General features: G+C 74.1%; 43 protein-coding genes (1 of these 43 running past the window's edge). 23 read left to right on the top strand and 20 right to left on the bottom strand.

What is annotated here, in order from left to right; all coding sequences use genetic code 11:
* From E1289_RS07070 to E1289_RS07080, 3 genes are all read left to right on the top strand, one after another.
* The coding region (locus tag E1289_RS07070) for an alpha-glucosidase C-terminal domain-containing protein (protein WP_207928837.1) at window positions 1-466 on the top strand (466 nt) is incomplete at its 5' end.
* 2 nt (window positions 467-468) lie between these two features.
* A complete protein-coding gene (locus E1289_RS07075; RefSeq protein WP_131976544.1) occupies window positions 469-1,953 on the top strand; it encodes a phosphotransferase in 1,485 nt (494 codons plus the stop codon).
* Between the two features lie 169 nt (window positions 1,954-2,122).
* Window positions 2,123-3,118 carry a C40 family peptidase gene (locus E1289_RS07080; protein ID WP_131976546.1) on the top strand — a complete coding sequence of 332 codons (996 nt, stop codon included), beginning with the start codon at window positions 2,123-2,125 and terminating at the stop codon, window positions 3,116-3,118.
* Between the two features lie 120 nt (window positions 3,119-3,238).
* Here the strand turns inward: E1289_RS07080 and E1289_RS07085 are convergent, their stop codons facing one another.
* Complete coding sequence (locus tag E1289_RS07085; protein WP_131976548.1) at window positions 3,239-5,053, bottom strand: N-6 DNA methylase; 1,815 nt, start codon at window positions 5,051-5,053, stop codon at window positions 3,239-3,241.
* A gap of 66 nt (window positions 5,054-5,119) precedes the next feature.
* Entirely contained in the window at window positions 5,120-5,917 is a 798-nt protein-coding gene (locus E1289_RS07090) for a protein phosphatase 2C domain-containing protein (RefSeq protein WP_243712668.1), read from the bottom strand.
* Window positions 5,918-6,118: 201 nt separating this feature from the next.
* On the opposite strand from E1289_RS07090, the gene E1289_RS07095 reads away from it, so the two are divergent.
* From E1289_RS07095 to E1289_RS07120, 6 genes are all read left to right on the top strand, one after another.
* Window positions 6,119-7,039, top strand: a complete 921-nt coding sequence (locus E1289_RS07095) for a zinc ABC transporter substrate-binding protein (RefSeq protein WP_131976552.1) — start codon at window positions 6,119-6,121, stop codon at window positions 7,037-7,039.
* Window positions 7,036-7,755: an ATP-binding cassette domain-containing protein gene (locus E1289_RS07100; protein WP_131976554.1), complete on the top strand. Its 720-nt coding sequence runs from the start codon at window positions 7,036-7,038 to the stop codon at window positions 7,753-7,755. Before E1289_RS07095 ends, E1289_RS07100 begins: the two co-directional genes overlap by 4 nt.
* A complete protein-coding gene (locus E1289_RS07105) occupies window positions 7,752-8,645 on the top strand; it encodes a metal ABC transporter permease (RefSeq protein WP_131976556.1) in 894 nt (297 codons plus the stop codon). The genes E1289_RS07100 and E1289_RS07105 overlap by 4 nt, the downstream gene beginning before the upstream one ends.
* A 181-nt stretch (window positions 8,646-8,826) precedes the next feature.
* Entirely contained in the window at window positions 8,827-9,891 is a 1,065-nt protein-coding gene (locus E1289_RS07110) for a rod shape-determining protein (RefSeq protein WP_131976558.1), read from the top strand.
* Between the two features lie 52 nt (window positions 9,892-9,943).
* Window positions 9,944-10,867, top strand: a complete 924-nt coding sequence (locus E1289_RS07115) for a DUF5954 family protein (RefSeq protein WP_131976560.1) — start codon at window positions 9,944-9,946, stop codon at window positions 10,865-10,867.
* Between the two features lie 37 nt (window positions 10,868-10,904).
* The gene (locus E1289_RS07120; protein ID WP_131976562.1) at window positions 10,905-11,843 is read left to right on the top strand and encodes an MBL fold metallo-hydrolase; all 939 of its coding nucleotides are present in this window, start codon (window positions 10,905-10,907) and stop codon (window positions 11,841-11,843) included.
* Window positions 11,844-11,865: 22 nt separating this feature from the next.
* On the opposite strand, the gene E1289_RS07125 is transcribed toward E1289_RS07120, so the two are convergent.
* Together E1289_RS07125 and E1289_RS07130 are read right to left on the bottom strand one after the other, a co-directional pair.
* Window positions 11,866-13,302 carry an FAD-dependent oxidoreductase gene (locus tag E1289_RS07125; RefSeq protein ID WP_279486966.1) on the bottom strand — a complete coding sequence of 479 codons (1,437 nt, stop codon included), beginning with the start codon at window positions 13,300-13,302 and terminating at the stop codon, window positions 11,866-11,868.
* Between the two features lie 64 nt (window positions 13,303-13,366).
* Window positions 13,367-14,464, bottom strand: a complete 1,098-nt coding sequence (locus E1289_RS07130; protein WP_243712669.1) for an amidohydrolase family protein — start codon at window positions 14,462-14,464, stop codon at window positions 13,367-13,369.
* Between the two features lie 97 nt (window positions 14,465-14,561).
* Between E1289_RS07130 and E1289_RS07135 the strand changes: the two genes are divergently transcribed.
* Window positions 14,562-15,989, top strand: a complete 1,428-nt coding sequence (locus E1289_RS07135; RefSeq protein ID WP_165970377.1) for a glutamine synthetase family protein — start codon at window positions 14,562-14,564, stop codon at window positions 15,987-15,989.
* Between the two features lie 87 nt (window positions 15,990-16,076).
* Entirely contained in the window at window positions 16,077-17,090 is a 1,014-nt protein-coding gene (locus E1289_RS07140) for a LacI family DNA-binding transcriptional regulator (RefSeq protein WP_131976568.1), read from the top strand.
* Between the two features lie 227 nt (window positions 17,091-17,317).
* On the opposite strand, the gene E1289_RS07145 is transcribed toward E1289_RS07140, so the two are convergent.
* Both E1289_RS07145 and mtnA read right to left on the bottom strand, forming a co-directional pair.
* Window positions 17,318-19,543 (bottom strand): ATP-dependent RecD-like DNA helicase, encoded by a 2,226-nt coding sequence (locus E1289_RS07145; protein WP_243712670.1) that lies wholly within the window; start codon window positions 19,541-19,543, stop codon window positions 17,318-17,320.
* 5 nt (window positions 19,544-19,548) lie between these two features.
* Entirely contained in the window at window positions 19,549-20,583 is a 1,035-nt protein-coding gene (gene mtnA, locus E1289_RS07150) for an S-methyl-5-thioribose-1-phosphate isomerase (protein ID WP_131976571.1), read from the bottom strand.
* Window positions 20,584-20,726: 143 nt separating this feature from the next.
* On the opposite strand from mtnA, the gene E1289_RS38040 reads away from it, so the two are divergent.
* The 4 genes from E1289_RS38040 to E1289_RS07165 all read left to right on the top strand — a co-directional run bounded on the left by E1289_RS38040 (window position 20,727) and on the right by E1289_RS07165 (window position 28,584).
* Complete coding sequence (locus E1289_RS38040; protein ID WP_165970378.1) at window positions 20,727-21,497, top strand: hypothetical protein; 771 nt, start codon at window positions 20,727-20,729, stop codon at window positions 21,495-21,497.
* Window positions 21,494-23,011: a DNA polymerase Y family protein gene (locus tag E1289_RS07155; protein WP_131976573.1), complete on the top strand. Its 1,518-nt coding sequence runs from the start codon at window positions 21,494-21,496 to the stop codon at window positions 23,009-23,011. Before E1289_RS38040 ends, E1289_RS07155 begins: the two co-directional genes overlap by 4 nt.
* Before the next feature lie 24 nt (window positions 23,012-23,035).
* Window positions 23,036-26,305: an error-prone DNA polymerase gene (locus tag E1289_RS07160; RefSeq protein ID WP_131976575.1), complete on the top strand. Its 3,270-nt coding sequence runs from the start codon at window positions 23,036-23,038 to the stop codon at window positions 26,303-26,305.
* A gap of 125 nt (window positions 26,306-26,430) precedes the next feature.
* On the top strand, window positions 26,431-28,584 hold the full coding sequence (locus E1289_RS07165) for a protein kinase (protein WP_131976577.1): 2,154 nt from the start codon (window positions 26,431-26,433) through the stop codon (window positions 28,582-28,584).
* Window positions 28,585-28,612: 28 nt separating this feature from the next.
* On the opposite strand, the gene E1289_RS07170 is transcribed toward E1289_RS07165, so the two are convergent.
* The 12 genes from E1289_RS07170 to E1289_RS07225 all read right to left on the bottom strand — a co-directional run bounded on the left by E1289_RS07170 (window position 28,613) and on the right by E1289_RS07225 (window position 44,148).
* Window positions 28,613-29,542: a Ppx/GppA phosphatase family protein gene (locus E1289_RS07170; protein ID WP_131976579.1), complete on the bottom strand. Its 930-nt coding sequence runs from the start codon at window positions 29,540-29,542 to the stop codon at window positions 28,613-28,615.
* 131 nt (window positions 29,543-29,673) lie between these two features.
* On the bottom strand, window positions 29,674-30,600 hold the full coding sequence (locus E1289_RS07175; RefSeq protein WP_131976581.1) for a ribokinase: 927 nt from the start codon (window positions 30,598-30,600) through the stop codon (window positions 29,674-29,676).
* A gap of 49 nt (window positions 30,601-30,649) precedes the next feature.
* Window positions 30,650-30,868 carry a hypothetical protein gene (locus tag E1289_RS07180; RefSeq protein WP_131976582.1) on the bottom strand — a complete coding sequence of 73 codons (219 nt, stop codon included), beginning with the start codon at window positions 30,866-30,868 and terminating at the stop codon, window positions 30,650-30,652.
* An 83-nt stretch (window positions 30,869-30,951) separates the two neighbouring features.
* The gene (locus tag E1289_RS07185) at window positions 30,952-32,382 is read right to left on the bottom strand and encodes an L-fucose/L-arabinose isomerase family protein (protein WP_131976584.1); all 1,431 of its coding nucleotides are present in this window, start codon (window positions 32,380-32,382) and stop codon (window positions 30,952-30,954) included.
* A 19-nt stretch (window positions 32,383-32,401) separates the two neighbouring features.
* The gene (locus E1289_RS07190; RefSeq protein WP_131976586.1) at window positions 32,402-34,453 is read right to left on the bottom strand and encodes a bifunctional aldolase/short-chain dehydrogenase; all 2,052 of its coding nucleotides are present in this window, start codon (window positions 34,451-34,453) and stop codon (window positions 32,402-32,404) included.
* An 11-nt stretch (window positions 34,454-34,464) separates the two neighbouring features.
* On the bottom strand, window positions 34,465-37,707 hold the full coding sequence (locus E1289_RS07195) for a family 78 glycoside hydrolase catalytic domain (RefSeq protein WP_131976588.1): 3,243 nt from the start codon (window positions 37,705-37,707) through the stop codon (window positions 34,465-34,467).
* 43 nt (window positions 37,708-37,750) lie between these two features.
* A complete protein-coding gene (rhaI, locus tag E1289_RS07200) occupies window positions 37,751-38,965 on the bottom strand; it encodes an L-rhamnose isomerase (protein WP_131976590.1) in 1,215 nt (404 codons plus the stop codon).
* Window positions 38,966-39,018: 53 nt separating this feature from the next.
* Window positions 39,019-39,354, bottom strand: coding sequence for an L-rhamnose mutarotase (locus E1289_RS07205; RefSeq protein WP_131976592.1), 336 nt, complete (start codon window positions 39,352-39,354; stop codon window positions 39,019-39,021).
* Between the two features lie 22 nt (window positions 39,355-39,376).
* Window positions 39,377-40,474: a rhamnose ABC transporter substrate-binding protein gene (gene rhaS, locus E1289_RS07210; RefSeq protein ID WP_131976594.1), complete on the bottom strand. Its 1,098-nt coding sequence runs from the start codon at window positions 40,472-40,474 to the stop codon at window positions 39,377-39,379.
* Between the two features lie 47 nt (window positions 40,475-40,521).
* Window positions 40,522-41,520 (bottom strand): ABC transporter permease, encoded by a 999-nt coding sequence (locus E1289_RS07215; RefSeq protein ID WP_131976596.1) that lies wholly within the window; start codon window positions 41,518-41,520, stop codon window positions 40,522-40,524.
* Window positions 41,517-42,605, bottom strand: a complete 1,089-nt coding sequence (locus tag E1289_RS07220) for an ABC transporter permease (protein WP_131976598.1) — start codon at window positions 42,603-42,605, stop codon at window positions 41,517-41,519. Before E1289_RS07220 ends, E1289_RS07215 begins: the two co-directional genes overlap by 4 nt.
* Before the next feature lie 4 nt (window positions 42,606-42,609).
* Window positions 42,610-44,148 carry a sugar ABC transporter ATP-binding protein gene (locus E1289_RS07225; RefSeq protein ID WP_131976600.1) on the bottom strand — a complete coding sequence of 513 codons (1,539 nt, stop codon included), beginning with the start codon at window positions 44,146-44,148 and terminating at the stop codon, window positions 42,610-42,612.
* A gap of 296 nt (window positions 44,149-44,444) precedes the next feature.
* On the opposite strand from E1289_RS07225, the gene E1289_RS07230 reads away from it, so the two are divergent.
* The 8 genes from E1289_RS07230 (at window position 44,445) to E1289_RS07265 (ending at window position 56,706) form a co-directional block, all read left to right on the top strand.
* A complete protein-coding gene (locus tag E1289_RS07230; RefSeq protein WP_243712671.1) occupies window positions 44,445-45,509 on the top strand; it encodes a substrate-binding domain-containing protein in 1,065 nt (354 codons plus the stop codon).
* Window positions 45,506-46,219, top strand: a complete 714-nt coding sequence (locus E1289_RS07235; RefSeq protein ID WP_131976602.1) for a (Fe-S)-binding protein — start codon at window positions 45,506-45,508, stop codon at window positions 46,217-46,219. The genes E1289_RS07230 and E1289_RS07235 overlap by 4 nt, the downstream gene beginning before the upstream one ends.
* Complete coding sequence (locus tag E1289_RS07240) at window positions 46,216-47,667, top strand: LutB/LldF family L-lactate oxidation iron-sulfur protein (protein ID WP_243712672.1); 1,452 nt, start codon at window positions 46,216-46,218, stop codon at window positions 47,665-47,667. The genes E1289_RS07235 and E1289_RS07240 overlap by 4 nt, the downstream gene beginning before the upstream one ends.
* A complete protein-coding gene (locus E1289_RS07245; protein WP_131976604.1) occupies window positions 47,664-48,296 on the top strand; it encodes an LUD domain-containing protein in 633 nt (210 codons plus the stop codon). The genes E1289_RS07240 and E1289_RS07245 overlap by 4 nt, the downstream gene beginning before the upstream one ends.
* On the top strand, window positions 48,293-49,726 hold the full coding sequence (locus E1289_RS07250) for a rhamnulokinase family protein (protein ID WP_131976606.1): 1,434 nt from the start codon (window positions 48,293-48,295) through the stop codon (window positions 49,724-49,726). Before E1289_RS07245 ends, E1289_RS07250 begins: the two co-directional genes overlap by 4 nt.
* Before the next feature lie 268 nt (window positions 49,727-49,994).
* Complete coding sequence (locus E1289_RS07255; protein ID WP_131976608.1) at window positions 49,995-52,961, top strand: LuxR family transcriptional regulator; 2,967 nt, start codon at window positions 49,995-49,997, stop codon at window positions 52,959-52,961.
* Window positions 52,962-53,107: 146 nt separating this feature from the next.
* On the top strand, window positions 53,108-54,202 hold the full coding sequence (locus tag E1289_RS07260; RefSeq protein ID WP_131976610.1) for an alpha/beta hydrolase: 1,095 nt from the start codon (window positions 53,108-53,110) through the stop codon (window positions 54,200-54,202).
* A gap of 2 nt (window positions 54,203-54,204) precedes the next feature.
* Entirely contained in the window at window positions 54,205-56,706 is a 2,502-nt protein-coding gene (locus E1289_RS07265) for a GMC family oxidoreductase (RefSeq protein WP_131976612.1), read from the top strand.
* A gap of 244 nt (window positions 56,707-56,950) precedes the next feature.
* On the opposite strand, the gene E1289_RS07270 is transcribed toward E1289_RS07265, so the two are convergent.
* Window positions 56,951-57,409, bottom strand: coding sequence for an SRPBCC family protein (locus E1289_RS07270; RefSeq protein WP_131976614.1), 459 nt, complete (start codon window positions 57,407-57,409; stop codon window positions 56,951-56,953).
* Between the two features lie 74 nt (window positions 57,410-57,483).
* Window positions 57,484-57,671, bottom strand: the 3' portion of a protein-coding gene (locus tag E1289_RS07275; RefSeq protein WP_131976616.1) for a PPOX class F420-dependent oxidoreductase. It continues 238 nt past the right edge of the window; 188 of the gene's 426 nt are visible here — the last part of the coding sequence; its start codon lies beyond the right edge, outside the window — the gene reads right to left on this strand; its stop codon occupies window positions 57,484-57,486.

Here is a 57,671-nt window from a genome sequence, read left to right on the forward strand (position 1 = left end):
CGGATCACTCCTGCACTGGACCCGCAAAATGATCGAGATCCGGCAACGCCACCCCGTCTTCGGCGTCGGCTCCTACGTCGAACTGTCCGCCTCCAACCCCTCCGTCCTCGCCTTCACCCGCGAGATCACCGAGGAGGAGAGCCCGTGGGACGAGATGGACACGATCCTCTGCGTCAGCAACCTGTCCCGGTTCCCCCAGCCGGTCGAACTGGACCTGCGGCGCTTCGAGGGGTACTCCCCCGTCGAGTGCATGGGCGGCGTCCAGTTCCCCGCCATCGGCGAACTGCCCTACCTGATGACGCTTCCCGCGCACGGATTCTTCTGGTTCCAGCTGATCCCGCCGGACGAGGGCGACGGCGTCCCGGAGACCATCCCGGGCGGGGCCGCCGGCACCCTCCCCGGTACGGACGGTACGGACGCCGCCCCGGGCGCGGGTGGCGGCACGGGCGCCGGAAAGGCCGGCTGAGCGTGCTGCCGACCGAGACGGCCCTCGTGCGCGACCTCGCGGAGTGGCTGCCCCGGCAGCGGTGGTTCGGCGGCAAGGACGGTCCCATCGACGAACTGACCATCGGCACCGCCACCGAACTGCGCTCCGGCGACCCGGCCCTGCACCACCTCGTCCTGGACGTCCGGCAGCACGGCGCCACCGACCACTACCAGCTGCTCCTCGGCGTCCGCCGGTATCTGCCGGACCGGCTCCGGCACGTCGAGATCGGCGGAGCGTCCGGCCACCCCGACCCGCCGGGCGGGCGCCCGTACGACGCCTACCTCTACGACGCCGCCCACGACCCGGAGCTGACCCGGATCCTGCTCGACGACCTCGCCGCGGAGGCGTCCATCGGCCCGCTGCGCTTCCGCCACGTCGACGGCACCCGCATCCGGACGGACCTGACGAGCCTGCCCATCACCGCCGAGCAGAGCAACACCTCGCTGCTGTTCGGGGACACCTACATCTGCAAGCTGTTCCGGCGGCTCAGCCACGGCGTCAACCTCGACCTGGAGGTCAACCTCGCGCTGACCCAGGGCGGGTGCACGCACGTGCCCGCCGTCCACGGGTGGATCGAACTGGAGCCGGCGGGAGGCCCGGAGGAGAGCACGGCCGGGAACGGCGAGCCGGTCACGCTCGGGCTGCTGTCGGACTACCTGTACACCGGCGCGGACGGGTGGAGCCTGGCGATCGCCAGCGTCCGGGACTGGTTCGCGCACACGCCGCCGGCGGGCGGCTCGCACACCCCGCCCGCCGGCGGCGACGAGTGGGCGGAGCTGGACGCGAGCGCGGCGGGCGGCGACTTCGCCGCCGAGGCCGAACGCCTGGGGGCCGCGACCGCGGCGGTGCACCGGGCGCTCGCCGCCGCGTTCGGGGTGCGGACGCTCCCCCCGGCGGAGGTGCGGGCGATGGCGGCGCGGATGAACGCCGAGCTGACCGCCACCTGCCGCGCCGTGCCCCGGCTGGCGCCGCACGCGAAGGCGCTCACGGCCGCCTACCTCGATCTGGCCGCGCGGCCGGGGCCGCTGCCCGTCCAGCGCGTCCACGGCGACTACCACCTCGGCCAGGTCCTGCGCACCGAGAGCGGCTGGACGCTGCTGGACTTCGAGGGCGAGCCCGCGCGGACGCAGCACGAGCGCCGGGCCCTCGCGCACCCGCTGCGGGACGTCGCCGGGATGCTGCGCTCGTTCGAGTACGCGGCCCGGTTCCTCATCGACAAGTCCGGGACGGTCCCGCCGGAGCCGGGCGGCCGGCTGGAGACGCGGGCGCACGCGTGGGCGGCGCGCAACCGGGCCGCGTTCTGCCGCGGCTACGCCGCCGCGGGCGGCGCGGACCCCGCGGCGCATTCGGTGCTCATCCGGGCCTTCGAATTCGAGAAGGCGGTCTACGAGGTGCGGTACGAGGCGCAGAACCGGCCGGCCTGGCTGCCCGTTCCGCTCACCTCGCTCGCCCATCTGGCCACTTGATCAAAGACACTGAACGGCGCCATTAATTCCGCGCCATGATCATGCAAAATCGAGGCGTTCCGCCAATTCCGCAGCGATCTGCCGGGTACCCGGACTCTCGGCGAGGTGATGATCACTCGCCCCGCGGAAATTCGCGGCACTTCCGACATCGCGGAACGGAGAACACAGAATGGCCACCGAACGCCACTCGCTCGGGGACACCACCGGGAGCGGCACATCTGCCCACCATACCCACCGAAATCGGACGGGTGCCCGAAAACAGGGACTGCTCCGTACCGCCGTCACCCTGACGGCGACCGGGCTCGCCCTGGCGGTCCCGCTGAGTTCCCAGGCCTGGGCCGACCTCAATACCACCGTGCTGCAGAGCCTGCACCTCGACAGGGCCACGCTGAAGCAGGTCAAGGCGTACGACAGGTACCGGACCCGCGTGGCCGAGCAGCGCAGGAGCGCCAAGAAGGCGCTCAGGTTCGCCCGCAAGCAGATCGGCAAGCCGTACCGGTGGGGCGCCGAGGGACCGGGCGGCTACGACTGCTCCGGGCTCGCGATGGCCGCGTGGCGCAAGGCGGGCGTCGAGATTCCCCGCGTCACCCACGCCCAGTACCGCCAGGTGAAGCGCAAGGTCAAGCTGAAGGAACTGAAGCCCGGGGACCTCGTCTTCTTCCGGAACCGCAACCATGTGGGGCTCTATGTGGAAGGCGGAAGGTACCTCCACGCGCCGCGCACCGGGGAGACGGTGCGGATCGACAAGCTCGGCAAAAGGCGCAAGAGGCAGTTCGCCGGCGCCGTCCGGCCCGGCGCGCCCGAGCACAGGACGTGGTCGCCGTCGGTGATGGAGCTCGTCGAGAAGATCGACCGGATGAGCGCGGAGAAGCGCGCCGATAAGAAGCCGCCAGATAAGGAGCGGACCCCCCAGACTCCGCCATCCACCGACACAATGCCCAGAAACGACGACTCCCCCAAGAAATCCCCCCGGCACACCCCGGCGAAGAAGGCCGCGCCGCCAGGCGGCCCCGCCTCATCGAAGCCGGCCCGTCCCCCGGCGAAGACGCGGCCGGAGCCGCGGCCGCGGTCCGCGACGCCCGACAGCCCGGACTTCCGTCCCTGGGCCATGTACACGGGCTCCACCTTCGAGTTCCTCTCGGCACCGGGCCACCAAGCGATCTGACGGAGCGACCGGCCGACGACCCGCCGCGGCGCGACCGGGCGGCGGGGCACCGGGCCGGCGCGGGACCGCGGCGAGCCGGGGACACTCCGGGAACGAGCACGGCCGTTCCCGGAGACCTCGTCAGGGGGACGGACGCAGATGGCCGTCCAGGAGCCCGTCGAAGCTCAGCCGGACCAGGGCCTCTCCCAGGGACGACATCTCCCGCAACGTCTCCGTCATGCGGGCCAGTTCCTGGAAGGCGCGGCCGTAGGCGCGCTGGCTTTCGAGGGACAGCCGCGGGACCCGGGTACGGCGCGGATCCATGCGGCCCGATCCGCCGCCGTTGCCGTCACGGCCGCCGGCGAAGCCTAGGAACCCGGCGAGGAACCGCGGGTCGAGCCGCCCCGCGTCCGGGCGGTAGAGGGTGAGGCCGGGGCCGAGTGCCGCACCGGGCTCGGTGACCACCCGCGCCGGGCCCGCGGCGGTCGCGACGACGTCGCCCGCTTCGAGCATGACCAGGCCGGGCCCGGCGGCGGACGTCCCCGATGGGCCCGTCCCGGCGCCCACGTCGTCCGCGGTGAGGACCGGGACGTCGCCGCCGGACGGGAGCCGGGCGGGCGCGTGGCTGATCGTGACGACGCCGGCCTTGGCCAGTTCGGACAGGGTGGTGAACGACAGGGGCCGCCGGTCCGGCAGCAGTTCCAGGCGGGGCGGGGCGGGCGCCGCGGCGCGCAGCCGCTCCAGCGTCTCGGTGAAGCGGCGGTCGAACGCGTCGCCGCTCTGCCGGGGCCGGTGGCGCGACGGGCCGAGGTCGACCTCGTCGTCGAGCAGGTCGATGACCGGCACGCAGAACTCGCCGTCCGGGTACGCCGCCCATTCCCGCTCGGCCCGCACGAGGTCGCCCTCGGTGTCGAGCAGCAGGACGGCGGGCGGCGGCCGCTCGCCGGGCCTCGGGCGCCGCAGGAGCCACAGGTCGGGGCCTCCGGGCGCCAGCGTCACCACGGCCCGCAGCGCGCCCGCCCGCAGGAGGTTGCCGCGGACGCGGCGGCCGGGGCGGCGGCTCGCCACCGCCGACGGCATCAGCACGGCGGCGCGTCCCCCGGGCCGGAGGTGCGCGAGGCAGTGCTGCACCCAGGCCAGTTCCGGTTCGCCGCGCGGCGGCAGCCCGTACTCCCAGCGCGGATCGCCGGCCAGGTCGTCGTGCCCCCACGAGCGGTCACCGAACGGCGGGTTGCACACGATCGAGTCGGCGACCTCGCCGGGGAAGGCGTCGCGGCGCAGGGAGTCGCCGGAGACGACCTCGGCGGGCGTCCCGGCCAGCAGCAGCCGGACCGCGGTGATCCGGGCCGCCGCGTCGTTGCCGTCCTGGCCGAGCGCGAGCCGCGCGCCGGGCGCCGCCAGCAGCAGGGTGCCGAGGCCGCACGCCGGGTCGAGGACGACGTCGCCCTCCCGGCAGGCGAGCCGTGTCATGAGCCGGGCCACGTCCGCGCGCGTGACGACGAGCCGCCGCGAGTGCGCCCGGACGTAGCGCTGGAAGAGCATGTCGAACGCCGCGGCGTGGCCGTGCTCGGCGGCGAGTTCGGCGAGCAGGCCGGGCAGGCCCGGGTCGTCGGGCTCGACGGCGGGTACCGGCGTCCGCACAGGCACCTTGACGGTGTCGCCGCGGAGTTCGAGCAGGCGCAGCCCGGCCCAGCCGACGAGGTCGGCGAGCCGGAAGTCGTCGCCGGAGGCGCGCAGCCGCTGCCAGAGCCGGTCGGCGGGCGACACCTCGAACGGCTTGCCGTTGCGGTGCAGCCAGTCCTCGATGTCGGCGAGTGAGAACAGCGGGCTCGTCGCGGTGCCGCCGACGGGGCGCGGGAAGTCGCCGTGGCGGCGACGCCAGTTGCTGACCGTGGCCCGCCCCACGCCCGCCAACCGGGCGATGTCGCCGGCGGTCACCCCAGGGTCACCGCTCATGCGGTCACCATACTTGATCTTCGCAACATCGATCGGCTCGGAGAATGACTGTGAACAGTGTCAACTCTACCGGGCGACGGCGTCGGCCGGGCGTGCCGGGCGGCGGGCGCGGCGGCCGCGACCGGTGAGGCGGGCGAGCAGTCCCGGCTCCCGGGCGGCGCCGATCATCAGCGGCTCCCGCGGCACTTCTCTGGAGGGGGCGACGACGTCCGCGACGACGCAGGTGGCGTTGTCGTGCCCGCCGGCGAGGGCCGCGAGGTCGACGAGGCGCTTCACGGCCTCCGCCGGACGCGCCGCGCGGACCAGCGTCTCGCGGATCTCCTCCGGCCCGACGAAGCCGGAGACGCCGTCGGAGCACAGCAGGTAGCGGTCGCCGGGCTGCGCGTCGTGCCGGAACAGGTCGGCCTCGGCGGCGGCGCCGCTCTGCAACGCCTTGACCAGCTTCGAGCGCTGGGGGTGGCCGGCGGCGTCGCCCTCGGCGAGGCGCCCGCCCTCCACGAGCGACTGGACCATCGTGTGGTCGCGGGTGAGCCGGTGCAGTTCTCCCGCACGCAGGAGGTAGGCGCGGGAGTCCCCGATGTGGGCGACCGTGAAGCCGTGGCCGTCCCAGGCCATCGCGGTCAGCGTCGTCCCCATCCGGGCCATCGCGGGGTCGTCGCGGCCCAGGTCGTCGAGGCGGGCGGAGATCGCGGCCACGCCGGAGGTGAGGTCGGCGGCCGGATCCGCGGTGAACGGGATGCCGGCCAGGGTCGTGATCGCGGTCCTGCTGGCGATGTCGCCGTGCGGGTACCCGCCCATGCCGTCGGCGACGGCGAGCAGCCGCGGGCCCGCGAACGCGGCGTCCTCGTTCACCTTCCTCCGCATGCCGACATCCGTTCCGGCGGCGTAACGAAGTACATGGTGAGTCATGCAACCATTGAAACATACTAAAACACTATTCACAAGCACTTACCCGGCCAGCCGGTTTTTCTGGAGGTCGCACGGGCCGTCCACGCCCGACTCGTGCCACGCCTGACTCGTGCTAGCTTGTTTTGAAAACCGTTATCATTTTCAAGGAGTCCCCCGATGACCTCTGTTCAGCGCGCCCGGCTGCTCGGGACGAGCGCCGTGCTCGCCGTCTCGGTACTGGCGGCCGGTGCCTGCGGCTCATCCGGCGACGGGGCGGTCACCCCGGGCGGCGACGCGGTCTCCGTCGTGGCCTCGACCAACGTCTACGGCGACATCGCGCAGCGGGTCGGCGGCGACAAGGTGGCGGTGACCTCGCTCATCAGCGACCCGACACAGGACCCGCACTCCTTCGAGCCCGGGACACGTGCCCGTCTCGCCGTGTCCAGGGCCGCGGTCGTGATCGAGAACGGCGGCGGCTACGACCCGTTCATGGGCACGCTGCTGCAGGGCTCCGGGTCCGGGGCCGAGGTGCTCAACGCCGTCGAGATCTCCGGGAAGACCGCGCCGGAAGGCGAGGAACTGAACGAGCACGTCTGGTACGACCTGCCGTCCGCCGCGCGGCTGGCCGACCGCGTGGCCGCCGCGCTCGCCAAGGCCGACCCCGAGGGCGCGGGCACGTACTCGGCCAACGCCGCCGCCTTCAAGGCCGGCGTCCAGACCCTCGAAGGCAAGGTCGCGGCCATCAGGACCGCGCACGAGGGCGACGCCGTCGCGATCACCGAACCCGTGCCCGTCCACCTGCTGGAGGCCGCCGGTCTGCGCGACGAGACCCCCGGCGAGTTCAGCGAGGCGATCGAGGAAGGCGACGACGTGCCGCCACGCGCGATGCAGGAGACGCTGGCGCTGCTCACGGGCGGGAAGGTCGAGGCGCTCGTCTACAACGAGCAGACCAGCGGCCCGCTGACCGAGCGGCTCAGGAAGGCGGCCGAGGACAACGGCGTGCCCGTCGTGCCGGTCACCGAGACCCTGCCGGAGGGCCGGGACTACATCGCGTGGATGGACGCCAACATCGCCGCCCTGCAGAAGGCCCTGTCGTGATCCGGTTGCGCGACGCCACCCTGGCCCTCGGTGACCGGACCCTGTGGCGGGGGCTCGACCTCGACGTCGCGGCGGGCGAGTTCGTGGTCGTGCTCGGGCCGAACGGATCGGGGAAGACCAGCCTGATGAAGGTGCTGCTCGGGCTCCTGCGCCTCACCGCCGGAAAAGTCACGGTGGACGGCCGCCCGCCGCGCCGCGGCAGCGACCTGATCGGCTACGTCCCCCAGCACCGGGCCGTCCTGCCGCACACCCCGCTGCGGGCCCGTGACCTGGTGCGGCTCGGAATCGACGGGCACCGCTGGGGGCCGCGGCGGCCCCGGCCGGAGGCCCGCCGCCGTGTCGCGGCCGTCCTGCGCGACGTCGGCGCCGCCGAGTTCGCGGACGTGCCACTGGAGCTGCTGTCGGGCGGCGAGCTGCAGCGCGTGCGGGTCGCGCAGGCGCTCGCGACCGACCCGCGCATCCTGCTGTGCGACGAGCCGCTGCTGTCGCTGGACACCGAGCACCAGCGGATCGTCGCCCAGCTGGCCGACCGGCGCCGCCGCGAGCACGGCACCGCCGTCGTGTTCGTCACGCACGTGACCGGCGCCCGCGACGCCGATCCCGTGCTGCCGCTGGCGGACCGCGTCCTGGACCTCGGCCGGGCCGGTGACCTCCAGGCCGGTGACGTCCGGGTCTGCGATGTACGGGCCGGTGATGTACAGGTCGGCGCCGCATGAGCTGGGCCGAGGTCTGGGGCGAGATCTTCAACTTCGCGGACTACGGGGCGCTGCTCGGGCTCGTCCGCAACTCGCTCGTCGCCGGGGCGGTGCTCGGGCTGGTCGGCGGGCTCGCCGGGACGTTCGTCGTCATGCGCGACCTCGCGTTCGCCGTGCACGGGATCGCGGAGCTGTCGTTCGCGGGCGCCGCCGCGGCGCTGCTGCTCGGCACGGGCGTGGCGGGCGGGTCGATCGCGGGCGCGCTGCTGGCCGCCGCGCTGATCGGCGTACTGGGCGCCCGGGCCCGCGACCGCGGGTCGGTCATCGGCGTGCTCATGCCGTTCGGGCTCGGGCTCGGCGTGCTGTTCCTGTCGCTCTACAAGGGGCGGTCGGCCAACAAGTTCGGCCTCCTCACCGGGCAGATCGTCGCGATCGACACTCCCGCGCTGTCCTGGCTGCTGGTGACGTCGGCGATCGTGCTGGCCTGCCTCGCGGTCATGTGGCGCCCGCTGGCGTTTGCGAGCCTCGACCCGGAGGTGGCGGCGGCGCGGGGCGTGCCGGTGCGGGCGCTGTCGCCGGTCTTCATGCTCCTGCTCGGCCTCGCGGTGGCCGTGTCGGTGCAGATCGTGGGGGCGCTGCTGGTGCTCGCGCTGCTGTGCACGCCGGCCGCGGCGGCGGTGCGGGTCACCGCATCGCCGGTGCTCGTCCCGGTGCTGAGCACCGTCTTCGCGACCGTGTCGGTGCTGGGCGGGATCCTGCTGTCGCTCGGGTCGAGCATCCCGATCAGCCCGTACGTCACGACGATCTCGTTCGTCCTCTACGGGGTGTGCCGCGCGGCCGGGGCGATCCGGGCGCGGCGCGGCTGGACGGCCCGGCCGGGCGCGGCCGGGCCGCAGACCGTCCCCACATGAACCCTTGGTGCCCGCTCGGCGTTCCCGGCCGGGCGGGCACCGCGCGCCGCTCGGCGTTCCCGACATGCCGGACCCGTGTGCGCCATGACCTTGCCATTCGCTTACCCGCGCGTGGGCATCGCCCCGGGGCGCGAGGGCATCAACCGGGTCCTTGCGACTTTCGGGGCGATTGGGGGACGCGATGTGGGACTTCGCCGGCCGGGACACCGCCATCGACATGGGCAGCGCCACGGTCCGGATGCATCTCAAGGACCGCGGAGTCGTCTGCCGGGAGCCGTCGCTCCTCGCGCGGTGCCGGCGGACCGGGCGGATCCTCGCGCTGGGCGTCCCGGCGCAGAAGATGGCCGGGCGCAATCCCGACGTGACCCTCGTGCGGCCCGTCCGCGAGGGCGCGCCGACCGAGACCGACGCGGCCGAGTACATGATGCGGGCGCTCGTCCGCCGCCACCACAAGCGCCACTACACGGCCCGCCCGCGGCTGGTCGTGACGGTCCCGAGCGGGCTGACCCCCGTCCACTACCGGGCGCTGCGGTTCTCCGCCTACCAGGCCGGCGCGCGCCGGCTCACGCTGCTGCCGACGCCGATCGCCGCCGCGATCGGGATGGGCATGACCTCGGCCCTGCGGTCGGATGTCACGGTCATCGCCAACATCGGCGCCGAGGTCACCGACGTCGGCGTGATCGCGTTCGGCGGCCTCGTCACCTCGCACACCGCGCTCATCGGCGGCTCGGCGCTGGACCGCGCGATCGTCGATCTCGTCCGCCGCGAGTACCACGTGTCGCTGTCGCGGTCCGCCGCCGAGGAGGCGAAACTGGAGGTCGGAGCGGTGCCGCCGCTCGGGCGGCGGCCGGTGCGGCAGACCGAGGTGAACGGGCGGGACATCGCGACGGGCATGCCGCGGTCGCTGGTGCTCACCACCGTCGACGTCGGCCGCGCGATCGCCGGGCCCGTCGCCGAGATCGTGGACGCGATCGGCGCCGGCGTCACCGGCTGCTCCCCCGAGATCTCCGGGGACCTGCTCAACGTCGGCGTCACCCTCACCGGCGGGTGCGCCCGGCTGCCCGGCCTGGAGCGGCTCATCCACGACCGGACGGGCCTGCCCGCGCGGCTCGGGGACGACACCGGCGACGCGGCCGTCCTCGGCGCGGCCGAGGTGCTGCGCTCGGCCCGCTCGCAGGAGCCGCCCACCCGCGACACGTCCCCGCACCCGCAGCTGATGACGACGCTGCCCGACCTCGAATACTGAGGCGTGCTCCGTTTCCGCCGCGCGGGACGCGGCGGCGCGTCACGATGGACGCATGTCCTTCGAAGGGATGCCGGGACACGACCTGATCAACGTCGTCAGGGACCTGGAGCCCGTGGCCGCCGTCCGCGACCAGGAGGCCGCCGAGCGAGCCCGGGCCTACCCCGGGCTCGTGCCCGTGGGCCCGCCGGAGTTCGGCTGCGCCGAGCAGGCGGGCGGCGCCTGGCGGACCCTGTCGCTCGGCGCGGCGGCGCCCTCCGGTGCCCGCGCCGGCCTGGCGGCGCACCTGCGCGGCGCCGCCGCCGGCCACGACCCGGCCGTGGGCAAGGAGATGCTGCTCCTCGCGGACGCGCTCGAGACCGCCCGGGACACGGGCGGGCCGGAACGCAACGAGTGCGCGGCCGGGCCGCTGCGGTTCCGGGTGGTCCGCGTGCCGGGCTTCGCCCGGTTCGGGGCGGACGGGCCCGAACCCGCCCGCGTCACCGACGCCGAGGACGGGCGGCCGGACCGGCGCATCGACCCCGCGGCCCCGGTCGGCCCGGCCGACGCGGCGCTGCGGCTGGAACTGCTCGGCCTGCCGCCGGCCGCCGGGCCCGTCCCGGAGCCGCTGCGCCGCGAGGCCGCCTCGGCGGTCAGGGCCTATCCCGGCGTCGTGCTGCTGCCCCCGTACTTCACCGTCATGGAGGACCGCGACGGCCAGTGGCGGCCGGTCGTCGGCGGGACCGGCCCGCAGGGCGCCCGGGACGCGCTGGCGCACCACTTCCGCGTGCTCATGCCGCGGGAGGCGCCGGAGGGCGGCGCGCCGCCGAGCCCGGGCGAGCTGGCCGAGTACGCGCGGGCCGCCGACCGCATCGACGCGGACGGCGGCGTCGAGTTCGCGGCGTGCGGGCGGCTGTTCCGGATCGTGCGGGTCATCCGGACGCTCCGCGTCGGCCCGGACGGCCCCGAACCGGCCCGCCCCTCCGACGAGGGCGCGTGACCCGGCCCCGCGGCGGGGCCCGCAATAGGATTCCGTCATGAGCGACGCGCCCGATCGCGAAGGTCCCGGCACACCGCGCCTGCGGGAGGTCTCGGACGGGGTGTTCGCCTACGTCCAGCCCGACGGCACCTGGTGGATCAACAACACCGGCTTCCTCGTCGGGGAGCGCGGCGTGACCAGCGTCGACTCCTGCTCCACCGAGCGCAGGACCCGCGCCTACCTGGACGCGATCCGGTCGGTCACGGACCGTCCCGTCCGGACGCTGGTCAACACGCACCACCACGGCGACCACACGTTCGGCAACTACCTGTTCCCCGGCGCGACCGTCGTCGGCCACGAGCAGACCCGCGCGAACGCGCTCGCCTGGGGCAGGCCGTTCGACGAGCCGTTCTGGACGAAGGTCGACTGGGGCGACGTCGAGATCGAGCCGCCGTTCCTCACCTACACCGACGGCGTGACCCTGTGGGTGGACGGGCTGCGCTGCGAGATCCGCCACGTCGGGACGCCCGCGCACACCACCAACGACTCGATCGTGTGGATCCCGGAGCGGCGGGTGCTGTTCTGCGGCGACCTGCTGTTCAACGGCGGCACCCCGTTCCTGCTCCAGGGCTCGGTCTCCGGCCTGATCAAGGTCCTGGAGGAGGTCATCGCGCCGCTGGACGCGGAGGTGATCGTCCCGGGCCACGGCCCCGTCGGGGGCCCGGAGCTGATCGACCGCGTGGTCGGCTACGCCCGGTTCGTGCAGACGACGGCCGCCGCCGGGAAGGACGCGGGCCTGACGCCGCTGGAGGCGGCGCGCGAGGCCGACCTCGGGCCGTTCGCCGAGCTGACCGACGCCGAGCGGCTGGTCGGCAACCTGCACCGCGGCTACGCCGAGCTGGACGGGCTCGAACCGGGCGGGCGGATCGACATCGTCTCCGCCATCGGCGACATGGTCACCTTCAACGGCGGCCGTCCGCTGACCTGCCGCGCCTGAGCGCCCGCCGGTCGCGCACGGGTCATTCCCCGGCCCGCCCCATCATGTCCCGCTCGACCGCCTCGGCGGCCTTGCGCGCCGCGATCAGGACCGGGTCCCAGGTGGGCGCGAACGGCGGCGCGTAGCCGAGGTCCAGGCCCGTCATCTCCTCGGCCGTCATCCCGTTCCACAGCGCGATGGCGAGGCCGTCGACGCGCTTGGCGGCGTTCTCCGCACCGACGATCTGGGCACCGAGCAGCCGGCCCGAGCGGCGCTCCACGATCAGCTTGGTCCACATCTCCGTGGCGCCCGGGTGGTAGCCGGCGCGGGTGGTGGACTTCACCACCGCGCTCAGCGTCTCGAACCCGGCGGCGGCCGCCTCCCGCTCGGACAGCCCGGTGCGGGCCACCTCCGCCCGGCAGATCTTGGAGACGGCGGTGCCGACGACGCCGGGGAACGTGGCGTATCCGCCGCCGAGGTTGATGCCCGCGACGCGCCCCTGCTTGTTGGCGTGCGTGCCGAGCGGGATCGCGACGGGCCCGCCGGAGACGAGGTGGCGGGACTCGACGCAGTCCCCGGCGGCCCACACCCGCTCGGTGCGGGTGCGCATCCGGCGGTCGGTGACGATGCCGCCGGTCGGGCCGACCTCGATCCCGGCGTCGCGGGCGAGGCCGGAGGCCGGTTTCACGCCCAGGCCGAGGACGACGATGTCGGCGGGCAGGGTGCGGCTCCCGGTCCGGACGGCGGTGACGTGCCCGTCCGGGGAGGTGTCGAAGCCCTCGACCGGCTCGCCGAGATGCAGCCGCACGCCGACCCCGCGCATCGCGTCCGCGACGAGCTCGCCCATGTCCGGGTCGAGGGTCTGCATCGGCTGGTCCGCGAGGTCCACGAGGGACACCTCCAGGCCCCGCATCACCATCGCCTCGGCCATCTCCAGGCCGATGTAGCCGCCGCCCACGACGACGGCCCGGCGCGCCCCGTCCTCGACGACGGCCCGGCGGATGGCGACCCCGTCGCCGAGGATCTGGACGCCGTGCACGCCCTTCGCGTCCGCGCCGGGCAGCCGCGGCCGCGTCGGGACGGCACCGGTCGCGATCATGAGGTGGTCGTAGGGCTCCCAGCGCTCGCCGCCGCCCGCCAGGTCGCGGACGCGGACGCGCGCCCGGTCCGGGTCGATCTCGACGGCCTCGGTGCGCATCCGCACATCGATGCCGCGCTCCCGGAACTCGGCGGGCGTGCGGGCGATCAGCCTGTCGAGATCGTCGACCACGCCGCCGACGTAGTACGGGATGCCGCACGCCGAGTACGACACGTGGTGCCCGCGCTCGACCACGACGATCTCCAGGTCGTCCGCCCCGCGCCGCCTGCGGGCCTGCGACGCGGCGCTCATCCCGGCGGCGTCCCCGCCGATCACGAGCAGCCGTTCGCGCGCGGGCCCGCCCGTCCGCTGAGCCGTGTCCCGGTCCGTGGTCCTACGCAAGGCGATCGCCTCCCATGTCGTGATGCTCAAATTCCGTCGTGATGCCCGGATTCCGGCGCGATGCTCAGATTCCGTAGACGCGGCGGGCGTTGCCGGACGCGATCAGCCCGGCCACGCGTTCGGCGTCCCCGGCCGTCCAAGCGCCGTCGTCCACCCCCCGGGCGAGGAAGCCCGCGAGGCCGTGCCGGAACAGCAGCGCGCCCAGGTGGTACAGCTCGGCGAGCGCGAACGCGTCCGACGAGTACAGCACCTTCCCGAACGGCGCGAGCTCCAGCAGCTCGGCGATCAGCGCCGGCGCGCGGTGCCCGAGGTTGTGCGTGGCGAGACCGGCGTCGACGTACACGTTGGGAAGCACCTGGGCAAGGTAGCCCGCGTGGCGGTGGAACGGGTAGTTGTGCAGCAGCATCGCGGGCACCGGGTCCATGGCCCGCAGCAGCTCGATGAGGAGCAGCGGGTCGCCGCGGCGCAGGTCGGCGTCCACGTCCCCGTACCCGACGTGGAACTGCACCGGGAGCCCAGCGTCGACCGCGCAGAACACGAGGAACCGGTGCAGGACCTCGTCGCGGACGCGCGGTGCCTCCTGCCGCATGAGCCGCCCCGCCGCCGCGGCGACCTCCGCGGCGGCCGGGCGCTCCCCCGACAGCTCCAGCCCGGCGCGGTACGCGGCGATGGACTTGGCGCCCACGGCGTCCCGGGCGTCCAGCCGGGACCGGACCTCGTCGGCGAACCGCGCCGCGTCCACCCCCTGGGCCGCGACCTGCTCGGCGACCGTCTCCAGCCGGACGATCTCGTGCGCGTGCGCCCCGGCGAGCCGTCCCAGCTCCGGCGGGCCGAGCAGCGCCCGCGGGCGGTACCCGGTGTCCACGCACAGCGCCGCCAGGCCCGCCGCGCCGAGGAACCGCCGGTTCACCTCGGCCGCGCCCAGCTCGGCGCGGCGCGCGAGGTAGGCGTCCGGCTCCGCGTGGGCGTCCAGGTCCAGGACGGGCGGGCACCAGCGGCGCAGCGCGAACCCGACCTGGGTGTCGAACATGCTCACACCCGGCGGTCCCGTGGTCTCCGCCTCGGTGAGCGACTCCTCGAACGCCTCCCGCCCGAGACCGCGGTCCAGGACGCCGTGGCAGTGGTGGTCCACCAGCGGCGACGCCTCCAAGAACTCCAGCACCTCGCCCGCCTCCTCCCCGCAACCGCCGCCCGGTCTTCCTACGATGCCCCTACGGGCCGTACCCGCGGTCCGCCCACTCCGACCGGGAGCCAGCAACGTGGAACAGATCCCCGAACCCCTCGTCCCAGGACAGGCGCTCGACGCCCGCGCACGCGCGCGGTTCGGCGCCCGCGGCTCCTCGGAGGCGCGCCGCCTGGCCGGTCTGGACATCGTGGCCGTCGCCCTGACGTGGGTGGACATCAGCGGGATCACGCGGACCAAGACCGTCCCGGTGGAGCGGCTGGAGCACGCCTCGGCGTGGGGCGTCGGGATGTCGCCGGTGTTCGACGCGTACCTGCTCGACGACTCGATCGTGCCCGGGCGCCACGTCGGCGGGCCGGTCGGCGACCTGCGCCTCCACCCGGACCTGGACCGCCTCGTCCCGCTGGCCGCGCTGCCGGGCTGGGCGCACGCGCCGGCGTTCCGGTACGACCAGGACGGCGCCGTCCACCCGCTGGACACGCGGGCCCTGCTGCGCCGCCTGACGAACCGGCTCGCCGACGACGGCTGGACGGTGAAGGCGGCGTTCGAGATCGAGTGGGCCGTGTCGCGGGGCGCCGGGGAGGAGTTCTCCCCCGCCGTCCGCGGCCCCGCGTACGGGATGACGCGGATCACCGAGCTGGCCGGGTACCTGCGGGACGTCCTCACGGCGCTGAAGGAGACCGGCGTCACGGTCATGCAGCTGCACCCGGAGTACGCGGCCGGGCAGTACGAGGTGTCGGTGGCCGCCGAGGACCCGCTCGGCGCGGCAGACACCGCCGTCGTGGTCAGGGAGACGATCCGGGCGGTGTCGATGGAGCACGGCCTGGCCGCCACGTTCTCCCCGAAGGTCGAGCCGGACTCGGTCGGCAACGGCGCGCACGTCCACCTCAGCCTGTGGCGGTCGGGCGGCGAGGGCCCGGTGAACGCGATGGCGGGCGGCGAGGGGCCGTGCGAGATGTCGGCCCCCGGAGAGGCGTTCGCCGCCGGGATCCTGCGCCGGCTCCCGGCGCTGCTCGCGATCGGCGCGCCGTCGGTGGCCAGCTACCTGCGGCTGATCCCGTCCCACTGGGCGGGCGCGTTCACCTGCTGGGGACCGGAGAACCGGGAGGCGGCGCTGCGCGTGGTGACCGGCGCGGAGGGGGAGCGGCCGGCGGCGGCGAACCTGGAGGTCAAGTGCCTGGACGCCGCCGCCAACCCCTACCTGGTCCTCGCGGCGCTGCTCGCGGCGGGCCACGAGGGGCTCGGCGGCCGCCGCGAGCTCCCGGCCCCCGTGGACGTGGACCCGGCCACCCTGCCGGAGGAGGAGCGCGTCGCCCGCGGGATCGTCCGGCTGCCGGCGTCGCTGGACGAGGCGGTCGCCGCGTTCGAGGCCGACGACGTCCTGCGGGACGCGCTCGGCGACGCCGTCGCCGACACGGTGGCGACCGTGCGGCGGGGCGAGATCGAACTGCTGGCCGGCGCCACCCCCGAGCAGATCACGGCGGCCACCCGCTGGCGCCACTAACGGACGGGACCGCACCGGCGCCCGCGCCGCCCGTGCGGAAGGTAGGTCAACTTTCGAAGTCACCTTCGAGATCCATATGCTTCGGGAATGCAACAGGACGAGGAAACAGGCCGGGTCACCCTGGCCACGGTGGCCGATCAGGCCGGTGTCTCCGTTTCGACCGTTTCGAAAGTCCTGAACGGGCGCGAGGACGTGGCGCGCAAGACCCGCCTCCGGGTGGAGCGCCTGCTGGAGCACCACGGCTACCAGCGCGGCGTGCGATCGGCGCCCGACGCCGCGCTCATCGAGATCGTCCTGCACGAGATCGAGAGCCTGTGGACCATGGAGCTGATCCGCGGGGTGGAGAGCGTCGCCAAGGCCAACGACGCGAGCGTGGTGCTGACCGAGAGCGGCACCCGGCACTCCCCCGGCCCGGAGTGGATCGGCGGGGTGCTGCGCCGCCGCCCCCTCGGCGTGGTGCTGCTGTTCTCCAGCCTCGCGCCGGAGTACAAGAAGCGGCTGCGGGCCCGCTCGATCCCGTTCGTCATCATCGACCCCGCCGGGGACCCCGAGCCCGACGTCCCGTCGGTCGGCTCGGCCAACTGGTCGGGCGGGCTGGCCGCGACCCGGCACCTCATCGACCTCGGCCACCGGCGCATCGCCATCATCACCGGACCCGCGGACATGCTGTGCTCCGTCGCGCGCCTGGACGGGTTCCGCTCGGCGATGGGCATGGCCGGACTCGACGTCGACCCGTCCCTCGTCGCCTACGGCGACTTCCACGTCCAGGGCGGCTTCGAGCGGGCGATGGAACTGCTCGGCAGGCCCGACCGCCCCACCGCGATCTTCGCCGGGAGCGACCTGCAGGCGCTCGGCGCCCTGGAGGCCGCCCGCGTCCACGGCCTCCGCGTCCCGGAGGACCTGTCGGTGGTGGGCTACGACGACGTCGCGGTCGCGCCGTGGGCCAGCCCCGCCCTGACGACCGTCCACCAGCCGCTCCGCCAGATGGCGGAGTCGGCCACCCAGATCCTCCTCGGCATCCGCGCCGGCGAGGCCGTCGCGACGCGCATGGAGCTGTCCACCAGCCTCGTCATCCGCAAGAGCACCGCCCCGCCCTGCTAGCCCAGGGGGGCGACCCCCTGGAACCCCCGTCACGCACTGTGCCAGCCCAGGGGGGCGACCCCCTGGAACCCCCGTAACGCACGGCGCACCGTTTCCCGATCCGCTCCGCGTCTCGTGAAACGGCCCGCCGTGCGGCGGGTCCTGCGGCCTGCGCTCGCTGCGCTCGCTCCGGCCGCACGACCCGTGGGTGATCATGCGGGTGGTCGGTTCTCGAAAGTTTCGGGCCGTCAGTGTCGGGTGAGGCGGTGGGAGAGGGCGGTGTGGCGGCGGCCGGCGCCGGCGGTGCGGACGGCGGCGGCCAGGGCGCGGCGGGAGCCGACCAGGACCACCAGCTTCTTCGCGCGGGTGATGCCCGTGTAGAGGAGGTTGCGGCGCAGCATCATCCACGCGCCGGTCGTCAGGGGGATGACGACGGCGGGATACTCGCTGCCCTGCGAGCGGTGGATCGTGATCGAGTAGGCGTGGGCGAGTTCGTCCAGCTCGTCGAAGGCGTAGTCGATGCTCTCGTCCTCGTCGGTCAGGACGGTGAGGGACTGGTCTTCGAGCGAGACCGTCGTGACGACGCCGACGGTGCCGTTGAAGACGCCCGCCTCGCCCTTGTCGTAGTTGTTGCGCAGCTGGGTGACCTTGTCGCCGACGCGGAAGACGCGTCCGCCGTAACGGCGCTCCGGACGCGCGTCGCCGTGGGGGGTCAGGGCCTCCTGCAGCAGCGTGTTCAGCGTCCCGGACCCGGCGGCGCCCCGGTGCATGGGCGTGAGCACCTGGACGTCGCGGCGCGGGTCGAGGCCGAACCTGCGGGGGATGCGGTTGGCGACGACGTCCACGGTGAGCTCGGCGGCCTCGTCCTGCTCCTCGCAGGGGAACAGGAAGAAGTCGGGGTAGCCGCGGGTGTGGGGGTGGTCGCCGGAGTTGACTCGGTGCGCGTTGACCACGATGCCCGACTGCTGCGCCTGCCGGAAGATCTTCGTGAGCCGGACGCGGGGGATCACCTCGGCGCCCAGGAGGTCGGCGAGCACCTCCCCGGCGCCGACGGACGGGAGCTGGTCGACGTCCCCGACGAGTAGCAGGTGCGCGCCGCGCGGGATCGCCCTCACCAGCTTGTTCGCGAGGATGAGGTCGACCATCGAGCTCTCGTCCACGACGACCAGGTCGGCGTCGAGGGGGTTGTCCTGGTCGTACTTGGGGTCGCCGCCGGGCTGGAGCTGGAGGAGGCGGTGGACGGTCGCGGCCTCGTGCCCGGTCAGCTCGGCGAGCCGCTTGGCGGCCCGCCCGGTCGGCGCGACCAGGACGATCTTCGCCTTCTTCGCGGCCGCCAGCTCCACGACCGAGCGGACGGTGAAGCTCTTGCCGCAGCCGGGTCCGCCGGTCAGCACCGACACCTTCGAGGTGAGGGCGAGCTTGACGGCGTCCTCCTGCTCCGGGGCGAGCGCCTGGCCGGTGCACCGCCGCAGCCACGGGAGGGCCCTGTCCCAGTCGACGTCGGCGAACGCCTTGAGCCGGTCGGTCGGGGCGTCGAGCAGTTCCAGCAGGCCGCGGGCGAGGGACCGCTCGGCGCGGTGGAACGGGACCAGGTAGACCGCCGGGATCGTCGCCGCGTCCTCCCCCGCCCCCGGTATCGGCTCGCGGACGACGCCCTCGTCGCGGACCAGCTCGTCCAGCGCCGGGACGATCAGCTCCCGCGGCACCCCGAGGATCTTCTCCGCCGCCGTGACGAGGTTGGGCTCGGGCAGGAAGCAGTGCCCGTCGTCGGCGCCCTCCGACAGCGTGTACTGCAGGCCGGCCTTGATCCGCTCCGGGCTGTCGTGCGGGATGCCGACGGCCTGCGCGATCGTGTCGGCGGTCTTGAACCCGATGCCCCACACGTCCGACGCGAGCCGGTAAGGCTCCTTGCGCACCGTGTCGACGGACTTGTCGCCGTACTGCTTGTAGATGCGCACCGCCAGGGACGTGGAGACCCCGACGCCCTGCAGGAAGACCATCACCTCCTTGATGGCCTTCTGCTCCTCCCACGCCTCACCGATGCGCTTGGTGCGCTTGGGGCCGAGGCCCTGCACCTCGACGAGGCGCTCCGGCTCCTCCTCGATGATCCGGAGGATGTCGGTCCCGAAGTGCTCCACCATCCGGTCGGCCATCACCGGCCCGATCCCCTTGATCATGCCGGAGCCGAGGTAGCGGCGGATGCCCTGCACGGTCGCCGGCAGGACGGTCGTGTACGACTCGGCCTCGAACTGCTTGCCGTACTTCGGGTGGGACCGCCACCGCCCCACCAGCCGCAGGCTCTCCCCGACCTGCGCGCCGAGCAGCGCGCCCACGACGGTGAGCAGATCGCTCCCGCTCTTGGCCGTCGCCACCCGCGCGACGGTGTAGCCGGTGTCCTCGTTGGCGTAGGTGATCCGCTCCAGGACGCATTCGAGTTCCGCGGGCTGGGGCGGTGTGGTGTGGGGGGTCGGCACGACCCTCATGATGGCCGATGGGGGTGACGCGGCGTCACTCCCGCGGAGACCTCCAGCACGCCCGTCTCGGTGACCAGCGCGGTCACGAGATGAGCGGGCGTGACGTCGAAGGCCGGATTGAACGCGCCCACGCCGTCCGGGGCGGTCTTCACCCCGCCCCAGGTCAGGATCTCCTCTTCGGCGCGTTCCTCGATGGGGATGCCGCCGCCGTCCGGGACGGCCAGGTCGACGGTGCTCCACGGCGCCGCGACGACGAAGGGGACGCCGGCCGCCGCGCAGGCCAGCGCCACGCCGACCGAGCCGATCTTGTTGGCGGTGTCGCCGTTGGCGGCGACGCGGTCGGCGCCGATGACGGCCACGTCCGCCAGGCCGCGCAGGATCGTGCTCGGCGCCGCGCCGTCCGCCTGCACGACGCACGGGACACCCGCCTGTTCGAGTTCCCACGCGGTGAGGCGGGCGCCCTGGAGGAGCGGGCGCGTCTCGTCGGCGTAGACGAGCGCCACGCGTCCCCGCTGGTGCAGTTCGCGGACGACGCCGAGGGCCGTCCCCCAGCCGGCCGTGGCGAGGGCGCCGGCGTTGCAGTGGGTGAGGACGCGCAGGGGCCGGTCCCCGGTGCGGCCGAGAATCCAGTCGGCGCCGAACGCTCCGATGGCGCGGTTGCCGCGGACGTCCTCGTCCAGCAGCGCCTGCGCCTCTGCCGCCACCGCGCCCGCCCCCGCGGCGACGAACGGCAGCACGCGGTCGACGCCCGCGGACAGGTTGACCGCGGTCGGGCGCGCCTCCCGGATGCGGGCGATCGCGGTGTCGCGTGCGGCGTCGTCCCAGCCCTCCCGCGCGGCCTGGCGGACGGCGATGGCGACGCCGAACGCGCCCGCCACGCCCAGCGCGGGGGCGCCGCGCACGACCAGCCGGCGGATCGCGTCGACCAGCGTGCCGACATCGCGGGCCACGAGGTACTCGACCCTTCCGGGCAGGACGGTCTGGTCCAGCAGCCGCAGCCCGTCGCCGGTCCATTCGATGGTCCGCACATCGCTCGTCATACCGCCATGATGCCCGCGAAAAGCCGCCATCCCCTACGCCACCGGGGATCACGGGCCCATCGTCGCGCTCTGTGACCTGCGAGAACTTGACACAGGTCGAACTCGTGTTCGAAATTGTGCGGAGGGATGAAGGGAGGGCGACCGTGCCGGAGGCGGTGCTGCGGGAGCTGGTGCGGGACACGGTGCCGCCCGGTGCGGGGGACACGCTGCCCGTGCTGCCCGCGCTCAGGCCCGCCGTCCCCGGCGGGCTGCGCCCGGGGTCGGTCGTGGGGCTGCGGGGGCCCGGCGCAGCGTCCCTCGGTCTCGCCCTCGTCGCGGGCGTGTCCCGGCACGGCGGCGAGGACGGCACCGGCGGCTGGTGCGGTGTCGTCGGCGTCCCGGAGTTCGGCGTGGCCGCCGCGGCCGGCATGGGGGCCGCACCGGAGCGGCTCCTCCTCGTCGACGAGCCGGGCGAGCGCTGGCCGGACGTGGTCGCCGCGCTCTGCGAGGCCGTGGACCTGATCCTGCTGTGCCCTCCGGAGCGTCCCGGCGCCGCGGCGGTCCGCCGCCTGTCGGCGCTGGCCCGCAAGCACGGGTGCGTCCTCACGCTGACCGGCGCGTTCGCCGGCGACTGGGCGGGCACGCGCCTCCGGCTGCGCCTGGAGGGCGGGGTCTGGGACGGTCTCGCCGACGGCCACGGCCGACTCACCGGCCGCCGCGCCGAGGTCGTCGCCGAGGGCCGCGACGCCCCCGGCCCGGGCCGCCGGGCCCGTGTCTGGCTCCCCGCCCCGGACGGCACCGTCACACCGGACGAGACGGTCCGGCCACCGCTGGAGCTCGTCCCCGAGCCCGTCGCGAACGGCGGACCCGTCCACCGGGCGCCGTCCGGTGTCCCGCCGCGAGTGCGCGTGCCGGTCGAGGAGGGAATCGCGTGACGCGGGTCCTGGTCGTGTGGTGCCCGGACTGGCCGGCCACGGCGGTGGGGGTGGACGCGTCCGCCGCCGGGGCGGTGGTGGAGAAGGGCCAGGTGGCGGCCTGCACGGCGGCGGCACGGGCCGAGGGGGTGCGGCGGGGCCAGCGGCTGCGGGACGCGCAGCGGCGGTGCCCGGAGCTGGTGGTGCGGGAACGCGACCGCGACGCGGAGGGGCGGCTGTTCGAGACGGTCGCCGGGGCTGTCGCGGAGCTCACACCGCGCGTCGAGGTGGTGCGGCCGGGGCTGTGCGCGCTGCCCGCGCGGGGCCCGGCGCGGTTCTACGGGGGCGAGGAGGCGCTGCGCGTCCTCGTCCAGGACACGGTCGTGGAGGCCGGGTACGACTGCGGGGCCGGCGTCTCGGACGGGCTGTTCGCCGCGGAGCTGGCCGCGCGGGCCGGGCAGGGCGGCGTCGTGGTGCCGGAGGGCGGCGCGGCGGCGTTCCTCGCGCCGTACCCGCTGTCGGTGCTGGACCGGCCGGAGCTCGCCGATCTGCTGCGGCGCCTCGGCGTCAAGACCCTGGGGGACTTCGCGGCGCTGCCGTCCGGGGACGTCGCCGGGCGGTTCGGAGCGGACGGGACGCTCGCGCACCGGCTGGCCAGGGGCGAGGAGCCGCGCCCGCTCGCGCCCGTCCGCGCCGCCGCCGACCTGTCGGTGCGCGCCGCGTTCGAGCCGCCCGCCGAGCAGGCCGAGCGGGTCGTGTTCGGGGCGAAGCGGCTCGCCACCGAGCTGCACGAGGGGCTCGCGGCGGGCGGGCTGGCCTGCGTCCGGCTGGAGGTCGCGGCCGGGTTCGCGGACGGCCACGTGCTGCGACGGCTGTGGCGCCATGACGGCCTGTCTGCGCTGGCGGTGGCCGAGCGGGTCAGGTGGCAGCTGTCGGCGTGGCAGCCGCGGGGCGCCCAGGCCGAGCACGTGTGGGGCGGGGTGACGTGGCTGGAGCTGGTTCCCGACCAGCTCGTCCCGGACGAGGGGCGGCAGGAGGCGCTCTGGGGCCGCACCACCGTCACCGACCGGATCGCGCGGGCCGCCGACCGCGTCCAGGCGCTGCTGGGCCACCGGGGGATCACCCGCCCGATGCTGGTCGGCGGGCGCGGGCCGGGCGAGCAGGTCGTCCGGGTGCCGGTGGGCGATCTGGCCCCGGCCGACCTGCCGGAGGGGCCGTGGCCGGGCCGGGTCGGGGCGCCGGCCCCGGCGGTCGTGCCGGTGGCGCCGCCGGGCGCCGAGCTGCTCGACGCGTCGGGCGGCGCCGTGGTGGTGTCGGCGCGGTGCGAGGTGTCCGCGCCGCCCGCCACGCTCACCGTCGGGGGCCGTCCCGCCGCGGTCACCGGGTGGACGGGCCCGTGGCCCGCCGACGAGCGCTGGTGGGACCCCGGCCGGGCGCGGCGCCGCGCGAGGTTCCAGGTCACCACGGACGACGGCGCCGCCTACCTGCTCGCCGTCGAGGGCGGCCGGTGGCACGTGGAGGCCGTCTATGACTAGGTCTCACCGGAGCGGTGGCGGCTGATGGGGTGGCACAACCCGCCGATCCCGTGGCGGGAGTTCGAGGAACGGCTGTCGTGGCGGCCCTCCAGGCAGCGGGCGGCGGAGCCGCCGGAGGCGCCCCCGCCGCCCCGCCGCGAGACCGGGGACGTGCCGTGGGCGGAGCTGCACTGCCATTCGTCGTTCAGCTTCCTCGACGGCGCCAGCGACCCCGGCTCGCTGGTCGCGGAGGCGGCGCGGCTCGGCGTGGAGACGATGGCGATCACCGACCACGACGGCATGTACGGGGCGGTGCAGTTCGCGCAGGCCGCGGCCGAGGCCGGCATCGGGACGGTGTTCGGCGCCGAGCTGGGCCTCGGCCTGCCCGGGCCGCGAACCGGTGCGCCCGACCCGGGCGGACGGCATCTGCTGGTGCTCGCGCGGGGCGCCCCCGGGTACGCGCGGCTCTGCTCGGCGATCACGTCCGCGCAGCTCGCGGGCGGGCGGAAGGGCCGTCCCGTGTACGACCCGGCCGCGCTCGCCGGCGCCCACGACGGGCACTGGGCCGTGCTGACCGGCTGCCGGAAGGGCCCGGTGCCGGCGGCGCTGGCGGCGGGCGGGCCGGACGCGGCGGAGCGGGAGCTGCGGAACCTGACCGGCATGTTCGGGCGGGAGAACGTGTTCGTCGAGCTGATCGACCACGACCAGCCGGACGACGACCACCGCAACGACGCCCTGTTCGAGCTGGCCGCGCGGGTCGGGTGCGGCGCGGTGGCGTCGAACAACGTGCACTTCGCGGCGCCGGGCGCCGACGCGCGGCTGGCGCAGGCGATGGCGGCCGTCCGCGCCCGCCGCGGCCTCGACGACATGGCGGGCTGGCTCCCGGCGGGCGGCACGGCGCATATCCGGAGCGGCGCCGAGATGGCGCGGAGGCTGGCGCGGTTCCCCGGCGTCCTGGAACGGACCGCCGCGCTCGGCAGGGAGTGCCGGTTCGGCTTCGGCGTCGTCGCGCCCCGCCTGCCGGACTGGCCCGTCCCGGACGGGCACACCGAGGCGAGCTGGCTGCGCCACCTGGTGCGGGAGGGCGCGCTCAAGCGGTACGGGCCGCCGGAGCGGGAACGGGTGTCCGGCGCGCACGAGCAGATCGCCAGGGAGCTGGACGTCATCGAGCAGCTCGGTTTCCCCGGCTACTTCCTGATCGTGCACGACATCGTGGAGTTCTGCCGCGGCCGGGGCATCCTGTGCCAGGGCCGGGGGTCGGCGGCGAACTCGGCGGTCTGCTACGCGCTCGGCATCACCGGGGTCGACGCCGTCCGGCACGGGCTGCTGTTCGAGCGGTTCCTGTCGCCGGGCCGGGACGGGCCGCCCGACATCGACCTGGACATCGAGCACCGCCGCCGCGAGGAGGCCATCCAGTACGTCTACGGGAAGTACGGGCGCGAGTGCACCGCCCAGGTCGCGAACGTCATCACCTACCGGCCGCGGATGGCCGTGCGGGACGCGGCACGCGCGCTCGGGTTCTCCCCCGGCCAGCAGGACGCCTGGTCGAAGGGCGTCGACCCGCGCGACCCGGTCGGCGCGGAGAGCGACGTCCCCGCGCCGGTCATGGAGCTGGCGAACCGGATGCTGGCGCTGCCCCGCCACCTCGGCATCCACTCCGGCGGCATGGTGATCGCCGACCGGCCCGTCGGGGAGATCTGCCCGATCGAGTGGGCGACGATGCCGGGCCGCAGCGTCCTGCAGTGGGACAAGGACGACTGCGCGGCGGCGGGGCTGGTGAAGTTCGACCTGCTCGGCCTCGGCATGCTCGCGGCGCTGCACGACTGCTTCGACCTCGTGGCCGGGCATCACGGGCGGCGGTACGACCTGCAGTCCGTCCCGCCGGACGACCCGCTCGTGTACGACATGCTGTGCGACGCCGACACCGTCGGGGTCTTCCAGGTGGAGTCGCGGGCGCAGATGGCCACGCTGCCGCGGCTGAAGCCCCGCGAGTTCTACGACCTGGTGGTGGAGGTGGCGCTGATCCGGCCCGGGCCGATCCAGGGCGGTTCCGTCCACCCGTACCTACGGCGCCGCAAGGGCATGGAGCCCGCGAGCTGCCCGCATCCGCTGATGGAGCCTGCCCTGTCGCGGACGCTGGGCGTGCCGCTGTTCCAGGAGCAGATGATGCAGCTCGCCGTGGACTGCGCCGGGTTCACGCCGGCCGAGTCCGACCGGCTCCGGCAGGCGATGGGCGCCAAGCGCGCGCCCGAGCGCGTCGAGCGGCTGCGACGGAGGCTGCTGGACGGGATGGCGGAGCGCGGCATCCCCGCCGACGTCGCGGAGAGCGTGTACGAGAAGATCCTCGGCTTCACCGGCTTCGGCTTCCCCGAGTCGCACGCGCAGAGCTTCGCGCACCTGGTCTACGCGAGCGCCTACCTCAAGAGGCACTACCCGGCCGCGTTCACCGCCGCCCTGGTCCGGAACCAGCCGATGGGGTTCTACAGCTCGCAGAGCCTCCTGGCGGACGCCCGGCACCACGGCGTCGTGGTCAGGGGCGTGGACATCAACGCGAGCGGCGTCCACCCGACGCTGGAGGAGCCGATACCGGTCGACTCCGGCCATCCGCACGCGCCCGCCGAGCCGCAGCCCGCGATCCGGCTCGGTTTCGCCGGCATCCGCAACCTGGGCGAGGAGTCGGCGGAGGCGATCGCGGCGGGCCGCCCCTACACGAGCATGGAGGACCTCGCCCGGCGGGTGCCCCTGTCGGCCGGGGCACTGGAGGCCCTGGCGACGGCGGGCGCGTTCGACCGGTTCGGCCTGTCCCGGCGTGCGGCGCTGTGGGCGGCGGGCGCGCTGGCGGGTTCCGGCCCGGGGCGGCTCGAAGGGGTGACGCCGGGCGCGGCCGCTCCCCCGCTGCCCGCGATGACGCCGATCGAGGAGACACTCGCCGACCTGTGGGCGACGGGCGTCTCCCGCACCCACCCGGTGGCGCACGTCCGGGAGGCGCTGGACGAGCTGGGCGCGCTGTCGTCCAGGCGGCTCGCCGGGACACCGGGCGAGACCAACGTCGTCGTCGCCGGGCTCGTCACCCACCGGCAGCGCCCGCCGACCGCCGGCGGCATCGTGTTCATGACGCTGGAGGACGAGACCGGCATCATCAACGTGGTGTGCCCGCCACAGGTGTTCCGGCGGCACCGCGGCCTCGCCGTCGACTCGCAGGCGCTGCTGGTCAGCGGGCGGCTGGAACGCACGGACGGCGTCACCAGCGTCCGCGCCACCCGCCTGCGCCGCCTGCCGGTGCCCGGCCGCGTCCGGGCCAGGAACTTCCACTGATCCGTATCCACCGGGCACGCGCTAGAACCTTGGGCCGTCCTCTGACATCGTAAGGAAAAGTTGGGGCCGCGTGCCGCCGCGTCGGCGGCCGCCAAGACGCGGCTCGTGGGCGGAAGGTGGACGGCATGGACGGCCCGCGAGCGTCTTCTCTGCGCGAACTGCGCCCCGAGGACCCCACGCGGATCGGCCGGTACCGGATCGAGGCCAAGATCGGCGAGGGCGGGATGGGCGCGGTGTACCTCGGCCGCGACCCCGGCGGGCGCCAGGTCGCGGTGAAGGTCGTGCGGTCCGCGCTGGCCGACGACCGGACGTTCCTGGCCCGCTTCCACGACGAGGCCGCCAACGCGCAGCGCGTCGCGTCGTTCTGCACCGCGCAGGTCCTGGAGCACGGCGACGACCTCGGCCTCGCCTACATGGTCACCGAGTACATCGACGGCCCGTCCCTGCTGGAGCACGTCACCGAGAACGGTCCCCTCTCCCCCGGGATGCTGCACGGCGTCGCGGTCGGGGTGGCCGCCGCGCTCGTCGCCATCCACAGCGCCGGGCTGGTGCACCGCGACCTCAAGCCCAGCAACGTGCTGCTGTCCATTTCCGGGCCGCGCGTGATCGACTTCGGGATCGCGCGGGCGCTGGACGTGGCGTCCGCGCACACCCGGACCGGCCAGGTCGTCGGCACCCCCGGCTGGATCGCCCCCGAGCAGATCACGACCCAGCAGGTCACCCCGGCCGTGGACGTGTTCGCGTGGGGGTGCCTGGTGGCGTTCGCGGCGAGCGGGCACAACCCGTTCGGGCAGGGCTCGTTCCAGATCCTGGCCGCCCGCGCCGTGCACGCCGAGCCGGAGATCGGGGACCTGCCGCCCGCGCTGGCGGGACTGGTCGGGTCCGCGCTGCGCAAGGAGCCCGAGCGCCGGCCGAGCGCCCGCGACCTGCTGCTCGGCCTGGTCGGCGGCGCCGGCGAGGCCGCGGTGACGACGGAACTCGGCGAGACGTGGACGGCCCCGCCGGACGACCCGGCCGTCACCTCCCGCGACGCCGGCTCCCCCGCAGCCGGACCACCCGCGGCTGCCGGGCCCCCGGAGGCCGAGGCCCCGGAAGCCAGGGCCCCGCAAGTCAAGGCGCCCGGCGTCCCGGCTCCCGCGCCGGTGACCCGGCTGGCGCCGGAGTGGCCGCTGGAGCAGCCCGCCCCCGAGCCCCGGGCCGAGTCCCGGGCCGAGCCACGGACAGAGCCACGGCCCGGGCCGCGAACCGAACCGCCCGGCGTGCCGCCCACCGAGCGGCAGTTCGCCGTGCCGCCGCCCGTCCTCCCCCCGGTGACCGGCGGGCAGGCCCGCCGGGACGGGCCGTCCCGGCGCACCACGCTCATCGCTTCGACGCTCGTGGGGGTGCTCGTCGCCGGGGCGGTGGCCGGGGGCCTCTACTACTTCACCCGGCCGTCGGACGAGCCGGAGCGGCGGACCGGGCCGGCGGCGTTCCCGTCCGAGCCGCTGCTCGTGCGGCTGGACACCGAGCCGGGCTGGCCGAAGACGTGCCACGCCGACATCGGCCTCTTCAAGCCGGGCGAGGCGTCCGCCACCACGCTCGTCGGCGGCGACCGGTGCGAGATGCTGCCCGAGCCGTCGCCGGACGGCGCGCGCATCGCGTTCACCCGGACGGGCGGCGGCAAGAGCGAGGCGTGGGTGATGAACGCCGACGGGAGCGGCGCGCGGAAGGTCACCGACATCGCGGGCGGGCGGGTGGCCTGGTCCCCGGACGGCACCCGGCTGGCCTACATGGGCAGGGACGGCGACACCCGCCAGATCTTCACCGTCGCCCTGGACGGGCGGGAGGTCACGCAGCTCACCGACGACGACTCGGTCAAGGACGACCCGATGTGGTCGGCCACGAAGAAGCTCGTGTTCTGGAGCAAGCGGGACGGCACCGAGCAGATCTACACCCTCGACCCGGGGCGCCCGGGGTCGGCGTGGACGCGGCTGACCGAGGACGGCGTGCGCTCGGTGGACCCCGAATGGTCCCCGGACGGATCGAAGATCGCCTTCACCCGGGGCTCGCCGGAGCACAGCTCGATCTGGGTCATGAACGCCGACGGGTCCGGGGCGCGCGCCGTGACCACCGGCGGGCAGGACGACATGGACCCGGCGTGGTCCGCCGACGGGCGCTGGCTCTGCTACGTGCGCGGGTCCCTCGCCGACCCGGTGGTCCACGCCGTCCGGGCGGACGGCACCGGCGACCGGGTTCTCACCCCGGAGGGCCGCACGTTCGGCCACCCGAGCTGGATGTAGCGCCGCGGGGCCGCACGTTCCGGGCGGGTCAGCCGGTGATGGTGTCGAGGCGGCGCAGGATCACGCCCTCGCGCAGCGCCCACGGGCAGACCTCCAGCTCGCCGAGCCCGAACAGGTCCATCGCGGCGTCGGCGACGATCGCGCCGGCGAGCAGTTGCTGGGCGCGCCGCTCGGAGACGCCCGGCAGCCCGGCGCGCTCCGCGGACGGCATCGGCGCGAGCTTCTCGGCCCACTCGGTCAGGTCGGTGGCGGCCAGCACGCGCCGCTGGAGGGGCCCGTCGGCCGTGGGGGCGGCGCCGCCGATCCGGGCGAGCTGCTTGAAGGTCTTGGACGTGGCGACCGCGTGGTCGGCCGCCCCGTACCTGGCGACGTCGCCGACCCGGCGGGCGATCTCCGTCCGGACGTCCCGGCGCAGTTCGCGGACCTCGTCCGGGTGCGGCGGATCCGCGGAGAAGCGGGTGCGGGTGAGCCGGCCCGCGCCGAGGGGCAGCGAGAACGCCACGTCCGGCTCCTCGTCGATCCCCGACGCGACCTCCAGGGAGCCGCCGCCGATGTCCACCACGAGCAGCCGCCCCGACGACCAGCCGAACCAGCGGCGCGCGGCGAGGAACGTCAGCCGCGCCTCCTCCTCGCCCGACAGCGCCCGGATGCCGATCCCCTTGTCCGCGCGGATCCGGGCGAGGACCTCCTCGCCGTTGGCGGCGTCGCGCACGGCGGAGGTGGCGAACGCGAGGAGGTCCTCGACGCCCTTGTCCTCGGCGACCCGCAGCGCCTCGTCGACGAAGTCGCGCAGGAGCGCCTCGCCCTCCCCGGTCAGGCGGTCCGCGTCGTCCAGGTGGTCGGCGAGCCGCAGATCCGCCTTGTGGGAGTACGCCGGGAGGGGCCGGGCTCCCCGGTGGGCGTCCACCACCAGCAGGTGCACGGTGTTCGAGCCCACGTCCAGCACGCCGAGTCGCATGGAAGAAAACTATCGGACGGCTTTCCCCGGATTCGGGATGACCAGGGCGAAACCCCCGCGGCCCGGATGTTTCCGCACGTGAGGCGGGGGCCGGGTCACACCACTGTCACCGCCGCGCGGACCCCGGCGGGTCAGCGCGGCGGCGGTTCGGGCAGCTCGTCCGGCCTCGGGTAGGAGCTCTGCGCGCCCCTCTTGCGGACGGCGGCGGCGCCCACGCGGGTCGCGTAGCGGGCGGCGTCCCGCAGCGTGTCGCCGCGGGCGAGCCGCAGGCAGAGCGCGGCGGTGAACGCGTCGCCCGCGCCGGTCGTGTCGACGGCCTCCGCCTTCGGCGACGGGATGGCCGCCGTTCCGTCGCCGTCCGCGACCACGACCCCCGCCGCGCCGAGCGTGACGACGGCCGACCGCGCCCCGGACCGGACGAGCGCCTCCGCCGTCTCCTCCGCGCGCTCGCGCGCACCGCCCAGCAGGTAGGCGGCCTCGTGCTCGTTGACCACGAGGGGGTCGCAGCGGCCGAGCAGCCCGTCCGGGACGGGGGCGGGCGGCGACAGGTTGAGCACGACCCGCCCGCCCGCCTCGGCGGCGGCGCGGGCGGCGGCCTCCACGGCGGGCAGCGGCACCTCCAGCTGGCACGACACGACGGACGCGCCGGTGATCATGTCGCGGGCCGCGGCGATGTCGTCCGGGGCGAGCCGGGCGTTGGCGCCGGGCGAGACGATGATGCTGTTGTCGCCGTCCGGCCCGAGCGTGATCAGCGCCACCCCGCTCGGGGTGCCCTCGGTGACCGTGAGCCGGCCGAGGTCCACGCCGGCCGCGGCGAGCGCGCCGCGCAGCAACTCGCCGTGCCCGTCGTCGCCGATCCGCCCGACGATGCCGACCCGCCCGCCGAGCCGCGCCGCCGCCACGGCCTGGTTGGCACCCTTGCCGCCGGGGTGGGTGGCAAGGTCGGAGCCGAGCACGGTCTCCCCCGGTGCGGGCCTGCGGTCGACGCCGACCACCAGGTCCGCGTTGACCGAACCGACGACGACGACTTCCCAGCTCCGCGAGCGTTCTTCGTTCACGGGACAACCGACTACACGCGCCGGGCCCTCCGGCGCAACCCGGAGGCGGTCACCGGGTGTGCAGCTCGGCCAGGTCGACCACCTCCGCCAGGCTCTCCACGGACGGGTAGTAGCCGCGCCCGACGAGCGCCCCGTTCCGCGTCACCAGGAACGCGCTGTGCCCCAGCACGCCGGCGCGCTCGGCCAGCACCCGGTGCGCACCGCTCAGCCGCACGGCCCGCACCCGCAACCCGCCGGGCCCGGTCCAGCTCCCCGCCCCCTCCCCCATGCACAGAAAGTTACATCAAGTCACGATCCGTGACGTAGGTGGGTCTTGCCGGGCCCGCCTCTCGAAACAGGTAATGGCAGCGGTCAGGGGCTCACCTCGACGAGCTCGATCTCCAGGAGGTCGGCGAGGGCCTTCAGATCGGCGACGCGGTGGCCGGTGCCGAGGGCCCAGTGGTGGGAGATCCCGGTGGCGCTCCACGCGTCGGTCCACTCGCCGGGGTCGCAGCCGAAGTCGACGCGGGACGTGGTGTTCCCGATCCGCAGCAGGGGCCCGTCCACGGTCTCGCCCTCGGACGCGGCGAACGCGAACCGGCCGTCGCGGCGCTGGATGATCCCGAACGCGGTGACGGGGCCGTGCTCGACGTCGAACTCGACGGACACGCCGTAGCCGCGCTTGCCGTGGTAGACGCCGAGGCCGCGCAGCAGCGGGCGGCGGGCGCTGATCGCGAGGTGGGCGGGCCCGTCGTGGCCCATCTCGACGTGGCCGCGGTGGAAGTCCAGGGCCTGCAGCTCGGTGAACGAGCCGCCCGCGCCGAGCCGGTCGGCGATCAGCATGGCGAGGGACGTGCGCAGCTCGTACTCGCCGGCCGCCGGGATCCCGCGGGCGGTCAGCAGCGACGCGCCGAGGATCATCCCGGCGCCGAGCCGCTCGTGGATCTCGCCGTCCAGGCCCCGGTGGTAGTAGGCGAGGCTGTCGAGCCCGAAGTCCGCCACGAGCCTGTCGAGGCCGGCCGCGACGCGGGCCGCCCAGGTCAGGTCGTCGTCGTTGACGGACGGGTCCAGCTCGAAGATCTTCTCCGCCTCGGCCTTCTTCGCCGCGGTCTCGGCGCCGGTGACCTGCTCCACCCGGACGCGCAGGTCGTCGAACTCCAGCACCTCGACGTGCCCGCCGAAGTTGGCGCTGACGAGCGTCAGGTCGGTGGAGACGTCCAGCATGCCCGGGTACAGGTGCCCCATCAGACCGTGCCTGCCGCGGCGCAGCGCGGCCCGCACCCCGGCGGCCCGGACCCACCGGCCGATCTTCGTCCAGGCCCGCTCGTCCTCCAGATACCCGGAGACCGAGCGGAACGGGACGCCGTGGCGCTCGAACGCGTTCGCCATCTCCGGCAGCGGGCAGGCGCCGCAGTAGGCGAGCCACTGCCCGGTGTCGAAGGCGGCGTGGTCCATCGACTCGGCCGGCTGCAGGTTGATCAGCAGGACCGGGGCGTCCGCCCGCTGCGCGACGGGGACCAGCATGGACGCGGTCATGTAGGTGGTGAGGAAGCCGACGATGATGTCGCAGCCCGCCGCGCGGAGCTTCTCGGCGGCCGCCGCGCCCTCCTGCGCGTCGGAGACGAACCCGGCGTCGACGACCTCGGCGCCCAGCCCGCGCATCCGTTCCGAGACCCGCTCGGCGGACCGCCGGAGCTGCGGCAGCAGGTCGGGGAACTGGGGCCAGTAGGCGCCCAGCCCGCCGGCCACCAGGCCGACCTTGACCGGGTGGCCGGTCACGGGCCGCAGTGCGTTGTCCGTCATCATCCTCCTGTCGGTCCCGTCAGCGCAGGAACGCGGCGGCGACGCCGGCGTCCACGGGGATGTGCAGTCCGGTGGTGTGGGTCAGGTCCCCGCCGGTGAGGGCGAAGACGGCGGCGGCGACGTGCTCGGGCAGCACCTCGCGCTTCAGCAGCGTCCGCTGCGCGTAGAACTCGCCGAGCCTCTCCTCCTCGACGCCGTACACGGCGGCGCGCTCGGCGCCCCATCCACCGGCGAAGATGCCGGATCCGCGGACCACCCCGTCGGGGTTGACGCCGTTGACGCGGATGCCGTGCCCGCCCAGTTCGGCGGCCAGCAGCCGGACCTGGTGGGCCTGGTCGGCCTTGGTGGCGCCGTAGGCGACGTTGTTCGGCCCGGCGAACACCCCGTTCTTGGACGAGATGTAGACGATGTCGCCCCCCATCCCCTGGTCGATCATGACGCGGGCGGTCTCGCGGGAGACCAGGAACGAGCCGCGCGCCATGACGTCGTGCTGCAGGTCCCAGTCGGCCGCCGTCGTCTCCAGCAGCGGCTTCGAGATCGACAACCCGGCGTTGTTGACGACGAGGTCGACGCCGCCGAAGGCGAGGACCGCGTCGCGGACGGCCGCGGCGATTTCATCTTCGGACGTGACGTCGGCGCCGACGGCGACGGCGGCGTCCGAGGGGCGGAGCGCACCGGCGCCGATCTCGGCGGCGACCTTCCCGGCGGCCGCGGCGTCCCGGTCGGCGACGACGACGCAGGCGCCCTCGGCGGCCAGGCGGCGGGCCGTGGCCGCGCCGATGCCCGAGCCGCCGCCGGTGACCAGCGCGACCCGCGTGGCGAGCGGCTTCGGCCGGGGCATCCGGCGGAGCTTCGCCTCCTCCAGTTCCCAGTACTCGATGCGGAACTTCTCCGCCTCGTCGATCGGCGCGTAGGCGGACAGGGCCTCCGCGCCGCGCATCACGTTGATCGCGTTGACGTAGAACTCGCCCGCGACCCGGGCGGTCTGCTTGTTCGCGCCGAAGCTGAACATGCCGACGCCGGGCACGAGGACGATCGCCGGGTCCGCGCCGCGCATCGGCGGCGAGCCCGGGGCGGCGTGCCGCTCGTAGTAGGCCGCGTACTCCTCGCGGTAGGCGGCGTGGAGTTCCCTGAGGCGGGCCCGGACGTCGTCCAGCGGCGCGTCCGGCGGCAGGTCCAGCACCATCGGGCGGACCTTGGTGCGCAGGAAGTGGTCCGGGCAGGACGTGCCGAGCGCGGCGAGCCGCGGATGCTCGGCGCGGGAGACGAAGTCGAGCACGGTCCCGCTGTCGGTGAAGTGCCCGACCTGTGGCCGGTCGGTGGACGCCAGCCCCCGGAGCAGCGGGAACAGCGCGGCGGCGCGGGCGCGCCGCTCCTCCTCCGGCAGCGTCCGGTGGACGACATCGCCGAACGGGTCGGGCTTCCCGTGCTCGGCGATGTACGCCTCGGCGGTGCGGATGATGTCGAGGGAGTTGTCCCCGCACTCCTCGCTGGTTTCGCCCCAGGCGGTGATGCCGTGCCCGCCGAGGATCACGCCGATCGCCTGCGGGTTCGCCCTCTTGATCTCGGCGATGTCCAGGCCGAGCTGGAATCCGGGACGCCGCCACGGCACCCACGCGACCCGGTCGCCGAAGATCCGCCGGGTGAGCTCCTCCCCGTCCGCCGCCGTCGCGATCGCGATGCCGGAGTCGGGGTGCAGGTGGTCGACGTGCGGGGCGTCGACCAGGCCGTGCATGGCGGTGTCGATCGACGGCGCCGCGCCGCCCCTGCCGTGCAGGCAGTAGTCGAACGCGGCGACCATCTCGTCCTCGCGCTCGACGCCCGGGTACACGTCCACCAGGGCGCGCATCCGGTCGAGCCGCAGGACGGCCAGGCCCTGCTCGGTGAGGGTGCCGAGGTCGCCGCCGGAGCCCTTCACCCACATCAGCTCGACGTCGCGGGCCGTCACGGGGTCGGTGACGGTGCCCTTGGCCGAGGCGTTGCCGCCCGCGTAGTTGGTGTTGCGCGGGTCCGAGCCGAGGGTGTTGGCCCGTGCCAGCAGCTGCTCCACCTCGGGTGGAGTGGCGGTCATGGATGGTCTCCTCACGTGCGTGCGTGGAATCGGTAGGTACCGGAGGCGGCCTCCAGCCGGACGACGTCCCCGTTGGCGCCCTGTCCGGCGCCGGTGACGCGCACGCCCTCGGCGGAGGTCACGGCCCGCCCGCTCTCGGTCACGCGTTCCACGGCCGCGGCGGGCAGCTCGATCTCGGCGGTGGCGCCGACCGGGACGGTCACGTCGAGGGCGAATCCGGAGCCGGACCGCTTCCAGCGGACCGAGACCGGGCCGTGCGGGGTGGGGGTCGAGGCGTTCACCGAGGTCAGGTCGCCCAGCGGCTGCGGTGCGATCCTGACGCGGTCGAAGCCGGGCGCGGCGGGCTCGATCCCGGCGAGATCCTCGGTGTACCACTCGCCGACGGCGCCGCCGAGGAACACGTGGCCGCGGGACCGGGCGTCGAGGTCCCAGCGCTCCCACAGCGTGGTGGCGCCGTTGTCGACCCAGTAGCCCCAGCTCGGGTAGGTGCGCTGGTCGGCGACCCGGTAGGCGAGGTCGCCGTGGCCGCGTGCGGTCAGCTCGGTCAGCAGGTACTTGGTGCCGAGCGCGCCGGTGTTGAGGTGGTCGCCGCGCTCCTCCACGTCGCGTACCAACCGGTCGGTGACGGCCTTCTGCGACTCCTGCGGCACCAGGCCGAGGGCGAGCGCGATCAGCGCCGAGGTCTGCCGGTACCCGGGGTCGGTCGAAGTGACGTAGGCGTCCCCGCGCAGGAACGCCTTGTTGAACGCGTCCCTGATCCGGGCGGCGGTGGCCCGGTAGCGGCCGGCGTCGTCCGCACGGCCGAGGACCTCCGCCACGTTCGCGACGATGAGCGTGTTCGAGTACGTGTAGGCGGTGCCGTGCAGGCGCGCGTCCTCGGGGGTGTTGCCGCCGTACCCGGGTGCGAGGTAGTCGTTCAGGCTGCTCGGGTACAGCCCCTCGCCGTCCGCGCGGCCGAGCCAGCCGTCGAGGTAGGCGCTCATCGCGGGGTAGTTGGCGGAGAGCACGTCCCGGTCCCCGTACCGCCGGTACATCTGCCAGGGGATCTCGGTGAACGAGGCGTGCCACGGCGGCGCCTGGCCGTAGGAGCCGAGGCCCCAGCCGTTGTCGGGAACGATCGCCGGGACGAGCCCGCCGGGACCCTGGCTGTCGCGGTGATCGGTCATCCACTTGGCGAACAGGCGGCGCAGGTCGTACCGGTCCATCTCCATCTCGGCCATGAGCTGGGCGTCGCCCGTCCAGCCGTTCTTCTCGTACATCGGGGTGTCGGTGGGGATGCCGTGCCAGTTGTTGAGCACGGTCTGCCGGGTGATCTTCTCGACCGTGTTGAACAGCGGGTTGGAGCTGCGGAACGCGCCCGCCGAACGCAGGTCGCTGTGCACCTCGCGGCCGTCGAGGTCGCCGACGGCGGGCGGCTCCCCCGGCCACCCGGTCACCTGGACGTACTGGAACCCCTTGTAGCTGTAGCGGGACTCCCAGGTCTCGGTCCTCCCGCGTCCGGCCAGAATGTACTCGTCGGTCTGGAAGCGTCCGGTGACCAGTCCGTTGCCCGCCTGGACGGTGCCGTCGGAGTGGAGCCGCTCACCGTACTTGAGGCTGATCTTCGTGCCCTCGGGGCCGCGGACACGGAGACGGGCCCAGCCGGCGGTGTTGTGCGGCATCTTGAAGACGTGGACGCCCGGCTTGGGGTTGGTGACCGCGACGGGGCGGAGGGTCCGGGTGACCCTGATCGGCTCGTGTTCCTCGGGTACGACCGCGGCCGCCGGGGCCCCGAGGGTCGCGGCCTGCTTCCAGGCGGAGGCGTCGAAGCCGGGGCGGTCCCAGCCGGGCTTCTCTTCCCGGGCGTCGTAGGTCTCGCCGCCGTAGAGGGAGTCGTAGCGCACCGGCCCCTCGGCGTGCCGCCACCGGCCGTCGGTCGCGACGGTCGAGGTGGTGCCGTCGTGGTAGGTGACGATGAGCTGCGCCAGGAGCCGGGGCTCGGCGGTCCAGGGGGTGTCGTGCCACTTCCACACGTTCTCCTGGGTCATGCCGTAGAAGCCGCGGCCGAGCCGCGCCCCGATCACGTTGTCCCCTTGCCGCAGCATCCGGGTCACGTCGCGGGTGACGTACTGGACGCGTTTGTCGTAGCGGACGAAGCCGGGTTGCAGTACCTCGTCCCCGACGCGCCTGCCGTTCAGGGACAGCTCGACGTAACCGGCCGCCGCCGCGTACAGCCGCGCCTTGGCGACCTTCTTGCCGGGGACGGTGAAGTCGCGGCGCAGGAGCGGTTCCGGAAGAGTGGGCTTCTCGGGCCTCACCTCGCCCCAGGGGGCGCCGCCCCAGGCCGTCAGCACCTTCGCCTTCGCCCAGCCGACGTCGTCGAAGCCGGCGGCCCGCCAGTCGCCGGCCGGCTCCTCGTTCGCCGAACGCCAGTCCGCACCGGTGTCGAACCGCTCGGGGTCCTGGCCGGGCAGTTCCAGCCGTCCGAGGAGCCCGGCGGGGCTCGGCCTGCCGTTGGCGGCCTCGACGGCGATGACGTTGCGGCCCTCGCGAAGCTTCGAGGTCACGTCGACCACGATGGGCCGCTTCCAGTTCTCCTGCGCCGGGTCGGGGTCGCGTCCCCCGGCCTCGGCTCCGTTCACCCAGGCGGTGAAGCCGTCGTCGGCGGTCATGACCAGGCGGGCGCCGTCGGGAACCGACGCCAGGTCGAACGTCCCGCGGAAGTAGCGCGTCGCGGCGGGCGCCTCGGCCGCCGGGTCTCCCTCGGGGTACCAGATCCAGCTGGTGCCGGCGAGGTCGGGGCTGGACGCGGCGTCGCCGGGGGCGCCGATCCACGAGCCGCGCCAGCCGTCCCCGGCGAGCGCGGTCTCGAACCAGGTCTCCTCGCTCCAGCGCGTCCAGTCGCCTTCGGCGTCGGCGACCTTGACCCGCCAGGTGTAGCGGGTGGCGGGCTTGAGCGCGGGCCCGCCGTAACGGACGTCGTAGGAGCTGGCCCCGGACACGGGTCCGGAGTCCCAGACCCTGCGGTCCCCGTCGGCGGTGGCGACGGAGATGCGGTAGGCGCTCTGCCGCTGGCCGCGCTCCTCGGAGGTCAGCAGCCAGCCGAACCGGGGCTTCGGGGCGGACACGGCGATCGGGGTGGTGGCGTGTTCGGTCTCCAGCCCGGCGACCCGCAGCTCCGCCCCTTCCCGCGCGTGCGCGGGTGCGGCGAGGGAGACGACGAGCCCGGCGGAGACGGCGGCGGCGGTCCAACGGCGTTTCGAGGTGGGGGGCATCCTCAGCGTGCTCCTTCTCGGCCTGCTCCGGCCGCGATCGTGGTCAGGCGCCCCAGCCGGCGGCCTGTCCGTCCTTGCGTTCCTCGACGACGCGCTCGTAGTAGCCGGACGCCTTGTAGGCGGCGACCGGGTCCGGGTCCAGGCCCATCTCCTCGCGCAGTTCCGCCAGCAGCGGGCGGACGTCGGTGTTGTAGGCGTCCATGAACACCGCGTTGGCTTCGAGCACGTCACCCGACGACTGCGCGGCCGAGAGCGCCTCCCGGTCCACCAGCAGCGCCTTCGCGGTGGCCTCCTGGACGTTCATCACCGAGCGGATCTGGCCCTGGATCTTCGGCTCGATGTTGTGGCACTGGTCGAGCATGAACGCCACGCCGGTGTCCCCATGCTCTTGCCGGGGGGCGTGGGGGGTCGCCCCTCCACCGGTGTAGGCGTCGTAGCCGCCGCCGCGCACGACCTCGTACATGATCCGGAAAAGCTGGAACGGGTCGGCGGCGCCGACCATCAGGTCGTCGTCGGCGTAGAAGCGGGAGTTGAAGTCGAACCCGCCGAGCTTCCCCTCCCGCAGCAGGAACGCGACGATGAACTCGATGTTCGTGCCGGGGGCGTGGTGCCCGGTGTCCACGACGACCTGCGCCTTCGGGCCGAGCTTCAGGCAGTGCGCGTAGGAGGCGCCCCAGTCGGGCACGTCGGTCATGTAGAACGCGGGCTCGAACAGCTTGTACTCCAGCAGGAACCGCTGGTCGTCGCCGAGCCGCTGGTAGACGGCGGCGAGGGCCTCGGCCATCCGGTCCTGGCGGGCGCGGATGTCGTCCTGCCCCGGGTAGTTCGTGCCGTCCGAGAACCACAGCTTGAGGTCGCGCGAACCCGTCATGTCCATGATGTCGACGGCTTCGAGCAGGTGGTCCAGGGCCTTGCGGCGGACGGCGGGGTCGGGGTTGGTGACGCTGCCGAGCATGTAGTCGTCGTCCTGGAAGACGTTGGTGTTGACGGCGCCGATCCGCACCCCCTTCTCCTCGGCGTGCGCGGAGAGCGCGGCGTAGTCGTCGACCTTGTCCCAGGGGATGTGCACGGCCACCCTGGGCGCGACGCCCGTGAAGCGGTGCACCTGCGCGGCGTCGTCGATCTTCTCCTGCGGGGTGCGCGGCACGCCCTGCTGGGCGAAGACCTTGAACCGGGTCCCCGAGTTCCCGTACGCCCACGAGGGAGTCTCGATCTGCTGGCGGCGCAGGGCGTCCTTCACCGCGCTGGTGTCGTTCACAAATTGCCTCTTTCAGTCTCTCTGGGGGACGACCCCCAGACCCCCCGGAAGGGTTAGTCCAGGTGGAAGACCTCGGGGAGCGGCCGCATCCCCTCGTCGGGGCGGCCGTCGAGGTCCTCGAAGTACGGCGCCATCTCGGCCTGCCACCGCGCGTTGACCTCGGTGCGGGCCATCCGCTCCTGCGCGGCCTCGAAGTCGTCGGTCTCCAGGTAGCCGACGAGGAGGCCGTCCTCGCGCAGGAACAGCGAGTAGTTGTGCCATCCGGATTCGCGGAGGGCCGCCCGCATGTCGGGCCAGACCGCCTGGTGGCGCAGCTTGTACTCCTCCAGGCGGTCCTGCCTGACCTTCAGCAGGAAGCAGATCCGCTTCCGGCGCGAAGAGTCGTCCATGTGCTCGGAACTTCCGGGTGGCTCAGAAGTCGTAGTCGTCGATGTTCTTCTTCTCGAAGACCGTCGGCGGGCCGAGGACGATCTCCCCGTCGGCGCCGATGGTGCGCTCGCCGAGCTTGCCGGCCTTGAACTTCTGGCCCTGCTCGCCGGTGATCTGGCCGGACGCCAGGGCGCCCGCCGCGTATCCCGCGAGGTAGCCGAGGTTCGCCGGGTCCCACAGCGCGAACTTCTCGACCGTGCCGTCCTTGACGAACTTGCGCATCTGGTTCGGCGTGCCGAGGCCGGTCAGCGCGACCTCGCCCTTGTACTGCGAGCCCGAGATGTAGCGGGCCGCGGCGGCGATGCCGACCGTGGTCGGCGAGATGATGCCCTTGAGGTTCGGGTACGCCTGCAGCAGGCCCTGCGTCTGCTGGAACGACTTCTGGTCGTCGTCGTCGCCGTAGGCCACCTTGACGAGCTTCATCTTCGAGTACTCGGGCTTCTTCAGCTCGTCCTGCATGAACTTGATCCACGTGTTCTGGTTCGTGGCGTTCGCGGTCGCCGACAGGATCGCGATCTCGCCCTCGGCGCCGATCTGGTCGGCGAGCAGCTTGACCTGGCTGCGGCCGATGTCCTCGGAGGACGCCTGGTTGATGAACACGTCCCGGCAGTCGGGGTTGGTGTCGGAGTCGTAGGCGACGATCTTGATGTCCTTGGACATCGCCTGCTTGAGCGGTCCGCACACCGCGTTCGCGTCGTTGGCGGCGATGAGGATCGCGTCGTGCCGCTGCTGGATGAGCGTGTTGATGTAGGAGACCTGCGAGGACGCCGAGGCGTCGGACGGGCCGACCTCCTTGGCCTCCGCGCCGAACTCCTTGGCCGCCGCGATGCCGGCGTTGTCGACGATCGTGGAGTAGGGGTTGTTGACCTGCTTCGGCAGGAACGCGATCTTCAGGCCCTGCTTCATCGGCGCGTTCGGGTCCGCCGTGGCGTTGCCGCCCGACGTGCCCTCCCCGGACGCGGACGAGGAGTCCTTGGTGGTTCCGCCGCAGGCGGCCAGGCCGAGGGCCAGGACGCCCGCCGCCGCCGTGGCCGTCAGCCGGGCCAGCGGCCGTCGCGGGGCGCGCGAACGAGTGGTCATCTGGGTGCCTTTCGATTCCGGGTCTTGCTTCAGGGGTGGGTGGAGGGTCACGGAACGGCGGCGGGGGGCGCGGATCTCGCGCCGCCGCGTCTGCCGCGGGCCTCCCGCGCCACGGCGATCAGCCGCGGCGTGAGGACGCTGATGATGAGCAGCAGGCCGGTGACGATCGACTGGACCTCGGTGGAGACGTCGTTGAGCATCAGCAGGTTGCGGAGCAGGCCGATCAGCAGCACCGCGGCGATGACGCCGCCGAGGGTGCCCTTGCCGCCCTCGAAGTCGACGCCGCCGAGCAGCACCGCCGCGATGACGGCGAGTTCCAGCCCGAGGCCGTTGTCGGCGCGGGCGCTGCCGTAGCGGAGCGTGTAGACGATGCCGGCGAACCCGGCGACCAGGCCGGACACCACGAACAGGAGCAGCTTGATCCGCTTGACGCGGATGCCGGCGAAGTAGGCGGCGTCCTCCTGCGCGCCGATCGCGAACAGCGACCGCCCGATGCCGGTGGCGTGCAGGACGACGCCGGTGACGATGGCGAGCAGCACGAACAGCGCGACCGGGTACGGGACCGGGGTGCCGGGGACGGTCGAGGTCGCGAGGTCGGTGTAGGTGGACGGGAACTGGGAGATGGCGCCGGTGCCGAGCGTCACGTAGGCGAGGCCCCGGTAGAGGGTCATCGTGCCGATCGTGACGGCGAGGGACGGCAGTCCCAGCTTGGTGACGAGCAGCCCGTTGACGAGCCCGCAGACGACGCCGACGGCGAGGACCAGCGGGATGATCGTCTCGATCGCCATGCCGCCGTCCCACATCTTGCCGGTCAGCGCGCTGCACAGGCCGAGGATGGAGGCGACCGACAGGTCGACCTGCCCGCACACGACCAGCAGCGTCATCGGCAGCGCGATCAGCGCGATCTCGCTGAGGTCGAGCAGCGCGAACGACAGGTTGCCGTCGCTCGCGAAGTCGGGCGAGAATCCGGCGCCGCCGAAGAACACCGCGACCAGCAGCACGGTGATGGCGGTCTCCCACCGCACCAGGTGTCCCAGCCGGGTCATGACCGGTCCTTCCCTTCCGCCGCGGGCACGTCGTGGTGGACGGTCGACTCAAGGGATCGCTGTTTCAGCGCGCGGGTGACGCGGAGCGCCAGCAGCCGGTCGACGCTGATGGCCAGCAGCAGGAGGACACCGGTGATCGCCTCCTGCCAGAACGAGTTGACCTTGAGCACCACCAGCACGCTGCCGATGGTGGTGAGCAGCAGCGCGCCGAGCGCGGCCCCGTACACGGTGCCGACGCCGCCGGTGATCGCGACGCCGCCGACCACGACCGCGGCGACGACCGTCAGCTCCCAGCCGTGCGCGGCGTCCGCGACGACGGTGCCGAACCGGGCGAGCCACAGCACCCCGGCGAGTCCCGCGAGCGCGCCGCTGACCAGGTAGGCGGTGAGGATGCGGCGGCGGATCGGGACGCCGGCGAGCAGCGCGGCCTCGGGGCTGGAGCCGATGGCGTAGAACTCGCGCCCGGACGAGTAGGAGCGCAGGTAGTAGCCCACGGCCAGCATGACGGCGACGGTGATGATCGGCAGGTAGGGGATGCCGAGGACGCCGTCGCTGCCGAGGCCGAGCACCGACGCGGGCAGTTCGGACGCGCTGATCTGGTCGCCCTGGGCGATGCGGTAGTCGAGCCCCTGGATCACGTACAGCGTGCCGAGGGTGACCACGAGGGACGGGACCCGGCAGAAGCTGACGAGCAGGCCGTTCACCAGCCCGCACGCCAGCCCGATGAGGACGCCGATCACGAGCACCAGCACGACGTTCCGGTCGCCGCCGGAGGCGAACTTGCCGGTGGTGAACGCGACGAGCCCGACGACGGAACCGACCGACAGGTCGATGTTGCGGGTGACGACGACCACGCTCTGCCCGACGGCGAGCAGCACCAGGATCGAGGCGTTGAGGAAGATGTCCGTCACGCCCTGCCCCGACAGGAACCGCGGGTTGGCGATCGTGGTGCCGACGACGAGCACGACCAGCGCGCCGAGGATGCTCAGCTCGCGGGCGCGCAGGACGAGTTCGACCAGGCGGCGCCCGCCCCCGCCGGCGCCGCCCGATCCCGGCCGGGCCGGAGACTGGGTGAGTACGGTCATCGGCTCAGGCCGCCCTTCCGGTGCCGGCCCGGCCGGTCGCGGCGGCCAGCACGCTCTCCTCGGTCGCCTCGGCGCGCGGTATCTCGGCCGCCAGCCGGCCCTCGTGCATGACGAGGACGCGGTCGGCCATGCCGAGCACCTCCGGCAGGTCGGAGGAGATCATCAGCACCGCGATGTCCCGCGCGGCCAGCTCCGACAGCAGCCGGTGCACCTCGGCCTTGGTGCCGACGTCGATGCCGCGGGTCGGCTCGTCCACGATCAGGACGTCCGGCTCGGTGGCCAGCCACTTGGCGAGCACGACCTTCTGCTGGTTGCCGCCGGACAGGACGCCGACGGCGTCGGTGAGCCGCGAGTACTTGAGCTGGAGCCGCAGCCCCCAGTCCGCGGCACGGCTCCGCTCGACCCTCCGGGAGATGAGGCCGCCGCGGCCGGTCTCGCGGCGCAGCGTGCGCAGCTGGGTGAGACCCATGTTGCGTTCGATGGACATGTCCATGACCAGGCCCTGCTGGCGGCGGTCCTCGGGGACGAGCGCGAGCCCCGCCGCCATCGCCGCGGTCGGGCTGCCGGACGGCAGCGGCCGGCCGGAGACCTCGACGGACCCGGCGTCCCGGCGGTCCACGCCGAAGACCGCGCGGGCGACCTCGCTGCGGCCCGCGCCGACCAGCCCCGCCAGCGCGACGATCTCGCCGCGGCGGACCTCGAAGGAGACGTCGGTGAAGGCGCCCTCGCGGGTCAGCCGGGACACCCGCAGCGCGACCTCGCCGGGTACCACGTCCTGCTTGGGGTAGAGCGCGTCGAGGTCGCGGCCGACCATCCGGCGGACGAGGTCGTCGGGGGTGAGTTCCGCGGTCGGGTCGGTGGCGACGTGGGCGCCGTCGCGCAGCGTGGTGACGCGGCGGCACAGGCTGAAGATCTCCTCCAGCCGGTGCGAGATGAACAGGACGGCGCAGCCCGCCTCGGCGAGGGTGCGGGTCACCGCGAACAGCCGGTCGGCCTCCTGGCCGGTGAGCGCGGCGGTGGGCTCGTCCATGATGAGGACCCGCGCGTCCCGGGAGATGGCCTTGGCGATCTCGACGACCTGCTGGTCGGCGATCGACAGCCCGCGGGCGGGCTGCCGCGGGTCGAGCGCGACGCCGAGCCGCCGGAACAGCTCCGCGGTCCCGGCGTGCACGGCGCGGCGGTCGATGCGGCGCAGCGTGCCGCGCGGCTGGCGGCCCATGAAGATGTTCTCCGCGACCGACAGGTCGGGGAACAGGGTGGGCTCCTGGTAGATGACGGCGACGCCGGCGGCCTGCGCGTCGGCGGGGCCGTGGAACGTCACCGGCTCGCCGTCGACCCGGACCTCGCCCGCGTCCGGGCGGTGCACGCCTGCGAACGTTTTTACGACCGTGGACTTGCCCGCGCCGTTCTCCCCGGCCAGCGCGTGCACCTCGCCCGCGTGCAGCTCCAGGGTGACGTCCTGCAGAGCGCGCACGGCGCCGAACGACTTGCTCACGTTGACCAGTGCCAATGTCGGCGGCGCCGACCGGCCGGGTGCACCCATCGCGGCCCTCCTCGCGGGGCACGTCTGTGCCGTACGAATGAAAAACGTTTTAACCAGATGTTGCCGAGGACGCTAGAGACAGCCCGCGCGGCCGTCAAGAGGGCGGTGTCCGGAAAGTTCGGCCCGAACGTCGCGCAGGCCCGGTAACGCAAGGGTTAGGAGATTTTCCAGATCGATCACCGCCGCGCCCCGCCGCCGGAAGCCGCACCCCGGCGTCCCGGCTGCGGGCTTGACACGTTTTAATCCGATGACCAGAGTGAGCGGCACATCGAGCGGACGGACCGGGGGCACACGGAGTGAGCACAGAGGCGACCGGACGTCCCGAGCCGCTGAGCAGGACGGTGGGCATCAAGCAGGTCGCGGCGCAGGCCGGCGTCTCGCCGGGCACCGTGTCCAACGTGCTCAACCGCCCCGAACGGGTCGCCGAGGCGACCCGGGTCCGCGTCGAGCGCGCCATCCGCGATCTCGGCTTCGTCCGCAACGGCTCGGCGTCCACGCTGCGCGCCGGGCACAGCAGCACGATCGGGCTGATGGTCCTCGACCTCGCCAACCCGTTCTTCACCGACGTCGCCCGCGGCGTCGAGGACACCGCCAGCGAGCGCGGCTACGCGGTGATCCTGTCGTCGTCCGGCGAGTCGGACGAGCGGGAGCAGCGCAACCTGCGGGTGTTCGCCGAGCAGCGGGTCCGCGGCGTCCTGCTGACGCCGGTCGGCGACGACGGCGAGGCCGCGGCACGGCTGCAGGAGCGGGGCGTCCCGGTGGTGCTGCTCGACCACCCGACGCCCCGCACCAGCCAGTGCTCGGTCGCCGTCGACGACGTCGCGGGCGGTGAGCTCGCGGTCGGCGAGCTGCTGGACGGCGGGGCCCGCACGCTGGCGTTCGTCACCGGCCCGAGCGTCCTGCGGCAGTGCGCGGACCGCCGCAGGGGCGCGCTGCGGGCGCTGCGCGCCGCCGGCCTCGGCCGCGAGGCGATGCGGGAGATCACGGTCGGCGCGATGAACGCCCGGTCCGGGCAGGAGGCGGCGCGGCGGCTGCTGGAGGCCGGCCCGCCGCTGCCGGACGCGATCTTCTGCGCGAACGACCTGCTCGCGCTCGGCGTGCTGCGGGTGCTGCTGCAGGCCGGGCTGGAGGTCCCGGCCGACATCGCGCTGATCGGGTACGACGACATCGAGTTCTCCGCGGCGGCCGCGGTCCCGCTGAGCTCGGTGCGGCAGCCCACCTACCAGCTCGGGCGGATAGCGACCGAGCTGCTGCTGGAGGAGTGCGACGATTCAGGCGGGCATGCCCACCAGCAGGTCATGTTCCAGCCCGAGCTCGTCGTCCGCGAGTCCAGCCGTCCCGCCGCGGGAGGGAGACCATGAAGGTCGCGCTGTTCCTCACCTGCGTGAACGACACCCTGTACCCGGAGACCGGCAAGGCGATGGTGCGGCTGCTGCGGCGGCTCGGCCACGACGTCGAGTTCCCGTCCGGGCAGACGTGCTGCGGGCAGATGCACCTCAACACCGGGTACCGGCGGCAGGCCCTCCCCCTGGTGAAGGGGTTCGCGGAGACGTTCCAGCCGTACGACGCCGTCGTGACGCCGTCCGCGTCGTGCGCCGCGATGGTCCGCGACTGGCATCCGAGGCTCGCGCCGCGCACCGCCGGGATCGCGTCCCGCGTGCACGAGCTGTCGGAGTTCCTCGTGGACGTGCTGGGCGTCACCGACGTGGGCGCCTACTTCCCGCACCGCGTCACCTACCACCCGACGTGCCATTCGCTGCGGATGCTGCACGTCGGCGACCGGCCGCTGCGGCTGCTGCGGGAGGTCCGCGGCATCGACCTGGCCGACCTGCCCGACGCGGACGAGTGCTGCGGGTTCGGCGGGACGTTCGCGCTGAAGAACTCCGAGGTGTCGGCCGCGATGTGCGCGGACAAGGTCACCGCCGTCCGGGCGACCGGGGCGCGGGCGCTCTGCGCCGCCGACAACTCGTGCCTGATGCACATCGGCGGCGCGCTCACCCGCACCCGCGCCGGGGTGCGGACGGTCCACCTCGCCGAGATCCTCGCTTCCACGGAGGAGACTCCCCTATGAGCGAAGCGATGCCGACCTACCTCGGGATGCCGTCCTTCCCCGACGCGGCGCGCGGCGCGGTGGCCGACCCGCGGCTCCGCGGCAACCTCGCCCACGCGACCACGACGATCCGGGAGCGGCGCGCCGCCGCCGTCGCCGAACTCGACGACTGGCCCGCGCTGCGCGAGGCGGGCAAGCAGATCAAGGACCACGTCCTGGAGCACCTCGGGCACTACCTGCGCCTGCTGGAGCAGCGGGTCACCGAGGCGGGCGGAACGGTGCACTGGGCCCGCGACGCCGGAGAGGCCAACCGGATCGTCGCGGATCTGGTGAAGGCCACCGGCGAGACCGAGGTCGTCAAGGTCAAGTCGATGGCGACGCAGGAGATCGGCCTGAACGAGTTCCTGGCCGAGGAGGGCGTCACCGCCTACGAGACCGACCTCGCCGAGCTGATCGTGCAGCTCGGCGACGACCGCCCGTCGCACATCCTCGTCCCCGCCATCCACCGCAACAGGGCCGACATCCGCGACATCTTCCTGCGCGCGATGGACGACGCGCCCGAGGGGCTGACCGACTCCCCCGCCGAGCTGGCCGAGGCCGCCCGCCGGCACCTGCGCGCCAAGTTCCTGTCCGCGAAGGTGGCCGTGTCGGGCGTGAACTTCGCCGTCGCCGACACCGGAACCCTCGTCGTGCTGGAGTCGGAGGGCAACGGGCGGATGTGCCTGACCCTCCCCGAGACGCTGATCTCGGTGATGGGCGTGGAGAAGATCGTCCCGAGCTGGCGGGACCTGGAGGTGTTCCTCCAGCTGCTGCCCCGCTCGTCCACGGCCGAGCGGATGAACCCCTACACCTCCACCTGGACGGGCGTCTCCCCCGGCGACGGCCCGCGCGACTTCCATCTCGTCCTGCTGGACAACGGCCGCACCGCCACGCTGGCCGACGAGGTGGGCCGGCAGGCACTGCGCTGCATCCGCTGCTCGGCGTGCCTGAACGTGTGCCCCGTCTACCGGCGCGCGGGCGGCCACGCCTACGGGTCGCCGTATCCGGGGCCGATCGGCGCGATCCTGTCGCCGCAGATCCGCGGCATCGGCTCGGACGTGGACGCCTCGCTGCCCTACGCGTCGACGCTGTGCGGGGCGTGCTTCGATGCCTGCCCGGTCGCGATCGACATCCCGGAGGTGCTCGTCCACCTGCGGGCACGCGCCGTCGAGCAGGGCCCCCGCCACCCGCTCGAACGGGTGGCGATGACGGCGGCCGGGTGGACGCTGCGCTCCCCCACCCGGCTCGGGCTCGCGCAGCGCGCCGCGTCCGCGAGCCGCCGCGTCGTGGCGCGCGGCGGCCGGATCCGGCGGCTGCCCGGGCCGCTGGGCGCGTGGACCGAGACGCGGGACGCGCCCGCGCCGCCGCCCGAGTCGTTCCGCGCCTGGTGGGCCCGCACGGACGGCGGCCGGAAGGAGGACGAGCGGTGAACGCCCGCGAGGAGATCCTCCGCCGGATCGAGGGGATCGCGCCCACCCGCCCGGCCGCCGAGGTCGCCGCCGCCTACGACCGGATCGACCGCGGGTACCTGCGCGGCCACCACGGCGACGCGTCGGCGGGAGGCGTCCTCGACCTGTTCGCCGAGCGGGTCGCCGACTACCGCGCGACGGTCCTGCGGGTCTCCCCGCCCGACGTCGCGGCCACGGTCGCGGAACGGCTCGCGGCCCGCCCCGGCGCCTACGGCGTCCCCGGCGACCTGCCCGCCGAGTGGCTCGCCGCGACCGCCGCCCCGATCGTCCGCGACCCGGACCCCGCGTCGCTGGACGGGCTTGCGGGCGCGGTCACCGGCTGCGCCGCCGCGATCGCCGAGACCGGCACGGTCGTCCTCGACCACGGCGCCGCGCAGGGCCGCCGGGCACTGTCGCTCGTCCCCGACTACCACCTGATCGTCGTCCTCGCCGGCCAGGTCGCGCCGGACGTGCCCGAGGCCCTCGAACGGCTCGACCCGCGCCGCCCGCTGACGTTCGTGTCCGGCCCGTCGGCGACGAGCGACATCGAACTCTCCCGGGTGGAGGGCGTGCACGGACCCCGCACACTGGAGGTACTCGTCGTCCGATGAGCGAAGCGACCTTCGCGGCCGTCGATCTGGGGGCGTCCAGCGGGCGCGTCATGGCCGGGCGCGTCCGGCCCGGTTCCGTGGAACTGACCGAGCTCCGCCGGTTCGCCAACCGTCCCGTCCGGGTCGGCGGCACCCTGCACTGGGACATCCTCGGCCTGTACGGCAACGTCCTCGACGGCCTGCGGGCCGCTCCGCCCGGCCTGGCCTCGGTCGGCGTCGACTCGTGGGCCGTCGACTACGGGCTCCTGGACACCGCCGGCCGCCTGGTCGGCAACCCCGTCCACTACCGGGACTCGCGCACCGACGGCGTGATGGAGCGCGTCCGCGCCGAACTCGGCGACGACCTCCTCTACCGGACGTCGGGCCTGCAGTTCCTCCCGTTCAACACCATCTACCAGCTCGCGGCGGACGACCTGTCCCGGGCGGGCACGCTCCTGCTGATCCCCGACCTCCTCGCCTACTGGCTCACGGGCGAGATCGGCGCCGAGCGGACCAACGCGTCCACGACCGGCCTGCTGGACGTCCGCGACGGCACCTGGTCGCGCGGCCTCCTGGCGAAGCTGGACCTCCCGGCCGGGCTCCTGCCGCCCCTCCGGGACCCGGGCCAGGTCATCGGGACCGTCCGCGCGGACGTGGCGGCCGAGACCGGCCACGCCGGCCTGCGGGTCGCCGCCGTCGGCTCCCACGACACCGCCTCCGCCGTGGCCGCCGTCCCCGCCACGACCGGGCGGTTCGCCTACATCTCCTGCGGCACGTGGTCGCTCGTCGGGGTCGAACTCGACGCCCCCGTCCTGACCGAGGCGAGCCGCGAGGCCAACTTCACCAACGAGGGCGGCATCGACGGGAAGGTCCGCTACCTGCGCAACGTGATGGGACTGTGGCTGCTGCAGGAGTGCCTGCGGAGCTGGGGCGACCCGGACCTGCCCGCGCTGCTCGCCGAGGCCGCGCACGTTCCCGGCCTGCGCCGCCTCATCGATCCCGACGACCCGGAGTTCCTGCCGCCCGGCGACATGCCCGCGCGCATCGCCGCGCACTGCCGCCGCCGCGGCTTCCCCGAGCCGGCCACGCGCGCCGAGACCGTCCGCTGCGTCCTGGACAGCCTGGCCCTGGCGCACCGCGCCGCGCTCCGCGAGGCGTCCCGCCTGTCCGGGCGGGAGATCGACGTGGTGCACCTGGTCGGCGGGGGCAGCCGGAACGACCTGCTGTGCCGGCTGACCGCCGACGCCGCCGGCCTGCCCGTCGTCGCCGGGCCGGTGGAGGCCACCGCCCTCGGCAACGTCCTGGCCCAGGCCCGCGCGCACGGCGTCATCGGCGGCCTGGCCGAGTCCCGCGCCCTCGTGGCCGCGACCCAGCCGCTACGCCGCTGGGAGCCGTCCGGCGGCGAGTCCGCGTGGACCGCGGCCGCGGCCCGCCTCGGGCTGGAACCCTGAGCAGGGGAAGCGCGATGTCACGACGGCGAGACGGTTTACCCTCCCGAGGTTGACACGGGGCGCCCGGCGACGGTTCATGGCAGTGGACGTTGATGGCCGTGAAGGAGAGGTCACGGAGGAGGCCGGTCCGTGGGACGACGCGCTGGCTGCGGCGTTGGCCACCTTATTGACGTTCCACCCGATAGGGTGATTCACGCCAATTCTCAGGAACCGCAACGTTAACCATGATCACGGCGTATCGGCCGCCTGTCGCTGTTGGGGTGTTGACATGGAGGGTCGTGCGGCCCGCGATGCCGGGGACGTGCCCGGCAACACACCGCTGGTCGGGCGGCGGAAGGCGCTGCAGGAGATCGGGAGGGTGCTCGACGCGGCCGAGCGGGGCTACGGTTTCCTCGCGCTGGTCGGCGAGCCCGGCGCCGGCAAGACGCGGCTGCTGAACGAGCTCGCGGATGCGGCCAACGCGCGCAAGCTGCCGTTCGTGGCGGGCCGCGCCGCCGAGTTCGAGCAGGAGATGCCGTTCGGCGCCGTGGTCGACGCCCTCGACGACCGCCTCGAAGAGCACGCCCCCGGCCTGCCTCCGGGCGCGCTGCGGCTGCTCGGGACGGTCTTCCCCGCGCTGGGCGACCCGGCCGACCCGGCCCGGCTCGCCGGCGGGACCGCCTCCCCCGACTCGCGGGTGGCCCGCTACCAGCTGCACCGCACCGTCCGCCACCTGCTGGAGGACCTCGCCGAACCGGACGGCCTCGTCCTGATCCTGGACGACCTGCACTGGGCCGACGACGCGACGATCGAGCTGCTGGACCACCTCGTCCGCCATCCGCCGCGCGCCCGGGTGCTGGTGGCGGTCGCCTACCGGCCGGCGCAGGCGACGCCGCGGCTGGCGGCGCTGGTGGACGCGGCCGGTCCGCAGGGCGTGCGGATCACCGCCGACCCGCTCACCCACAGCGAGGTGGCCGAGTTCCTCGGACCGAGCGTGAGCCGGTCGCGGTGCGAGGCGCTGTTCAAGGCCAGCGGCGGCAACCCGTTCTACCTGGAGGCCCTGTCCAGGATGGGCGACGGGACCGTACCGGCCGGGCGCGGCGGCGCGGAACTGGGGGGCTGGGAGGACGGCGTCGCGAGCCTGACCGAGGTGCCGCCCGCGGTGCGGGCCGCCCTGCAGGTGGAGCTGAGCGCGCTGCCGCCCGAGGCGCTGCTGATGGCGCGGGGCGCGGCGGTGGCCGCGGACGTGTTCGAGCCCGCGCTCGCCGCGGTCGCCGCGGAGATGGAGCAGGACGCCGCGCTGGCGGCGCTGGACGTGCTGACCGGTCATGACGTGGTGCGCCCCACCGGCGGCGGGCGGTTCCGGTTCCGGCACCCGCTGGTGCGGCACGTGGCCTACGCCTCGACGGCGGCGGGCTGGCGGCTCGCCGCGCACTCGCGGGTGGCGGCGCGGCTGGCCGAGCTGGGCGCGCCCGCGTCCGTCCGCGCCCACCACGTGGTGCGGTCGGCGCGGTTCGGCGACCGGGAGGCGATCGGGACGCTGGTGGAGGCCGCCCGGGTCGTCGCGCTCCAGGCGCCCGCCACCGCCGCGTACTGGCTGGAGGCGGCGCTGGAGCTGATGCCCGGCACCGCCGAGGCGGGTACGGGCGGCCCGCATCCCGACCGGATCGAGCTGCTGGTCGAGCTGGCGCACGTGCAGGCCGTCAGCGGGCACGCCGAGCAGGGCCGGGAGACCGCCCGCACGCTGCTCGGGCTGCTGCCCGCCGACGACACCGTCCGGCGCGCCCGGACGGTGCACCTGTGCGCGGTGATGGAGCGCCAGCTCGGCCGGATCCACGAGGCGCGGGCGCTGGTGCTGGACGAGCTGCGCCGCATCACCGACCGGCAGACCCCCGAGGCGGTGCTGCTGCGGATCCGCCTGGTCGCCGACCGGATCCAGCGGATCGACACGCGCGGGTCCCACGCCGTCCTGGACAGCATCCCCGAGAGCGCCCCCGAGTGGGGCCCGGGGCTCCGCGCGGCCGTGGCGTCGATGCGGCCGATGGTGGCCTACGGGCGCGGCGAGGTCGAGGAGGCGATCCGCTACGCGCAGCGGGCCGACCAGCTGTTCTCCGCCGCGTCCGACAACGACTTCGCCGACTGCCTGGACTGCTTCGCCTGGCTGGTGTTCGCCGAGTCGTTCCTCGGCATGTACGACAGCGCGCTGCGGCACGCCGAACGGCTGGTGTCGATCACCCGGACGACGGGCCAGACGTTCATCCTGGGCTACATGCTGGCCGGGCAGTCGCGCGTGCTGGCCCAGTTGGGCCGGATGGAGGAGGCCGCCGCCGTCGCCGACGAGGCCGCCGCCGTCGGCCGCGACCTGCGCTCCAAGGAGGTCCTGGCCTACGGGCTGATCCAGCAGTGCCTGACCGCGTCCTGGATGGGCGACCACGACCGGGCCCTGCAGGCCGGGGACGAGGCGGTCGCCAACGACACCGGCTCGGGCGAGTGGTGGACGCACATGGCGCACGTCGCCCGCGCCCTGGCCATCATCGGCGCGGGGCGGCCCGACGAGGGCGCCGAGGCGCTGGTCGCCGCGTGCGGCGACGGAACCCAGGGCCTGGACTTCAGCACCCTGGTGATCTGCGCCGAGACGCTCGCGGCCGTCCGCACGGCGCAGGGCGACCAGGCCGACGCCGCGAACTGGGCCGACATCGCCGAGGCGATCGCCAACCCGGCGCTGACCGGCGACGTGGGCCTGGCCCGGCTCACCCGCGCGCACGCCGTCCGCGCCGCCGACCCCGCGGGCGCGGCGGCGCTGGCCGCCGAGGCCGCCGACCTGCTGGCCAAGGCCGGCCGCCGCCCCGAGGCCGGCCGCGCCGAACTGGCCGCCGGCCTCGCGCACGCCGCCGCCGGCGACCGCGCGGCGGCGCGCGAGCGGGTGCGCGCGGCGGCGGACATGTTCCAGGCGTGCGGGATGCGGGGGCTGCACGCGCAGGCCGTCCGCGAGCAGCGCCGCCTCGGCGTCCGCGTCCCGGCCCCCGGCCGGCCCGCCTCCGCCGCCGGGAGCGGCAAGGAGAAGCTGCCGTTCGGGCTGTCCCCGCGCGAGCACGAGATCGCCCTGCTCGTCGTGGAGGGCTGCAGCAACCAGCAGATCGCCGAACGGCTGTTCCTCAGCGTCCGGACGGTCGAGACCCACCTGTCCCGCGTGTTCGCCAAGATCGGCGTCTCGTCCCGCGTCGGGGTCGCGACCGCCATGAACCGCCCAGAGTGAACCACACGGGCTGATCGCGACTCTTAGTTCACGTCGGTCCCGTAGGTACGGGGGTCCGATCACGCACGTAAGTACGGGTTCTCCACGATGCCGCGCCGATGTGCGTGTTTGGCAAGGTTATGGCGTCAGATGCGGAGGGGATCGACATGGACGAGCAGCGGATCGCGCGCTTCACCCGCGCGGGCGTCGCCGACGCCGAGGTGTCCGATCACCCCTTCGGCACCGCCGACGGGCTCACCCTGAACCTGACCCGCTTCCGCCGCGCCCCCTCCGACGACGTGGTCCTGCTGGTGCACGGCCTGACGACGTCCAGCGACATGTACATCATGCCGGAGCACACCAACCTGGTGAACTTCCTCCACGACGCCGGGTTCGGCGACGTGTGGGCGCTGGACTTCCGGATGAGCGGGCGGTTCCCCTACAACAGCGAGACCCACCGCCACGACCTCGACGACATCGCGCTGCACGACCATCCGGCGGCGCTGGCCGAACTGCGCCGCCACATCGGCGACCGGCGGGTGCACGTCATCGCGCACTGCCTGGGCTCGGTGTCGTTCTCGATGGCGCTGTTCGCCGGGACCGTCACCGGCATCACCAGCCTGACCTGCAACAGCGTCTCGCTGACCCCGCGGACCCCGGCCTGGTCGAAGCTCAAGCTGCGGTACGGGCCGCCGCTGATGGAGTACCTCCTCGGACCGTGCCAGATCGACCCGCGCTACGGTGAGGCCCCCGCGCTGACCCGCGGCTGGATGCTCGCCAAGGCGGTCGCGCCGTTCCACCGCACGTGCGACGAGCCCGCGTGCCACATGCTCAGCTTCATGTGGGGCGGCGGGAAGCCGATCTTCTCGCACGGCAAGATGTCGCCGGTCACGCACGGCCGCCTCTCCGACCTGTTCGGGGCCTGCAACGTCCACTACTACCGGCACGTCCACGCGATGGTGAAGGCCGGCCGGGCCGTGAAGTTCGACCGGCGCGACCCCGCGCACGCGGACCTGCCCGCCGACTACCTGGCGGGCGCCAAGGCGGTCACCACGCCGATCCTGTTCCTCACCGGAGACCGCAACCACGTGTTCACCGACTCCAACATCGTCTGCCACCGGCTGCTCGAATCGGTCGCGCCCGGCCTGCACGAGCTGGCGATCCTGCCCGGCTACGGCCACCAGGACCCGTTCATGGGCGCGGACGTCGCCACCGAGGTGTTCCCGCAGGTCCTCGACTTCCTGAAGCGGAAGGCGGGCTGACCATGGGACACGACACCGAGTACGGGGGCATCGAGCACGGGGGCATCGACGAGCACGTGGACACCGTCGTCGTCGGCTCCGGCTTCGGCGGGTCGGTGGCCGCGTACCGGCTGGCGGAGGCCGGGCGGCAGGTCGTGCTGCTGGAGCGCGGGCAGCCCTACCCGCCGGGCGCCTTCCCGCGCTCGCCCGCCCAGATGGGACGGGCGTTCTGGGACCCCGACGCCGGGCTGTACGGGATGTTCGACGTGTGGAGCTTCCAGGGCTGCGACTCGGTCGTGTCCTCCGGGCTCGGCGGCGGCTCCCTCATCTACGCCAACGTGCTGCTGCGCAAGGACGAGAACTGGTTCGTGCACGACCGGCCGCTGCCCGGCGGCGGATACGAGCCCTGGCCGATCTCCCGCGCCGACCTCGACCCGCACTACGACGCCGTCGAGAAGATGCTGGGCGCGACGCCGTACCCGCTCGACCGGGTGCCGTACGACGACACCCCGAAGGCGCACGCGATGCAGGACGCCGCGGCGGAACTCGGCCTGCAGTGCACGCTGCCGCCGCTGGCGGTCAGCTTCGCCTCCCAGCCGGACGGCACCCCCGCCCTCGGGCTGCCCATCGCCGACGCCGGGTACGGCAACATCCACGGCGTCCCGCGGCGGACGTGCCGGCTGTGCGGCGAGTGCGACATCGGCTGCAACGACGGCGCCAAGAACAGCCTCGACCACACCTACCTGTCGGCGGCGGCGCACCACGGCGCCGACATCCGCACGTCCCACGAGGTGAAGGCGCTGCGGCCGCGGCCCGGCGGCGGGTACGAGGTCGACTACGTCCACCACGCCGATCTGACCGCGAAGCAGAGCCGCCCGCCCGTCCGGACGATCGGCTGCGACCGGCTGGTCCTCGGCGCCGGCACCTACGGCACCACGTTCCTGCTGCTGAAGTCGCGGGCCGCGTTCCCCGGCCTCGGCGACGCGCTCGGCACGCGGTTCAGCGGCAACGGCGACCTGCTGACGTTCCTGCTGCGGGCCAGGGACCGCAACCGGGTCCGCCCGCTGAACGCCAGCCGCGGCCCGGTCATCACCACCGCGATCCGGCTGCCCGACGAGGTGGACGGCGTGCCCGGCGCGGGCCGCGGCGCCTACATCCAGGACGGCGGTTACCCCGGCTTCACCGACTGGATCGTCGACGGCTTCGACATCGGCCGCGACTTCGAGCGCGCGGTGAAGTTCCTGTGGGACCGGTTCACCGACCTGTTCCGGGACGCGCCGGACACCAACCTGTCCAAGGAGATCTCCGACCTGATCGGCGACGGGGCCCTCACGGTCAGCTCGCTGCCGCTGCTCGGCATGGGCCGCGACGCCGCCGACGGGCGGCTGCACCTGCGGGACGGCAGGCTCGCCGCGGACTGGTCGGCGGAGACCAGCGAGGAGCTGTTCACCCGGGTCCGCAAGACCATGCAGCGCATCGCGGACGTGCTCGGCGCCGAGTACGCCGACAACCCGATGTGGTTCCGCAAGCGCATCATCACCGTCCATCCCCTGGGCGGCGCCCCGATGGGCGCCCACCCGGGCGAGGGCGTCTGCGACGCCTTCGGCGAGGTGTTCGGGTTCCCGGGCCTCTACATCGCCGACGGGGCGGCGATGCCGGGGCCGGTGGGCCCGAACCCCTCGCTCACCATCGCCGCGCAGGCAGACCGGATGGCCACGCGGATGCTGGAGCACGCGTCCGCGCGGCGGGGCGCGGGCGGCTCCGCCAGCACCGTCCCGTCTCGCACGGGGGCCGAGCCGGCCGGGGGAGCCGGCTCGCCTGACGGGGCGGGGAACGGCTCGGCGTACGGTCCGGTTTCGGGGCGCCACGGAGGGTCACGGGGACCGTCCGACGTGGCGACGGACCGTACGTCGCTGTCGTTCACCGAGGAGATGAAGGGGTTCGTCACCTACGGGGAGACCGATCCGCGGATCGGGGAGCTGGCCGACGGCCGCCGCCCGCTGTCGTTCCGCCTGACGATCACCGCGGACGACATCGACCGCTTCCTCGCCGAGCCCGCCCACGAGGCCCGCGCCGAAGGGTGGGTGGACGCGACCGGCCACGGGGGCCGGCGCCCCGTCGAGCAGGGCACGTTCAACCTGTTCGTCGAGGACGGCCCGGACGACCGGCGCCTGATGCGGTACCGGCTGTGCTACACCGACGGCGAGGGCCGGCGGCGGACGCTGAGCGGGACCAAGAAGGTCCTGCACGGCCCGCCGACGCGGATCTGGCCGGACACCTCCACGCTGTACGTGCGGCTGCTCGACGGGCACGTCGGCGCGGGCGAGGAGGACGGCGAGGAGGACGGCGAGGAGGACGGCGCGGAGGTCGTCGCGGCGGGTGTGCTGAACATCCGGCTGACCGACTTCGCGCGGCAGCTCACCACGTTCCGGACGTCGGGCCCGGACGGCCTGGAGAAACTGCTCAGGTTCGGCAGGTTCTTCGCGGGTGAGCTGTGGGAGGTCTACGGCCCCGACCTCGTGTGAGGGAGGGGCGAAACGGGGGGCCATGAACGTGCAGGCCGAGGGAACTGCGGGGTGCTCTCGGCCTGCACCTTTCACCGGAGGTCGCGCGGGGGGTCGCGCGGCCTCCGGGCGTGCTTGCTGCAGTCCAGGCCCACTTCGCCCGCTGGCGCTCGCTACGTGACCTGGCCTGTGCGAGCGCGGCACCGTCCTCCAGCCCCCGCGCCGGGGTCGTCGCGGCGACACCGCTCTTGGTGCGGGCGGGCCCTTAGATGTCGGCGGCCTGGCGGGCCGGGCAGTCCGGGGGGCATTTCTCCGTGTGCCTGGGCAACCGGCGGGTGAAGTTCTTCAGCATCAGCCGGAACAGGGCGCGTATCAGGGGGCCGGTGCCGGGGATCAGAGGCACCAGGACGGCGTTCCAGCGGATCTCGGTGCCGGAGCCGGCGGCCTCCAGATGCACGTCGGAGCGGTAGCTGCGGACGGGCAGGCCGGACAGCGCCTTGTAGGCGAAGTGCGAGTACGGCTCGTAGGCGACGGTCTGCTCGCTGGCGGGCCAGATCTTCTTGACCGACCCGACGCCGTAGGTGGTCGTGTCGCCCTTGCGGGTCTGCTTGGCGGGGATGGGGAACCCGCCCCACGCGCCCCACGCCTCCGGAACGGCCAGGTGCCGGAACAGTTCCTCGGGCGTCGCGGTCGAGGTGGCGGTGAGCTGGATCTCGTACGGCATGCTCTCTCCCGTGGCTGATCACCGAACGGTAGTCAGCCGGACACCACCGGCACAAGCCGCCCCGGGCCGCGGTGTCAACGCGCGAGGCCGTAGAGGCGCTGGACGTGGAGGCGGACGACGAGGCGGCGGTCCTCGACCATGGCGCGGCGGTAGTCGTCCCAGTCGGGGTGCTCACCGCGGATGTCCCGGTACACCGAGATCAGCTCCTCCACCGCGGCGTCGGCGGGGTCGGCGGCGACGGCCGACAGTTCGGCGTCGCCCT

This window comes from Actinomadura sp. 6K520 (assembly GCF_004349245.1).
In the GTDB taxonomy this organism is placed as follows: Bacteria; Actinomycetota; Actinomycetes; order Streptosporangiales; family Streptosporangiaceae; genus Spirillospora.

Coding starts and splice junctions, on each gene's coding strand:
- E1289_RS07080 (WP_131976546.1), top strand. CDS start 2,123: ATGGCCACCGAACGCCACTCGCTCGGGGACACCACCGGGAGCGGCACA.
- E1289_RS07085 (WP_131976548.1), bottom strand. CDS start 5,053: ATGAGCGGTGACCCTGGGGTGACCGCCGGCGACATCGCCCGGTTGGCG.
- E1289_RS07090 (WP_243712668.1), bottom strand. CDS start 5,917: ATGCGGAGGAAGGTGAACGAGGACGCCGCGTTCGCGGGCCCGCGGCTG.
- E1289_RS07095 (WP_131976552.1), top strand. CDS start 6,119: ATGACCTCTGTTCAGCGCGCCCGGCTGCTCGGGACGAGCGCCGTGCTC.
- E1289_RS07105 (WP_131976556.1), top strand. CDS start 7,752: ATGAGCTGGGCCGAGGTCTGGGGCGAGATCTTCAACTTCGCGGACTAC.
- E1289_RS07110 (WP_131976558.1), top strand. CDS start 8,827: ATGTGGGACTTCGCCGGCCGGGACACCGCCATCGACATGGGCAGCGCC.
- E1289_RS07115 (WP_131976560.1), top strand. CDS start 9,944: ATGTCCTTCGAAGGGATGCCGGGACACGACCTGATCAACGTCGTCAGG.
- E1289_RS07120 (WP_131976562.1), top strand. CDS start 10,905: ATGAGCGACGCGCCCGATCGCGAAGGTCCCGGCACACCGCGCCTGCGG.
- E1289_RS07140 (WP_131976568.1), top strand. CDS start 16,077: ATGCAACAGGACGAGGAAACAGGCCGGGTCACCCTGGCCACGGTGGCC.
- mtnA (WP_131976571.1), bottom strand. CDS start 20,583: ATGACGAGCGATGTGCGGACCATCGAATGGACCGGCGACGGGCTGCGG.
- E1289_RS07160 (WP_131976575.1), top strand. CDS start 23,036: ATGGGGTGGCACAACCCGCCGATCCCGTGGCGGGAGTTCGAGGAACGG.
- E1289_RS07165 (WP_131976577.1), top strand. CDS start 26,431: ATGGACGGCCCGCGAGCGTCTTCTCTGCGCGAACTGCGCCCCGAGGAC.
- E1289_RS07170 (WP_131976579.1), bottom strand. CDS start 29,542: ATGCGACTCGGCGTGCTGGACGTGGGCTCGAACACCGTGCACCTGCTG.
- E1289_RS07180 (WP_131976582.1), bottom strand. CDS start 30,868: ATGGGGGAGGGGGCGGGGAGCTGGACCGGGCCCGGCGGGTTGCGGGTG.
- E1289_RS07185 (WP_131976584.1), bottom strand. CDS start 32,382: ATGACGGACAACGCACTGCGGCCCGTGACCGGCCACCCGGTCAAGGTC.
- E1289_RS07190 (WP_131976586.1), bottom strand. CDS start 34,453: ATGACCGCCACTCCACCCGAGGTGGAGCAGCTGCTGGCACGGGCCAAC.
- E1289_RS07195 (WP_131976588.1), bottom strand. CDS start 37,707: ATGCCCCCCACCTCGAAACGCCGTTGGACCGCCGCCGCCGTCTCCGCC.
- E1289_RS07205 (WP_131976592.1), bottom strand. CDS start 39,354: ATGGACGACTCTTCGCGCCGGAAGCGGATCTGCTTCCTGCTGAAGGTC.
- rhaS (WP_131976594.1), bottom strand. CDS start 40,474: ATGACCACTCGTTCGCGCGCCCCGCGACGGCCGCTGGCCCGGCTGACG.
- E1289_RS07215 (WP_131976596.1), bottom strand. CDS start 41,520: ATGACCCGGCTGGGACACCTGGTGCGGTGGGAGACCGCCATCACCGTG.
- E1289_RS07220 (WP_131976598.1), bottom strand. CDS start 42,605: ATGACCGTACTCACCCAGTCTCCGGCCCGGCCGGGATCGGGCGGCGCC.
- E1289_RS07225 (WP_131976600.1), bottom strand. CDS start 44,148: ATGGGTGCACCCGGCCGGTCGGCGCCGCCGACATTGGCACTGGTCAAC.
- E1289_RS07235 (WP_131976602.1), top strand. CDS start 45,506: ATGAAGGTCGCGCTGTTCCTCACCTGCGTGAACGACACCCTGTACCCG.
- E1289_RS07240 (WP_243712672.1), top strand. CDS start 46,216: ATGAGCGAAGCGATGCCGACCTACCTCGGGATGCCGTCCTTCCCCGAC.
- E1289_RS07250 (WP_131976606.1), top strand. CDS start 48,293: ATGAGCGAAGCGACCTTCGCGGCCGTCGATCTGGGGGCGTCCAGCGGG.
- E1289_RS07255 (WP_131976608.1), top strand. CDS start 49,995: ATGGAGGGTCGTGCGGCCCGCGATGCCGGGGACGTGCCCGGCAACACA.
- E1289_RS07260 (WP_131976610.1), top strand. CDS start 53,108: ATGGACGAGCAGCGGATCGCGCGCTTCACCCGCGCGGGCGTCGCCGAC.
- E1289_RS07265 (WP_131976612.1), top strand. CDS start 54,205: ATGGGACACGACACCGAGTACGGGGGCATCGAGCACGGGGGCATCGAC.
- E1289_RS07270 (WP_131976614.1), bottom strand. CDS start 57,409: ATGCCGTACGAGATCCAGCTCACCGCCACCTCGACCGCGACGCCCGAG.